General features: G+C 63.3%; 60 protein-coding genes and 2 pseudogenes (2 of these 62 only partly in view). 39 read left to right on the forward strand and 23 right to left on the reverse strand.

Translation table 11 applies throughout. The features are described 5' to 3' along the window. On the forward strand, window positions 1-232 hold the 3' portion of the coding sequence (locus ACS8Y6_RS05245; protein WP_440850510.1) for a HigA family addiction module antitoxin. 89 nt of this gene lie to the left of the window's left edge; 232 of the gene's 321 nt are visible here — the last part of the coding sequence; its start codon lies off the left edge, out of view; the stop codon is at window positions 230-232. A gap of 91 nt (window positions 233-323) precedes the next feature. On the opposite strand, the gene ACS8Y6_RS05250 is transcribed toward ACS8Y6_RS05245, so the two are convergent. Beyond that, on the reverse strand, window positions 324-479 hold the full coding sequence (locus ACS8Y6_RS05250; RefSeq protein WP_440855111.1) for a hypothetical protein: 156 nt from the start codon (window positions 477-479) through the stop codon (window positions 324-326). A gap of 380 nt (window positions 480-859) precedes the next feature. After that, window positions 860-2,062 (reverse strand): MFS transporter, encoded by a 1,203-nt coding sequence (locus ACS8Y6_RS05255; RefSeq protein ID WP_440855112.1) that lies wholly within the window; start codon window positions 2,060-2,062, stop codon window positions 860-862. Between the two features lie 75 nt (window positions 2,063-2,137). On the opposite strand from ACS8Y6_RS05255, the gene ACS8Y6_RS05260 reads away from it, so the two are divergent. The 3 genes from ACS8Y6_RS05260 to ACS8Y6_RS05270 all read left to right on the forward strand — a co-directional run bounded on the left by ACS8Y6_RS05260 (window position 2,138) and on the right by ACS8Y6_RS05270 (window position 5,213). After that, window positions 2,138-2,629, forward strand: coding sequence for a MarR family winged helix-turn-helix transcriptional regulator (locus ACS8Y6_RS05260; protein ID WP_440850513.1), 492 nt, complete (start codon window positions 2,138-2,140; stop codon window positions 2,627-2,629). A gap of 399 nt (window positions 2,630-3,028) precedes the next feature. Further along, window positions 3,029-4,219, forward strand: coding sequence for an MFS transporter (locus ACS8Y6_RS05265; RefSeq protein WP_440855113.1), 1,191 nt, complete (start codon window positions 3,029-3,031; stop codon window positions 4,217-4,219). Continuing rightward, window positions 4,194-5,213, forward strand: a complete 1,020-nt coding sequence (locus ACS8Y6_RS05270; RefSeq protein ID WP_440855114.1) for a helix-turn-helix domain-containing protein — start codon at window positions 4,194-4,196, stop codon at window positions 5,211-5,213. The genes ACS8Y6_RS05265 and ACS8Y6_RS05270 overlap by 26 nt, the downstream gene beginning before the upstream one ends. A gap of 94 nt (window positions 5,214-5,307) precedes the next feature. On the opposite strand, the gene ACS8Y6_RS05275 is transcribed toward ACS8Y6_RS05270, so the two are convergent. Next, window positions 5,308-6,216, reverse strand: a complete 909-nt coding sequence (locus ACS8Y6_RS05275) for a LysR substrate-binding domain-containing protein (RefSeq protein ID WP_440855115.1) — start codon at window positions 6,214-6,216, stop codon at window positions 5,308-5,310. Window positions 6,217-6,303: 87 nt separating this feature from the next. On the opposite strand from ACS8Y6_RS05275, the gene ACS8Y6_RS05280 reads away from it, so the two are divergent. Further along, window positions 6,304-7,221 carry a DMT family transporter gene (locus ACS8Y6_RS05280; protein WP_440855116.1) on the forward strand — a complete coding sequence of 306 codons (918 nt, stop codon included), beginning with the start codon at window positions 6,304-6,306 and terminating at the stop codon, window positions 7,219-7,221. Window positions 7,222-7,262: 41 nt separating this feature from the next. On the opposite strand, the gene solA is transcribed toward ACS8Y6_RS05280, so the two are convergent. Further along, window positions 7,263-8,390 carry an N-methyl-L-tryptophan oxidase gene (solA, locus tag ACS8Y6_RS05285; protein ID WP_440850518.1) on the reverse strand — a complete coding sequence of 376 codons (1,128 nt, stop codon included), beginning with the start codon at window positions 8,388-8,390 and terminating at the stop codon, window positions 7,263-7,265. A gap of 105 nt (window positions 8,391-8,495) precedes the next feature. Next, entirely contained in the window at window positions 8,496-9,785 is a 1,290-nt protein-coding gene (locus ACS8Y6_RS05290) for an MFS transporter (protein WP_440855117.1), read from the reverse strand. Window positions 9,786-10,024: 239 nt separating this feature from the next. Between ACS8Y6_RS05290 and ACS8Y6_RS05295 the strand changes: the two genes are divergently transcribed. Further along, window positions 10,025-11,437 (forward strand): PLP-dependent aminotransferase family protein, encoded by a 1,413-nt coding sequence (locus tag ACS8Y6_RS05295; protein WP_440850520.1) that lies wholly within the window; start codon window positions 10,025-10,027, stop codon window positions 11,435-11,437. A gap of 111 nt (window positions 11,438-11,548) precedes the next feature. On the opposite strand, the gene ACS8Y6_RS05300 is transcribed toward ACS8Y6_RS05295, so the two are convergent. Further along, on the reverse strand, window positions 11,549-12,514 hold the full coding sequence (locus ACS8Y6_RS05300; protein WP_440855179.1) for a DMT family transporter: 966 nt from the start codon (window positions 12,512-12,514) through the stop codon (window positions 11,549-11,551). Between ACS8Y6_RS05300 and ACS8Y6_RS05305 the strand changes: the two genes are divergently transcribed. Beyond that, entirely contained in the window at window positions 12,450-12,611 is a 162-nt protein-coding gene (locus ACS8Y6_RS05305) for a hypothetical protein (protein ID WP_440855186.1), read from the forward strand. The two genes, ACS8Y6_RS05300 and ACS8Y6_RS05305, sit on opposite strands and share 65 nt — an antisense overlap. 52 nt (window positions 12,612-12,663) lie before the next feature. Then, window positions 12,664-13,554, forward strand: coding sequence for a LysR family transcriptional regulator (locus ACS8Y6_RS05310; RefSeq protein WP_440850522.1), 891 nt, complete (start codon window positions 12,664-12,666; stop codon window positions 13,552-13,554). Between the two features lie 555 nt (window positions 13,555-14,109). Here ACS8Y6_RS05310 and ACS8Y6_RS05315 read toward each other — a convergent pair. After that, entirely contained in the window at window positions 14,110-14,391 is a 282-nt protein-coding gene (locus ACS8Y6_RS05315; RefSeq protein ID WP_440855118.1) for a hypothetical protein, read from the reverse strand. A gap of 275 nt (window positions 14,392-14,666) precedes the next feature. Between ACS8Y6_RS05315 and ACS8Y6_RS05320 the strand changes: the two genes are divergently transcribed. Then, window positions 14,667-15,485 carry a type IV toxin-antitoxin system AbiEi family antitoxin domain-containing protein gene (locus ACS8Y6_RS05320; protein WP_440855119.1) on the forward strand — a complete coding sequence of 273 codons (819 nt, stop codon included), beginning with the start codon at window positions 14,667-14,669 and terminating at the stop codon, window positions 15,483-15,485. Continuing rightward, window positions 15,469-16,395: a nucleotidyl transferase AbiEii/AbiGii toxin family protein gene (locus ACS8Y6_RS05325; RefSeq protein ID WP_440855120.1), complete on the forward strand. Its 927-nt coding sequence runs from the start codon at window positions 15,469-15,471 to the stop codon at window positions 16,393-16,395. The genes ACS8Y6_RS05320 and ACS8Y6_RS05325 overlap by 17 nt, the downstream gene beginning before the upstream one ends. 48 nt (window positions 16,396-16,443) lie before the next feature. On the opposite strand, the gene ACS8Y6_RS05330 is transcribed toward ACS8Y6_RS05325, so the two are convergent. Both ACS8Y6_RS05330 and ACS8Y6_RS05335 read right to left on the reverse strand, forming a co-directional pair. Next, window positions 16,444-16,647 (reverse strand): DUF2188 domain-containing protein, encoded by a 204-nt coding sequence (locus ACS8Y6_RS05330; protein WP_353215225.1) that lies wholly within the window; start codon window positions 16,645-16,647, stop codon window positions 16,444-16,446. A gap of 364 nt (window positions 16,648-17,011) precedes the next feature. Continuing rightward, a complete protein-coding gene (locus tag ACS8Y6_RS05335) occupies window positions 17,012-17,341 on the reverse strand; it encodes a helix-turn-helix transcriptional regulator (RefSeq protein ID WP_440855180.1) in 330 nt (109 codons plus the stop codon). A gap of 321 nt (window positions 17,342-17,662) precedes the next feature. Here ACS8Y6_RS05335 and radC point away from each other — a divergent pair, with 321 nt between their 5' ends. Continuing rightward, the gene (radC, locus tag ACS8Y6_RS05340; RefSeq protein ID WP_440855121.1) at window positions 17,663-18,172 is read left to right on the forward strand and encodes a RadC family protein; all 510 of its coding nucleotides are present in this window, start codon (window positions 17,663-17,665) and stop codon (window positions 18,170-18,172) included. A 56-nt stretch (window positions 18,173-18,228) separates the two neighbouring features. Here the strand turns inward: radC and ACS8Y6_RS05345 are convergent, their stop codons facing one another. From ACS8Y6_RS05345 to ACS8Y6_RS05360, 4 genes are all read right to left on the reverse strand, one after another. Then, window positions 18,229-18,678 (reverse strand): AAA family ATPase, encoded by a 450-nt coding sequence (locus ACS8Y6_RS05345; protein ID WP_440855122.1) that lies wholly within the window; start codon window positions 18,676-18,678, stop codon window positions 18,229-18,231. Next, window positions 18,668-19,812, reverse strand: a protein-coding gene (locus ACS8Y6_RS05350; protein ID WP_440855123.1) for an IS3 family transposase whose coding sequence is annotated in 2 segments (ribosomal slippage) — window positions 18,668-19,575 and window positions 19,575-19,812 — 1,146 coding nt in all. Because the reading frame shifts where the segments join, the coding sequence is not laid out codon by codon here. The genes ACS8Y6_RS05345 and ACS8Y6_RS05350 overlap by 11 nt, the downstream gene beginning before the upstream one ends. After that, a complete protein-coding gene (locus ACS8Y6_RS05355) occupies window positions 19,787-21,679 on the reverse strand; it encodes an AAA family ATPase (protein ID WP_440855124.1) in 1,893 nt (630 codons plus the stop codon). Before ACS8Y6_RS05355 ends, ACS8Y6_RS05350 begins: the two co-directional genes overlap by 26 nt. Before the next feature lie 130 nt (window positions 21,680-21,809). Next, window positions 21,810-22,097 (reverse strand): helix-turn-helix domain-containing protein, encoded by a 288-nt coding sequence (locus ACS8Y6_RS05360; protein ID WP_440855125.1) that lies wholly within the window; start codon window positions 22,095-22,097, stop codon window positions 21,810-21,812. Between the two features lie 180 nt (window positions 22,098-22,277). On the opposite strand from ACS8Y6_RS05360, the gene ACS8Y6_RS05365 reads away from it, so the two are divergent. From ACS8Y6_RS05365 to ACS8Y6_RS05405, 9 genes are all read left to right on the forward strand, one after another. Then, window positions 22,278-22,730 (forward strand): DUF2958 domain-containing protein, encoded by a 453-nt coding sequence (locus tag ACS8Y6_RS05365; RefSeq protein ID WP_440855126.1) that lies wholly within the window; start codon window positions 22,278-22,280, stop codon window positions 22,728-22,730. Window positions 22,731-23,045: 315 nt separating this feature from the next. Then, window positions 23,046-23,828 carry a DNA -binding domain-containing protein gene (locus ACS8Y6_RS05370; protein ID WP_440855127.1) on the forward strand — a complete coding sequence of 261 codons (783 nt, stop codon included), beginning with the start codon at window positions 23,046-23,048 and terminating at the stop codon, window positions 23,826-23,828. A gap of 83 nt (window positions 23,829-23,911) precedes the next feature. Beyond that, window positions 23,912-24,208, forward strand: a complete 297-nt coding sequence (locus ACS8Y6_RS05375) for a helix-turn-helix transcriptional regulator (RefSeq protein ID WP_440855128.1) — start codon at window positions 23,912-23,914, stop codon at window positions 24,206-24,208. Window positions 24,209-24,234: 26 nt separating this feature from the next. Next, window positions 24,235-25,059: a replication initiator protein A gene (locus ACS8Y6_RS05380; RefSeq protein ID WP_440855129.1), complete on the forward strand. Its 825-nt coding sequence runs from the start codon at window positions 24,235-24,237 to the stop codon at window positions 25,057-25,059. A 265-nt stretch (window positions 25,060-25,324) separates the two neighbouring features. Next, window positions 25,325-25,963, forward strand: coding sequence for a ParA family partition ATPase (gene parA, locus ACS8Y6_RS05385; protein WP_440855181.1), 639 nt, complete (start codon window positions 25,325-25,327; stop codon window positions 25,961-25,963). After that, window positions 25,960-26,211, forward strand: coding sequence for a chromosome partitioning protein ParB (locus ACS8Y6_RS05390; RefSeq protein WP_440855130.1), 252 nt, complete (start codon window positions 25,960-25,962; stop codon window positions 26,209-26,211). Before parA ends, ACS8Y6_RS05390 begins: the two co-directional genes overlap by 4 nt. Beyond that, window positions 26,208-26,741, forward strand: coding sequence for a DUF2840 domain-containing protein (locus ACS8Y6_RS05395; protein WP_440855131.1), 534 nt, complete (start codon window positions 26,208-26,210; stop codon window positions 26,739-26,741). Before ACS8Y6_RS05390 ends, ACS8Y6_RS05395 begins: the two co-directional genes overlap by 4 nt. Next, window positions 26,738-27,301 carry a S26 family signal peptidase gene (locus ACS8Y6_RS05400; protein ID WP_440855132.1) on the forward strand — a complete coding sequence of 188 codons (564 nt, stop codon included), beginning with the start codon at window positions 26,738-26,740 and terminating at the stop codon, window positions 27,299-27,301. The genes ACS8Y6_RS05395 and ACS8Y6_RS05400 overlap by 4 nt, the downstream gene beginning before the upstream one ends. 433 nt (window positions 27,302-27,734) lie before the next feature. Next, window positions 27,735-29,696: a DUF3363 domain-containing protein gene (locus ACS8Y6_RS05405; protein WP_440855133.1), complete on the forward strand. Its 1,962-nt coding sequence runs from the start codon at window positions 27,735-27,737 to the stop codon at window positions 29,694-29,696. Between the two features lie 724 nt (window positions 29,697-30,420). On the opposite strand, the gene ACS8Y6_RS05410 is transcribed toward ACS8Y6_RS05405, so the two are convergent. From ACS8Y6_RS05410 to ACS8Y6_RS05425, 4 genes and pseudogenes are all read right to left on the reverse strand, one after another. Then, on the reverse strand, window positions 30,421-30,822 hold the full coding sequence (locus ACS8Y6_RS05410; RefSeq protein ID WP_440855134.1) for a nuclear transport factor 2 family protein: 402 nt from the start codon (window positions 30,820-30,822) through the stop codon (window positions 30,421-30,423). 484 nt (window positions 30,823-31,306) lie between these two features. Continuing rightward, complete coding sequence (locus tag ACS8Y6_RS05415; protein ID WP_440855135.1) at window positions 31,307-31,468, reverse strand: hypothetical protein; 162 nt, start codon at window positions 31,466-31,468, stop codon at window positions 31,307-31,309. Further along, a pseudogene (locus tag ACS8Y6_RS05420) lies at window positions 31,465-31,937 on the reverse strand (transposase); the annotation flags it as partial. The gene ACS8Y6_RS05415 and the pseudogene ACS8Y6_RS05420, both read right to left, overlap by 4 nt. A gap of 104 nt (window positions 31,938-32,041) precedes the next feature. After that, entirely contained in the window at window positions 32,042-32,995 is a 954-nt protein-coding gene (locus ACS8Y6_RS05425) for an aldo/keto reductase (RefSeq protein ID WP_440855136.1), read from the reverse strand. Window positions 32,996-33,164: 169 nt separating this feature from the next. Between ACS8Y6_RS05425 and ACS8Y6_RS05430 the strand changes: the two genes are divergently transcribed. Continuing rightward, window positions 33,165-34,064, forward strand: a complete 900-nt coding sequence (locus ACS8Y6_RS05430; protein ID WP_440855137.1) for an AraC family transcriptional regulator — start codon at window positions 33,165-33,167, stop codon at window positions 34,062-34,064. 150 nt (window positions 34,065-34,214) lie between these two features. On the opposite strand, the gene ACS8Y6_RS05435 is transcribed toward ACS8Y6_RS05430, so the two are convergent. From ACS8Y6_RS05435 to ACS8Y6_RS05460, 6 genes and pseudogenes are all read right to left on the reverse strand, one after another. Beyond that, on the reverse strand, window positions 34,215-34,370 hold the full coding sequence (locus ACS8Y6_RS05435; RefSeq protein ID WP_440855138.1) for a hypothetical protein: 156 nt from the start codon (window positions 34,368-34,370) through the stop codon (window positions 34,215-34,217). Window positions 34,371-34,786: 416 nt separating this feature from the next. After that, window positions 34,787-35,593: an SDR family NAD(P)-dependent oxidoreductase gene (locus ACS8Y6_RS05440; protein WP_440855139.1), complete on the reverse strand. Its 807-nt coding sequence runs from the start codon at window positions 35,591-35,593 to the stop codon at window positions 34,787-34,789. 10 nt (window positions 35,594-35,603) lie between these two features. Then, window positions 35,604-36,515 (reverse strand): SDR family NAD(P)-dependent oxidoreductase, encoded by a 912-nt coding sequence (locus ACS8Y6_RS05445; protein WP_440855140.1) that lies wholly within the window; start codon window positions 36,513-36,515, stop codon window positions 35,604-35,606. 59 nt (window positions 36,516-36,574) lie between these two features. Further along, on the reverse strand, window positions 36,575-37,141 hold the full coding sequence (locus tag ACS8Y6_RS05450) for a TetR/AcrR family transcriptional regulator (protein WP_440855141.1): 567 nt from the start codon (window positions 37,139-37,141) through the stop codon (window positions 36,575-36,577). Between the two features lie 92 nt (window positions 37,142-37,233). Beyond that, window positions 37,234-37,565: pseudogene (locus ACS8Y6_RS05455) on the reverse strand (ATPase, T2SS/T4P/T4SS family); the annotation flags it as partial. 166 nt (window positions 37,566-37,731) lie between these two features. After that, window positions 37,732-38,691, reverse strand: coding sequence for a GlxA family transcriptional regulator (locus ACS8Y6_RS05460; protein ID WP_440855142.1), 960 nt, complete (start codon window positions 38,689-38,691; stop codon window positions 37,732-37,734). Window positions 38,692-38,771: 80 nt separating this feature from the next. Between ACS8Y6_RS05460 and ACS8Y6_RS05465 the strand changes: the two genes are divergently transcribed. The 18 genes from ACS8Y6_RS05465 to ACS8Y6_RS05550 form a co-directional block, all read left to right on the forward strand. Continuing rightward, window positions 38,772-39,479: a DJ-1/PfpI family protein gene (locus ACS8Y6_RS05465; RefSeq protein WP_440855143.1), complete on the forward strand. Its 708-nt coding sequence runs from the start codon at window positions 38,772-38,774 to the stop codon at window positions 39,477-39,479. A gap of 2 nt (window positions 39,480-39,481) precedes the next feature. Continuing rightward, window positions 39,482-40,225, forward strand: coding sequence for a glucose 1-dehydrogenase (locus ACS8Y6_RS05470; protein WP_440855144.1), 744 nt, complete (start codon window positions 39,482-39,484; stop codon window positions 40,223-40,225). Between the two features lie 83 nt (window positions 40,226-40,308). Beyond that, window positions 40,309-40,473 (forward strand): hypothetical protein, encoded by a 165-nt coding sequence (locus ACS8Y6_RS05475; RefSeq protein ID WP_440855145.1) that lies wholly within the window; start codon window positions 40,309-40,311, stop codon window positions 40,471-40,473. An 84-nt stretch (window positions 40,474-40,557) separates the two neighbouring features. Continuing rightward, window positions 40,558-41,457, forward strand: coding sequence for a LysR family transcriptional regulator (locus tag ACS8Y6_RS05480; protein ID WP_440855146.1), 900 nt, complete (start codon window positions 40,558-40,560; stop codon window positions 41,455-41,457). Beyond that, entirely contained in the window at window positions 41,454-41,705 is a 252-nt protein-coding gene (locus tag ACS8Y6_RS05485) for an EexN family lipoprotein (protein WP_440855147.1), read from the forward strand. The genes ACS8Y6_RS05480 and ACS8Y6_RS05485 overlap by 4 nt, the downstream gene beginning before the upstream one ends. A gap of 218 nt (window positions 41,706-41,923) precedes the next feature. Then, entirely contained in the window at window positions 41,924-43,912 is a 1,989-nt protein-coding gene (locus tag ACS8Y6_RS05490) for a conjugal transfer protein TraG (protein WP_440855182.1), read from the forward strand. Then, window positions 43,909-44,379, forward strand: a complete 471-nt coding sequence (locus tag ACS8Y6_RS05495) for a CopG family transcriptional regulator (protein ID WP_440855148.1) — start codon at window positions 43,909-43,911, stop codon at window positions 44,377-44,379. The genes ACS8Y6_RS05490 and ACS8Y6_RS05495 overlap by 4 nt, the downstream gene beginning before the upstream one ends. Continuing rightward, window positions 44,376-45,395, forward strand: a complete 1,020-nt coding sequence (trbB, locus tag ACS8Y6_RS05500; protein ID WP_440855149.1) for a P-type conjugative transfer ATPase TrbB — start codon at window positions 44,376-44,378, stop codon at window positions 45,393-45,395. Before ACS8Y6_RS05495 ends, trbB begins: the two co-directional genes overlap by 4 nt. A gap of 62 nt (window positions 45,396-45,457) precedes the next feature. After that, complete coding sequence (locus ACS8Y6_RS05505) at window positions 45,458-45,739, forward strand: TrbC/VirB2 family protein (RefSeq protein ID WP_440855183.1); 282 nt, start codon at window positions 45,458-45,460, stop codon at window positions 45,737-45,739. Then, window positions 45,736-46,008 carry a VirB3 family type IV secretion system protein gene (locus ACS8Y6_RS05510; protein ID WP_440855150.1) on the forward strand — a complete coding sequence of 91 codons (273 nt, stop codon included), beginning with the start codon at window positions 45,736-45,738 and terminating at the stop codon, window positions 46,006-46,008. The genes ACS8Y6_RS05505 and ACS8Y6_RS05510 overlap by 4 nt, the downstream gene beginning before the upstream one ends. Before the next feature lie 10 nt (window positions 46,009-46,018). Further along, window positions 46,019-48,454: a conjugal transfer protein TrbE gene (gene trbE, locus ACS8Y6_RS05515; protein ID WP_440855151.1), complete on the forward strand. Its 2,436-nt coding sequence runs from the start codon at window positions 46,019-46,021 to the stop codon at window positions 48,452-48,454. Continuing rightward, entirely contained in the window at window positions 48,451-49,191 is a 741-nt protein-coding gene (trbJ, locus tag ACS8Y6_RS05520) for a P-type conjugative transfer protein TrbJ (RefSeq protein WP_440855152.1), read from the forward strand. The genes trbE and trbJ overlap by 4 nt, the downstream gene beginning before the upstream one ends. 11 nt (window positions 49,192-49,202) lie before the next feature. Beyond that, the gene (gene trbL, locus ACS8Y6_RS05525; protein ID WP_440855153.1) at window positions 49,203-50,438 is read left to right on the forward strand and encodes a P-type conjugative transfer protein TrbL; all 1,236 of its coding nucleotides are present in this window, start codon (window positions 49,203-49,205) and stop codon (window positions 50,436-50,438) included. Window positions 50,439-50,450: 12 nt separating this feature from the next. Continuing rightward, window positions 50,451-51,155 (forward strand): conjugal transfer protein TrbF, encoded by a 705-nt coding sequence (trbF, locus tag ACS8Y6_RS05530; RefSeq protein WP_440855154.1) that lies wholly within the window; start codon window positions 50,451-50,453, stop codon window positions 51,153-51,155. Beyond that, window positions 51,152-52,147, forward strand: coding sequence for a P-type conjugative transfer protein TrbG (gene trbG, locus ACS8Y6_RS05535; RefSeq protein WP_440855155.1), 996 nt, complete (start codon window positions 51,152-51,154; stop codon window positions 52,145-52,147). The genes trbF and trbG overlap by 4 nt, the downstream gene beginning before the upstream one ends. Then, window positions 52,144-53,427, forward strand: a complete 1,284-nt coding sequence (locus tag ACS8Y6_RS05540; RefSeq protein WP_440855156.1) for a TrbI/VirB10 family protein — start codon at window positions 52,144-52,146, stop codon at window positions 53,425-53,427. The genes trbG and ACS8Y6_RS05540 overlap by 4 nt, the downstream gene beginning before the upstream one ends. Next, on the forward strand, window positions 53,424-53,660 hold the full coding sequence (locus ACS8Y6_RS05545; protein WP_440855157.1) for a DUF2274 domain-containing protein: 237 nt from the start codon (window positions 53,424-53,426) through the stop codon (window positions 53,658-53,660). The genes ACS8Y6_RS05540 and ACS8Y6_RS05545 overlap by 4 nt, the downstream gene beginning before the upstream one ends. 237 nt (window positions 53,661-53,897) lie before the next feature. Then, on the forward strand, window positions 53,898-54,308 hold the beginning of the coding sequence (locus tag ACS8Y6_RS05550) for an AAA family ATPase (RefSeq protein WP_440855158.1). The gene runs 747 nt beyond the window's last position; only the first 411 of its 1,158 coding nucleotides appear in the window; its start codon is at window positions 53,898-53,900; the stop codon falls past the right edge of the window.

Raw genomic sequence — 54,308 nt, forward strand, 5'->3', positions numbered from 1 at the left:
CGCGTTGGGCGTGAGCCGCAAGACGTTGTCCGCCATTCTCAATGGCCGGGCGGGTATCAGTTCGGAGATGGCGTTGCGGCTGGCGCAAGCGTTTGATACCACGCCGGAAATTTGGATCAATATGCAGGCCAAGCGCGATTTGTGGGAGGCCGAGCAGGCGCACCCGGATTTGAAGGTGCAGCGCCTGGTGACGCGTGGCAAGGACGGCACGTCGCCGCGCCCGATGACGTAGCGGTTTGATGGATAGAATGCGTCGTACGCGCTTGGCAACTGGGCGCTGAGTTAAGAAAAAAGCTAAGCCCGGCGCCTGAGCGCGAAAGCATTCACGTCGGTCGGGCGGAGGGGCCGAGCATGGCGCGGCGGTCCTCATCAACGGGCTGCAATGTGAGTTGGCAGTCGATCCGGCTGGCGGTGCTGTCGGGGGAGAACTCGGATTTATCCTCATTTAAGTTGGTGACGCCGAACACGCCGTGGTTCACGCGGTGCCGTCGACCAGCGGCCGGGCGAGGCCTTTGTCGGGGAGGTTGCGCGGCGCGTCGATGTAGTGCGGGCCGCTGCTAAGCTGGGGCAGTAGGGGGCCGGAGTGGATGGTCTGGTCACGCCCGTGCCGAGCGACTGGCGGGTTAGGCGCGCGCCGCCGGCAGAGCGACCGGGCCAGGTTTTGCCCCGTATATTCACGTCGAACCGAATGCGATTCCATCGAGCGCAAAGTGGTCGCTCCCGTAAATTTTGCGAGATGCTAATCGACCGGTGAGATTGCCCGCACCGGGCGGATATCGGCTCGTTGATTTATGGAATCCCCGGGAGCCGTTCCAATGGCGTTGAAATGCCCAGCCGAACCCACATAGGCCACGGTACGTCAGAGGCTGTTTTTGCAAAGGCGCCAGTCCGTCTTAGACAAGGAATACTGTGGCGACAGACGCGGCACCATCAATATCTGAATGGCGATCCCGGCGAGCATGACGAGCCAGGCCATTGTCAAGTCATGCAACTGCTCCCGCAATATTCCGCTCACGAACGGCATGATGCTGGCGACAATATAGCCGCCACCTTGCACGAACCCCATCAACGCCCCGGCCTGACCGGCTTCCTGCAGGTGGTCGGCTGTGACGATCAATGACATCGGAAACAGTCCGCCGATGCCGATGCCCAGCAACAAAAGCGCCGGGATGGCTAACGGCTTTGGCGCGATAAGCAGGCAGAGCAAGCCACAGCCGATTAGGACCAGGATCAATAGCAGTATCGGGCGACGGTCTGTGAATCGGTCGACGACCGATGACAGCCCGACGGCCGCGATCACCTGAGTCAGTGTCAAGCCGCCGAGCAACAGCCCGCTACTGGTCCCGGACCATCCGCGTTGAACGTAAAACGGGGGCAGCCAGGCCAGAACGAGCGTATAAGCAGATGTGCCGATCCCGAAAAATACGAGAAGGTACCAGGCGCGGGCCGAGCCCAAGGGTAGTGCGTGGCCGCTGCTACCCTCGATTCTTTTCCGGCCGGTTGTGGCCGCAGACCAGATGACAAATGCGATTACGGCGAAAATGGACCATATGGACAAGGTTCCAGGCCATCCTATGACACGCGATAGCGGAGCCGACGCCGACGAAGAAATCATCGCACCGGCCATGATGCCAGTGGTGTACAAGGCCATCAGCTGGCCTGCCCTGTCTGCGTGGTCGCGTTTTATCAGGCCGGGCAGCACAGCCTGTATAACGGCGATGCCGACACCGCCCAGAGCGGCAGTCACGATCAGCCCCGACTCGTCATAGAACACCACACGTGTCAGCGACGCGACCCCAACGGCGATCAGACCGTATAGGACGGTTTTTTCGACCCCGAGCATCCGTTGGAGCAGACCGCCGAACAGTGCAAATATCCCCATCGCGAGCACGGGCAGGGTGGTCAGTAGCCCGGCAACGGTATCGCTCACGCTGGTATCGGACTGTATCGGTCCGAGGATTGGGCCTATGGCTGCCATGATAGGCCGCAGATTCAATCCAACAATAAGAACGGCCGCCGCGAACAGGGTGTAATGCTGACGTCGAATCGTGGCGTTGGCCATAACGTCTCTCCGATTTAATATACGGGATAACTCTCGTAACAAAGAATCTTAATGTCAAGACAAAATGCCGACCCAATGGCACGAGCTGACCTCGCGTTTTCTCAGTGGAAGAAAGAACGCCCGGATCTGGATGCTTTCCCGATGATGCTGTTCGGGCGCCTGTTAGAGGCTGCGGAATTGCTGGATAAGACGCACCTATCGCCGCTTTACAAGAAGTACAACCTGCAACGCGGCGAATTCGATGTACTGGCCACGCTCAGGCGATCCGGCGAGCCTTATGCCCTATCGCCAACCGCGCTATATCGGATGATGATGATTTCGTCAGGTGGGGTGACCAATCGCGTGGACCGGCTTGAGAAGGCGGGTCTGGTCCGCCGCCGCCGTAGTCCGACAGATCGAAGAAGTGTCCAGGTTGAGCTGACAGCCGAAGGGTTGACCAGAGTTGACGCGATGCTGACCGAGCACGTGGAGAGACAACGGGAATTGATCGCTCATCTCTCCAGCGAGCAAAAGGTGGAGCTGGACAGTTTGCTCGCCAGCCTGATCAGGGTTCTGTCCAACGAGTGATAAATGCCAGCACTCGGTGTTCTTCGCTGAGTGGTCTCTGGTACGGGAAATTGGGTGGGTCGTTCGAGCCGCATACTGCAAAGACCCGATCCCAAGGACATGGGTGCCAAGTGCAGTACGGCCGGAAACGTGTCGGTAATCTTTTCGCGCGCGCCGCGACGTAGCGAAATCGTGTCGACTGGCGACAGTCAGGCTTTGGTCTAGCGCCGGAACGCCGCATGACGCGACAAAGCGCCGAAATCATGGGGTGACTTTGTGCTACAGGATCCGCGCACAGCTCATGGACAAGATCCAGGACAGCAAGCCGGCGCAACAGATCAGCAATTAGGGGCGTGCCGACAGGGTTCCCGGCCGGAATACTGTGATGCAACGCCACACGCATCACTCAACAGGAAATCCATGCGCGATGTCGCCCATAGCGTTTCGGCCGGCCAACTGCTCAAGAACACCACGGTGTTGCTGCTCGCCGTCACCGTCATCGGCGCCAACGCATTTCTGCTGAGCCCGATCCTCAAGACGGTCGGCGACAGTATCCACTCGAATGCACCGATGACCGCCTGGGCGGTGTCGGCCTATGGTGGGGCGACGGCTCTTTCCGGCTTGTTTCTGACTGCGGTCCTGCAGCCGCGCGGCTATCGTTTCACGCTGTTCGTGGGTGGCGCGCTGTTGGCAGCCGGGGTGGCTGTAACCGGTCTCGCGGGCTCGCTCGGCTTTCTCGTCGCCGGGCAGGCGCTGGCCGGCCTCGGCGCCGGTGTCATGCTGCCCGCCGCGTACGGCGCGACTTCGGTGATCGCGCCGGAGGGGCGCGAGTCGCGGGTCATGGGCTGGGTGATCGCCGGATGGTCGATTTCGCTGGTTCTGGCGGTCCCGACCTCGGCAATGATCGCGCACTACGTCAGCTGGCGGTACGCATACCTCGTCATCACGTTGCTCGCGCTCATCTCGGTTGCGGGCGTGGCGACACTGCCGGCGGACCCGTCGAACGATAGTCCGAGGCGATCGGGTATCACACAAGCCCTGCGTGTTGCGTGGGCGCCGTCGACGTTGCTGGTGTCGTTTTTGTACATGTGTGCGTTCTACGGGGTCTATACATTTCTGGGAGACTACACGCAGCGGGTGTTGAACCAGTCCACCATCGGGGCCGGTTTCGTCGTACTCGGCTATGGCCTCGGGTTTGGTCTCGCCAGTGTGGTGGGGGGCGTGATCGACCGATACTCACCCCGCACGCTGGCAGGCCCGCTTTTGCTTATCCTCTGCGCGGTCTATCTTGTCGGCGTGGCCGCCTCGGGCTGCCTTGCGACGCTGGTCTTGTGGGCGATCGTCTGGGGCGTTTTCAACCAGCTCGGGCTGAATTGCCTCGTGACAGTGCTGACGCATCTCAGTTCGGAACACGCACTTCGGTTGCTGGGGTTGTACAGCGTGGCCGCCTATGGCGGCGCCATGATCGCGGCCCTCGTGTTCGGCTCGCTTTACCAATGGGCGGGCTTCGGGGCGATACTCGTCCTGGCAAGTGCCCTGTGCATGACGGCTGCGCTGATCGCTGTAAAACTTCGGGGGCGTCAGCATGCAGAACGCGGCTGCGGGGTCTAGTGCTGCTTGGCCGTCGAGGCCGGGCATGGCAAATTGGCCGGATAACGACTCTGTTCGGAGGGAATGGATGTCGGAAAATATGCCGCCTGTTGTCGGCCCCCGCGAATACCAGGCATCGGTTGACGGTCAGGTCACCGTGTCGAGCGAAAAGCTCGATATCGAAGGCGCTTATGTCGCGTGGCACACCCAGCGTCACAAGACATCGGAATGCCTACGGCCGCCCACGGCGGCGCATCAGTTCGTACTTTATTGCTCGGACGAGGAAAAGGGCGAATATCGCTATAACGACCGAGCATGGCAGCCCTATGCCAAGCGACGTCACCAGTGGTTCATCGCGCCCGCGTTCGAGAACCGGATCATGTGGCGCTGGCGCCAGACCGAGTCGCCGGGGCTGGTGTGCCGCTTCCATCTGTCACCGCATCTGCTCGAGCAGGCGGCATCACTGCATTTAGATAGGGCCGTTCATCGCGTTCGGCTCGAACACCGCATGAATATTGAAGATGCGCTGCTCACCGAGGTTGCATTCGAGCTGCGGGACGAACTGCAACAGATCGGCGATCGGGCGCGCTCGAGCCGATATAGTCGTGCCCTGATCAATACCTTCGCCTACCGTGTGATCAAGGCTTACGCCGATTCCGCTGGGATCGACAGCCTGCCGGCCGGCAGTCGTCTCACGGATAGTCGAAAGGCCAGACTCGAAGCCTTCATTGATCGCCACCTGGATCAACCGCTCACGATCGACGATCTGTGCCGTGAGGTATGGCTGAGCAAATATCATTTCTGCCGATTGTTCAAGGCGACGTACGGCGAAACGCCGCGCAAGTTTGTACAACGCCGACGTATCGACGAGGCATGCCGACTGCTTCGGGAAACGGAACGCCCGGTCACGGACATCGCACTGACGACGGGATGGTCTGGCAACAGCGGGTTCAGTCGTTGTTTCAAGTCTCATACCGGGGTGACACCGAGCGAGTACCGGCGCGGCCTATTGTAATCCGGCGGTGCATGGCGAGGTGCGGGCAGAGGATGCACGTCGATTTTAGGATCTTCGGCTATCGGTCAAAATCGGGTGTTTGCCTGACGCGGGTTCACGCGATTTTATCGATTTGATGCCAAATCCCGTTGAGCCCGATGTCTTGCACTCGTTCCTTGACGATTTTCACCGCCGTATCGGCCCCTGATATCGGCGGGATTTCGACCAGGCGGGCCAGGCAATCGGGTAGCGTGGGTAGCCCTTCGGACGCACCGAGCTCCCGCATGCCCGTGGTCAGCCGGCGCTGGTCGAGCACACTGATAGCCAGTCCGCTCGCCACCGCCGATTCGATCGCAGCGACACTGCCGCTGGCGAAAACCGTTTCCCAAGAGCGCCCGGCCGCATCCAGTGCCGCCAAACCAAGCCCCCGGTAAGGGCAATCTTCCGGATGAAGGGCCAGCGGCAGGGTTTCGCCGTAGGGGGTGGATCGAGGCGCCGCGCCGGCCCAGACCGGGCGGGTCTTCCAAAGCGGTATGCCGGTGGATGCGGCATCGCCCTCGCGGCCGATAACAATCGCCAACTCCAATGCGCCCTGTGCGACCGCGCGCTCGAGTTCGCCACTGGTCGCGGTACGCACATGCAGGCGTATCGCTGGATACGACGACCGAAGCGCCGGCAGCAGGCGATTCAGCAACGCTGGCGCATATTCTTCCGGACAACCGAGACGAACGAGCCCGGAGGCCGACCGATTCAACAGACGATCGAGCAAGGCGTCATGCGCGCTGACCAGAGCGGCGGACTCCGCCTGCAGCTGTGCGCCTTCCGGGGTGAGCTGCACGCCCGTCTTCGACCGTATGAGTAGTTGCCGGCCGAGCTGTGCCTCCAGGCGCTTGATTTGCTGGCTGACCGCGCCGAGCGTGAAATGCCGCTGTTCAGCAACGGCTCGCAGCGTGCCCAGAGCGCTCGCCATATGGAATGTGCGTAGCAGCTCGATATCGAGCGATCGGTGTTTGGTGTTTAACAAAACTAAATACAGACTATTTAATATATAGATTTAATTATCTGCCGAGCTGCCCGACCCTTGCAATGAATATTCGAGAACAAGCGGGTCATGCGCTCGATCGTTTTATCTATATTCGTGAGCTTGGGACTGGTGGTGTGCTGGAGTTCCGGGTTTATTGGCACGCAGATGGCAGCCGATGCCAGCATGCCGGCGCCCACGATCTTTTTCTGGCGTTTTCTTCTGGCAGCGGGCTTGTGCTTGCTGGCATGCGTCATTCGAAACCTTATGGGTGGGCGCGGTACGACAACAACGCGTCGAGCGATCGCTCGGGAGCTGGCCGCGGGAAGTTTCAGTGTCGGCGGTTATCTTCTCGGCGTCGTTTTTGCCATAGATCTGGGGGTGGGTGCCGGCATTACGGCGTTAATCACGGCGCTCCAGCCGCTACTCGCTGCACTGGTGATGGGCGTGCTGGTCGGCGAACGGGTCGGCCTACTCGGCTGGTTGGGCGCGCTGCTCGCAGCCGCCGGGGTTTCGATTTGTGTCGTCGGCAATATCCATGGCCTCGGTCATGCGCCATTATGGGCTTACGCCTTGCCTTGTCTTTCGGCGGCGAGCCTGACGGTTGGCAGCATGCTGTCAACCTATCGGCCGGCCGACCTCGACTTGATTCAACGCTTGATGTGGCAGTTGCTCGCCGCGGCGGCTATGTTCGGCGTAGCCAGTACACTGGAAAACGGTTATCTGCCTCAGCCGTCGCAATTATTAGAGGCCGAAACATGGCGGGCGATCTTGTTTTTGGTCGTGCTGTCGAGTTTCGGCGGATACGGATTTTTTATTGCGTGTCTGCGGTTGCAGGGCGTGACGCCGACATCGGTGCTGTTTTATCTCACGCCGCCGGCCACGATGATCTGGGCGAAGCTGCAGCTCGGCGACTGCATATCGGTTTCGGAGATCGCAGGCGGTTCAATCGCCGCTGTCGGCGTGCTGCTCGCCCTGCGTGTGTTGATGCAAGTACGGCGAACGTAGGCCGGTTCTCGATGATGATGATGGTTGACGAGGCGTCGCGATCAGAATCGCCCGAGATTGAAGGGCTGAAACGATGCCGGCGGCGCGTGGCTGCACATCCAGTCGCCCAATCGATCACCGATGGCGGGTGCGAATTTAAATCCGTGCCCTGAAAAACCGGCGGCGATGAACAAGCCGTCGATCGGCTCGTCGATGATGAAATGCTCGTCCGGCGTTCGCAGGTATTCGCACACGGCGCCCCGCTGTAATTCGCCGACGCCTGGCATATGTCGATCTATCAAGCGACGAAGATCGGTGAGGTCGGATGGGTGACTGCCGAAATCGCCTGGCGTTGTCTCGTCTTCGATGTGTTGCCCCCTGTCATGTCGTCCGATCTTCACGCCGTGCCCGTCGATCGCCGGAAAACCGTAGTAATCGCCGGCAGATCCACAGTAGCTGAAGCCCGGCCAGCGGGCGGCGTCGTATTCGGGGGTATGATCAAACCAGCCAAAGACCTTGCGAACGCGCTGGATGGGAAGCTCGATGCCCAACGGTCGCAATAGGGCGCGGTTGGCGCGACCGGCCGCGACGAGAATTTGCCCTGCTTGCCACTGATCGCCCGCGAGTGACCGCAGAACAAAACGCTCGTGTCGTCTCGAAATCGACGTGATCGGTGTGTTGTCGATGGCCGCAACGTTTGCCGAGCTGGCGATCACCGAACGCCAGTACCGGAACAACGGTTCGGTTAATACGACGCCGCCCTGCGGCTCGAAACAGCCGCGAAACGAGGCGTTCAGGGACCAGCCGGGCCAGCGCTGCGTGATGTCCGCGTGATTCAACGGCTCGGTGCGGAGATCGAAGGATCGCGCGCTGGTTTCAACCTCGGCCAGAAAGGGCGAGTCGTATGCGCCGATATTGAGTATGCCGGTGGGAAGGAATACCGGGGCGTCCGCCGCTTGATTGAGTCGCTCCCAGCCACGAAGTGCTTCCTGGGCGAGTGGCACGTAGGCGCGCCCCTCGCCATAGGCGACCCGCACAAGTCTGGAATGCCCGTGATGGCTGGCTTCGGTGTGTGGTGGGCGAGCCGCGTCGAACACGCGAACCCGTCGCGTCGTGCGACTCGACAGGGCCGTGGCCGTTGCAAGCCCCATCGTCCCGCCGCCGATGATGGCAATGTCGGTATCAAGCACCTTGTTGATCCTGTCGTTCAGTGTTTTAACGTATCGGACTGGGACAAGGTGACGCGGTCCGACCTGGCAAGGCAATGGATTCACGCAGGCGCCCGCGCTTCGCAGTCAACGTTGGCTGTCCGGGCGCCCGGACAGTGCGCCCGGGATGCGGGCGGTCGCACTCTGCTTGGCGCGTGGAAACGTCTCTCTAATCCAGAATGTCGCGACGAAGCCGGCAAGGCTCACCAGGGCGGGTAGCCACAGTGCAGCGCGAAGGTCTGCTGGCGTGGCCGCGCTGCCGGCCGACCAGGACAGCGCCCAGCCATAGCCCATCTCGATGACCGCGGTGGTCAGGAAGACGCCCATGTTCACCAGGGCGAGCGAGACCCCAACGACGTGCTCGGGCACGCTTTCCTTGACTGCGGCGAAAGACACCACGACCTGCGCACTCGACAGTCCCAGCGCCAGGAAACAGGCAAGACCAAGTGCCCCGCTGGACCACGTCGCGAACAGCAATCCGGCCCAGGCCAGTGAACCGAGTAGCGATGCCGATAACACGAATGCCTTGCGTGTCTGCAGCCCGTCGGAAAAGTGCCCCACGAGTAGCGAGCCCAGACCGTAAGGCACAAGCGCCGCGGTGAGGACCCAGGAGGCGGCATCGCCGGACATGCCAAAGCCGTCGCCAAGCAGGCGCGTTCCCCAGAGCCCGGCGAACGCATAGAACGTGCCGTTGGTTCCCGAGATCGCGAGCAATATCAGCCAGAGCTGCGGCGAGCGCACGGCGTCGTGCCAGGCCGTCATGCGCGCCAGATCGTCGCCACCGGGCGGTGCCTGCGTGGCGCCGTGAATGTCTTGCGCGCCAGGCGGGGAACGCCACAGTCGGCTGATCAGTACGCCGACGGCCAGCGTGAGGGCCCCGAGACCGATGAATATCGGGCGCCAGTCTAGTGTTTTCAGCAACAGATGTGCGGGCGCTTCGGCCGTAATCGAACCGAGTGCGGCGACAAGCAACGTACAACCGGTGATCTGGCCGAATCGCCGCCGGTCGAACCAGATGGCGTTGTTTTTCATCATGGCGACGAAAACCAGCGACATGCCGAATCCGACGAGACCGGGGCCGGCAAGCGCGATCGGGTAACTTGTCGCCAGGCCCAGCGTGAGCGCCCCGGCGCCGGTCAACATCGTGCCGGCCGCGGCCGGTACGCGAATACCCATGCGGTCCACGATGAGCCCCGCCGGAATTTGCATCAGCGTATAGACCCAGAAATGGGCCGCCCCCAGGCCGCCGATCTCGGCAGGCCCGAGGCCGAAGCTCCGGCCGATCGGTAGCGCGAAACTCGCGGGTGCGAATCGGTTGAAAAAGCCGATGAAAAACGCCGCCGCCAAAAGACAATAGCTGAGGGTGCGCCATGCCACGAGGTTCATGTTGCTGCCGGACCGGCGGGCACGCCACGGCGTCGTCGGGCCGTCAGCACGGATCGCGCCCATACGCGGATGATCGGCTCGTGTGACGGGTTGATCGATAACGCCAGGTGCACCATGCGGCTCCGGTGGGTACGCCAAGGCCCGATCGTCGGCCACTCCATAGCAACGGTACAGACACAGATTGGCGGTATGTATGCGGTACAGTGATCAACCGCGAACGCGAGGCCGCCATGCATCTGTACGAAACGCTGGCCGATGACCTGTCCTGGCTGATCCGTGCCGGCGTCTACCCGCCGGGGGCGCGCTTGCCTTCGGTGCGACAGATCAGCCGGCAACGCGGCGTGAGCGTTTCCACGAGCGTTCGTGCCTACCACGAGCTCGAGCGCCGTGGGGCGATCGAAGCGGCGCCGCGGTCAGGCTATTTCGTGGTGGGCCCGCGGCGATCGGCGTTGCCTTCCGTTCCCGAACACGGTGCCTCGCCCGTGCCCGTTGCCGGCGGGCATCGAATACTGCAGCTTCTCGCCGCCGCGGACGATCCGCGGACCGTGAGTTTTGGCGCGGCCACGCCGCACCCGGATTACATGCCGAGTGCGGCGATGGCGGCGGCGAGTCGAACCGTCTGGCGCCGCGCCCGTCGCCGCTGCATGAGCCAAGCCTTTCCGCCCGGCGCTATTGAATTGAGAACGGAACTGGCCAGGCGATTGGCCATGGCGGGGTGCCGACTCGATCCGGACGATCTGTTGATCACCAATGGCTGTCAGGAAGCGATGGCGATAGCGCTGAAAATGCTGTGTCGGCAGGGAGACGTCGTCGCGGTGGAAGCGCCGACCTACTACGGCTTGCTGGAGGTTCTCGAACAGCAACAGCTGCGGGCCTTGCCGATTCCGAGTGATCCGAGCCAGGGCCTCGCGCTCGACCAACTTGAGCTGGCGTTTCGCACGCGCGAAGTCCGCGCCTGTGTGGTGACTCCGGTGGCATCGAATCCGCTGGGGGTCACGTTGTCCGATGAGCGCAAGCAGGCCCTTGTCGCATTGGCCGAGCGGCATGCGGTGCCCATCGTGGAAGACGATACATATGGCGAGTTGGTCGAGACCGGTCGACGGCCCACGCCGCTCAAGGCCTGGGATCGGGCAGGACGGCTGTTCTACTGCGGCTCGGCGACCAAGACCATCTGTGCCGGTCTGCGCATCGGGTGGCTTGCGGTGCCGGGACGATACCGGCAGCAGGCCGCCATGGCGCAGTACTTGCGCACGATCTCGGTCAACACCCCGGCCCAACTCACGCTCGCGCATTACCTGGCGAACGCTCACGTCGACCGGAATATGCGAGCCGCCGCCCGAGCGTATCGGCAATGCGTGGCCCGGCTCATCGCCCGGCTCGAGCAACATTTTCCGGCGGGGACGAAGATCAGTGCGCCGCAGGGCGGTTTTCTGGTGTGGGCCGAACTCCCGGGCATGGTGGATACCGCGGCGCTGCTGGCCGAAAGCCTCCGCTGCGGCGTCAGTTTTGCCCCGGGCGCATTGTTCGCGCCAAACGCCGGATTCGAGAACTGTATGCGGTTGAACGCGGCTGTCGCATGGGATGAGAGAGCGAAATCTGCTTTGCAGACCCTCGGTGGTCTGGTCCGCGATCGTCTCGGCTGAGCCGATCATCCTGGCAATTTCATTGGTGCCGAGGACGAAGCGTTTGCCGCAGGCCAGCTTGAAGCTGCGGTTTCGCGAGCGCGGCGCGCCGCACCCGTTGCCTGGGCCGCGTTAGCGATTTGATGGGGCCGCATCGGTTCGCGGTAGGCGAGTCGTGGTTTTGACGCGGCCGGGAGCAAGAGGTTGATCCCGCGCAATTTTCGCTTTGTCCGGCCTTGCCGGCTCCGGCGTGCCAGCGGTCAGGACGATCACGCCGGCGAGCACGATCAGCCCCATGCCGAGCAGCGTCAGCCGGTCCGGGATGTCGCCAAAAAACACGAATCCCCAGAATGTCGCGAAGATCAGAAAACTATAGTCGAACGTGGCGATAACTTGTGGCCGCGGGGATTGATAGGCCCTGGCGAGACCCAGGCTGATGCCGATCATCAGACATGCAAGTACGACGATAACGCACCCGTCGCGGCCGCTCATGGGTTGCCACGCGTCGAACAGGAACGGGTAGTGGAAGCCGGCGCCGACGCCCGTTCGACTTAGGCAAAGGCTCGCCGCCAGTCCGGTCACAAGAAGGCCGAGATTGAGCCAGACGGCCAGAGCCCGCGTCGGCATGTCGCTGCACTTGGCACGGGTGATGACCGCGGCCACTGCATATAGAAAAGCGGCGCCCACCGGCACCAGGGCGAGTGGTTTGAAGCCCGATGCCGCCGGCCGGACGATCAGCAACACGCCGGCAAAACCGATCAGGATGCCGAGCCAATGCCGCGACGTGATGCGCTCCCGCAGGACGATGGCAGACAGCCCGGCGATGAACAGGGGCGATGTATACAACGCCGCCGCCACCACCGATAGCTCAAGCCATGGAATGGCCGCGTAGATGCCGAGATACATCAATACCAGCGCCAGACTGCGCAGCGCGATCCAGCCATAACGGCCCGTGTTCATGCGTCCGCGCGCCATTGCCAGAAGAATCGGTAGCACCAGCGCGGATCGCAGCACATAGATCTGCCACAGCGTCATGGCGGTACTCGACTGTTTGATCAGCGCGTCGGCCAACGCCATGCCAAAAACGGTCGTGATGATGGTCGCGACGCCGACGCGGGTTGATGACCGCGCTGCTCCGGATTTCCACATAACTGACAGGGCAAGAAAAGGGCGTGGCCAGCTTTTCAGAGCCTAATCGTGTCGTATAGTCGTTGTTGGTAGCCTGGAGAATTTGAAAAAATCGAACAATGAATCGTGCCGATCTTGCTGCATTACAGACTTTCGTGATGATCGCGGAGCAGGGCTCGCTACGCGGCGCGGCGAAATCGTTGGGCGTCAACCCGCCAGCGGTATCGCACCAGTTGAAGGCGTTCGAAACACGTCTCGGCACGTCGTTGTTCCACAGGACGACGAGATCGCTCACATTGACCGAGGCCGGACGGGCGTTGTTCGAAGGCAGCGGCCATCTACTGCAAGCCATCGAGCGGACAGTCGATGCCGTACGCGACCCGAGGCATGCGCAATCGGGCCGGCTTTGCCTCACGTTGCCTTTTCGGGCCTGGCAGCTGATCGTCGCGCCGCGGATGCGCGCGTTTCAATCAGCCTATCCCGGTATCGAACTCGACCTGACCATCGACGAAGCCCTGACCGATCTCGCCGCCCATGGATTTCATGCCGGTATTCGCCTGGGCGATCATCTGCAGGACAATCAGGTCGCGGTGCGGCTTTCCTCGTCGGAACCCGCGGCCTATGTCTCTTCTCCGGATTATCTCGACCGGCATGGTCTGCCGGCGGCGCCGCGCGACCTGCTCCAGCATGCCTGTATCCGCTATCGCCGAGCGAGCTCGGGGCGTATTGCCGAATGGCGTTTTCTGACAGCCGATGGTGCGATCACGGTCAACCCGGGTGGGGGACTGATACTCAATGACCTGCGAACCGTGGTCGACGCCGCACGCCAGGGTCTGGGGATCGGCTGGTCGCTCAAGCGAGGCGTGCAGGCGGATCTGGACGGCGGCGACCTGGTCCAGGTTCTGCAAGCCTTCACGCCCGCGCGCCCCGGATTTTTCCTCTACTTTCCACAATCGGCACGCCATCTCGGGCTCTTGCGCGCTTTTATCGAGCACTTTCGTCTGGCGTAAGGCGCTGCCGCCTCGTTGCATCCGGGGTTTGCCCGGTATCGCGGCAGCAAGTTCGCCGCGGGACCAGCCCGCCCCCGTGTCATCGGATATCCGAATATCGGGCTGCGTCGGTCGGGTTGCCAGACCATTCGGCGCACGCTTCGACCGCTTCCCTGCTAAAATCCGCGGCCAGCCCGGGTGGCGAAATAGGTAGACGCATGGGACTTAAAATCCCTTTTGTCAAGCCCCTGACGGTTGCGATGCGTGCGCGGAGAGCCAATAGATACAATGGATTGCAGGTTTTCCAGCGTTGGCTTCGTAGCGGTTTCCAGTCGCTAGGGGCCAGCTAGGAGCCAAGCGAAACTGGTGTAATATTTGACGTTCTGTGTCATGCCCGAGTGGTGGAATTGGTAGACACAAGGGACTTGAACAATTTGAGCCTTCGGGGGGAAACGCCCGAAGTGAAGCCCGTCAAAGTCGGCGAAAGCCCTGGATGCTCTGGCATCCGAGCCAACGCCGAGCCAAGCCCAAGCCAGCTCTACGGTTGGGAAGGTGTAGAGAGCAGACGGCGGGCACCTACGGCTGCAAGGCTATGGTGAAGGCGTGCTCCAGACCACGAACAGCGCACGCGCTGGCGGCGAAAGCCGAAGTGGTAAGAAAATCCCTTGCCGAAAGGCGTGCCGGTTCGATTCCGGCCTCGGGCACCAGCTTAGGCCCCGTCCCGTTCAGGGGCGGCAGCTGTTTTTTTTGTCGAGTGTTGCTGCGTTTGATCGCTGCCGATATCACGCAGTCGGTCTCTTCACCCTCGAACATCAGCGCAGCTTCTTCGACGCACCCGAAGTGGCTTCGGGTATTCATCTCCGCGGAAGATACACCTCTATGAGATTTCCGCGCCGAAGCTGATGCCGGGCGACATGAGCGTGCCGGTGCTGAGCACTTCGGTTTGACTGGCCTATCCAAGCCCACCTGTCGGCCCTCCATCTCGCATGCCACCTCGAGGCTAGCTAGCGCTCGTTAGTGGTCGCCAGGAAGTTCGCGGAATCCATAAAATAGGCACCAAGAGTGAGCAAAAATCGCCCTTTGCAAACCGCCAGGTCCTGGACAAGGTTCGCATTTAGTGTATTTTACTCACTATGAGTGAGCAAAAATCAGGAAATATAAACCGTCTGCTGGCCGGTCTGGATGACACCGGGTTGGTGTCCAGCCGGTGGCTACGAGCGCATGGCTACTCGAGCAGCCTGGTGGCGCGTTATGTGGCCAGTGGCTGGCTGGAGTCGCCGGCCCGCGGCGTCTACATGAGGAAAGGCGGGCGGTTGCAGTGGGAGGGCGTAGTGCGGTCCCTGCAGGGCAGGGAGGGCTTGTCCCTCCATGTCGGCGGGCGTTTCGCGCTGGCCTGGCAAGGTCACGAGCACTATCTGCGCCTGGGCGAGGCCGCCACGGTGACGCTGTATGGGCCAGACCGGTTCCCGGGTTGGGTGACCAAGCTGGCGCTGCCCGAACGTCTCGAGTTCTGTGGCAAAAGCCCCTTCGATTGGCCGGCCCTCCACTTTACGACCGATGTACCGGATCGCGTGCTGCTCGACCAGGGGTTGGAGCGACGTGACGCCGCCGGTGTTGGGGCCATCGTCTGTTCGACGCCGGAGCGCGCCATGCTGGAGCTGTGTGACGGTCCATCGGGCGCGGCGCTGGCGTATGAAGCCGATGCGCTGATGCAAGGCATGACCACCTTGAGGCCACAACGCGTCGGCTTGTTGCTTCGTCATTGTCGCAGTATCAAAGCCAAGCGCCTGTTTCTCGCTCTGGCGCGCAGGCACGAGCATGCGTGGTTGTCTCGGGTGCCCATGGACGACGTGGATCTCGGCCGTGGTAAACGCGCGCTGACGCCGAGCGGGCGGCTGGATCCGACCTACCAGATCACGCTGCCGGGAGACCTGGATGAGCACCTGGGATAAGCGCTACACCGGTCGCGTGCAGTTGCTGGTCGACATTCTGCCGATGCTGGCACGCGAACCGCGCTTCGCCTTGAAGGGCGGAACGGCGATCAACCTGTTCGAACACGATTTGCCCAGGCTGTCGGTGGACATCGACCTGGCTTGGTTGCCGGTGCACGATTTCGACGAGGACTCGACCCTGATCGCCGACGCGCTGGAGACGCTGGCCGATACGTTACGTGCCCGCCCCATGCACTTGAACGTGCAGACGTCGGCAAGCCAGGGAAGTGGCGGTGTCACGCGGCTGGTCGTCAGCCGCGGACGGGCGCGCGTACAGATCGAGACCACGCCGGTGATGCGTGGCACGGTGCATCCCGTCCGTGAGATGACGGTCAGACCGAAGGTGGAGGAGGCGTTCGGATTCGCGTCCGTGCAGGTGGTGGATTTCGCGGACCTCTATGCGGGCAAGCTGGCGGCCGCACTGTCGCGGCAGCATCCTCGCGACCTGTTCGATGTCGGTTTACTGCTGGATGACGAACGGGCCGACGGAACGCTTTGGCGCACTTTTCTGGTCTATCTGACGTGCAGCCCGAAACCGGTTTGGGAAATGCTGGCGCCACGAGAACCGGAGCGTTTTGAGGCGCTCTTCGATACCCACTTCAAGGGCATGACGGCCGAACCGGTGACCGCGATGCAGCTACTGCAACATCGGACAAGCCTGTTGAAGCGTGTCTCTGGCTGGCTGGATGAGCCTTCACGCGCTTTCCTGCAATCCGTGGAGCATGAGCAGCCGGATTTCAGCTTGATCGGTTTGCCCAACGCCCAGCATCTGCCTGGGGTCAAACGCAAGTTGCAGAATCTGGCTCGACGTTCCCCAGACAAACGACGGGCGGACCGCCTGCAACTTGAGCGGATGCTGAAGCGGATATAGCGAGTCGTGGATCGGGTAAGGAGCGGCCGGACGACCGGTCAGCGCTGATCAACCCTTACGCCATTTATCGGGGCTCCCTTTGGACGTGTGACGTACGCGCTCGATATGGGGTTTGGCGTCACCATGTTCCTTGGCCCAATCGATCCCCTCCCGCTGAGTATCGGTCACCGTGCTTGCCCGTTCGGCATCGGGGCGGCTGACCGAATACCGGCCGTCGGGGCGTTTTTCGACGTAGAACTTGTCTTTGCTCATGGATGGAACTCCCATTCGTTGAGATTCCACGACAATGGCACACGCGTACCGCTCTCCCTCTGTCCTGCCATTTTTCGAGGGCTCACAACCTGCTCGATGTCGTGGGCAGTGAGATTGGGCTCGAAAACACAATATGTAGTGGTTTTCACAACCTAACCTACAAGATATCCGCCAGTGCCTTGAATTGCAAGACGCAGTGTCAGGGGCCTCTCGGGAAAGTCAGGTGGGCGTTCAGCGCTTGGGAGCTTGTTCCAAAGAGGGTGATCTTGACGCTCAGAACGCTCCCATGTGCCCGAGTTTCGGCCCTTTGCTCTCAGTTGATCAGGTTGCCGGCAGATTGGTCATGTCTGATTGGTCCGGATGATCAACCTCGGCGGCGTGCATGAGTTGGCCGCACGGGTCTGTACTGGCGGCGCCTGACGTCCGGGCCGGGAACAGTCTTTTCGTCACCGGATCGGGAGGCTGTTTTCCGAGCTCCGACCCAGGCTTCAACTTCTTCCAGATCCCAAACCACACAGCGGGCGGTGAGCCGGAAGCGCCGGGGAAACTCGCCACGTTTTTCCATTTCATAGATGGTGCTCTCGGCGAGCTGCACGATCTGATGCAGCTCACGGCGGCGAATCGTCCGGCGAAAGGGCAGGGGCGGCACTGCGGGAAATTGCGACAACTTGCTGTAGCGAAGCCCAGCGTAGATGCGGTTCGTATCCCGGCGTTCCGCCGTCGGGCTCGCGGGCTGCGCCCCGTGCCTCGTGTCGAGTCACGGCCTCCGGCTTTGATCCCTGATATCTCCGGCCCCATGGGCCTGCGCGCTCCGCTTGCCGTGCGTTGGGAGAGGTGGCGGGTGGGGGCGGACTTGCTGTTTCCCTTCACCGTATCACGGCGTTCTCGCCGTCAAGGGCTGCGCGTGCGTGATGCACGCTGGCGGCCATGGCCGTCTGCGACCCCGTGACGGCTTGCGCTGCGCCGTGCTGGCGCCGGTTCCGGGCAATTCCGCCCGAGCAACCGGAGCACGATCATGTCGCAACTTTCCCTTTCACTCGATACCTCGCCGTTACTGGTGCGTGACGACCAGGGGCACTATCGGCCCGCGACGGTCGACCAGATTCTGGCGGCGGCACGACAGGCCATTGATCAGAAGATGCAGCGTGGTGCGGCGTTCAGCTCCCCGGCGGCGGTCAAGGAATACCTCCGTACCAAGTTGGCGGGGCTCGATCACGAAGTGTTCGCCGTTCTATTCCTCGATACCCGGCACCGGCTGATCGAATACGTCGAGATGTTTCGCGGCACCATCGATGGTGCGTCGGTGCACCCGCGTGAAGTGGTCAAGGAAGCGCTGCGGTTCAATGCAGCGGCGGTCATCTTCAGCCATCCACATCCGAGCGGGAATCCCGAGCCGAGCCAGGCCGACAGAACGATCACCAGCCGGCTCAGGGAGGCGCTGGCGCTGGTCGAAATACGCACGCTGGATCACATCGTTGTCGGCGGCAACGACATCGTCTCGTTCGCCGAGCGGGGGTTGCTCTGACTTCGGGGGCTTCGGCCCCCTTTTTGCTGCGTCCTGCGTTGTAGCTCCAGCTTTAATCAGGGTTCCGTCAGCCCCATTTTCAAACGGTAGTGGTCGGGATGGCCGGCTGCCTGAAAAACAGCCTCCAGCTTGGCGAGGTAATAGGCAATGTCGAACTGGCTCCAGTCGACGTGGGCGATGTTGGTCTCGTCCCGGTGAGAGCCTCGGTTCAAGAAGCGCTCCAAGGGACGAAAGGCTCCATCCTCCGCAGATAACTGCTGCAGGATTTCTTCGAATCGCTTGGTGTTGCCCGTGAAGGCAAAGAAGTTCTCCAAGATGCACCGCATGGTATTGGGTACCACCTGGATGCGTACCAATCCCGCTTTGGCATCCTGCATTACGTGCCAGAGTGCATCGTAATCGTTGACGAAATCGCGGGCGTCCATCGGCACAACGTGACTGTGCTCGCTCTTGATCACGCGTATCAGTTTGAATCGACCAGGGTTCCGTAGACGCTCACGAGCCACTTTCTAGGAACCGCCTTTCGTACTCTACCGGCGACAGCCCCTGGTTGCTGCCGTGCTGACGCCGCGGGTTGTAGAACATCTCGATGTAGTCGAACACATCGCTCGCCGCGTCGGCCCGGGTCGTGTAGATCCGGCGCTTGATCCGCTCGCGTTTGAGCAACTGAAAGAAGCTCTCGGCCACTGCATTGTCGTGGCAGTTACCGCGCCGGCTCATGCTGCAGACGATGCCATGTGCCTTCAGGAACGCCTGCCAGTCACCTCCGGTGAACTGACTGCCTTGATCGGAATGCAGCATCAGACCTCGCGCCGGCTTTCGCCGCCATACCGCCAGCGTCAGCGCCTGAAGCACCAAGTCGGTGTGCATGGTCGATTGCATCGACCAGCCAACCACGCGTCGCGAAAACAGGTCCAGCACCACGGCCAGGAACAGCCACCCTTCGTGCGTGCGGATGTAGGTGATGTCCGTGACCCAGTGGGTATTGGGTGCATCGACGGCAAACTGGCGTTGCAGCCGGTTGGGCGCCACCGTGGCCGGCGGGCCACCACGCGGCTTGGGCCGCCTTCCGTACCCTACCTGGGCGCGCAGGCCGGCCAGTTTCATGAGTCGCGCCACGCGATGACGGCTGCAGCGCTCACCCAGGTCGCGCAGGTCGGTGGTGACCTTGCGGTAACCGTAGACCGCTCCGCTTTCCAGCCAGGACAGCTTGATCAGCCCCGTCAGGCGACGATCCTCCCTGGCTCGCGCACTCGCCGGTTGCTTCAGCCAGGCGTAGTAGCCGCTGGGGTGCACGCCCAGCACCCGGCACATGCTGCGCAGCCGAAACTGGTGGGCATGGTCTTTCATGAAGGCGTACTTCACCCGGACTGCTTGGCAAAGTACGCGGCGGCCTTTTTTAGGATGTCGCGCTCCTCGGTGACCCGACGCAACTCGGCTTTCACCCGGCGCAGCTCCGCCGCCTGATCCGACGCTCCATGCGCTGCGCCGTTGGTCTCGCCATGGCGCCTGATCCACGCATACAAGCTGTGCGTGGTGATTCCCAACCGGTCTGCCACCTCAGCCACCCGATGGCCACGCTCGGTCACCTGCTTGACCGCCGCAACCTTGAACTCATCCGTATACCGCTTGCCGCTCATGGACACCTCCGTCGTAGCCATACAGTATGGCTCTGAGGCGTCTACAAGACCCTGGTCGATTCAGTTGGCATTTGTCGCTAGCCTTTGCCAAGTTCCTCCCGGCGATTTGGTACACCAATTCGTGCAAGAAGAAGAGGTTGTGAGTCAGAACGATGACCTGCCGCACCTTCTGTCCGCCTGGCGGCTTGATGAGCTCGTGGCAGATCATCGACGCGATGTCGTAGACGAAATTGTGGGACAGGCTGGAAACCGGGTCATCGATGACCACAATCGTCCTACCGATATCGACCGCTGCCCCTTGCTCCCTGGAGCCTTTCAGGAATTCGATGAAGTAGAGAAAGGAAATCAGGGTCTTCTCTCCCTCACTCAGTGATTGAGCGCTGCTCTCGCCGTGGGCTGGACGTTCCAAGCAATACAGGCTGCCTTCACCAGGTTTGCGGGCGATTGAGAAGGAGTCAATGCCCAGTGCCTTCAGCCGCTCGTTGATGGACGCCACCGATGCATCTACGCCTTCCTGCTTCTTGCGTAGCTCGGTGAGAGCGTCGACATGGCCGGCTTCCAAGGACCCGGCCTCGCGGTCCGTAGTTTGTGCCTCCGCCAGTTGCTGGTTGAGTGGAGCAATGTGGGCGTCATAGGCCCTATAGACATCAAGGCGGTCGCGGCACATGGTCTTCCAGAATGCTTCTCGAATCGCATTGCGCTCGGCGTCCTTGTTCCGGATTCGCTGATTGAAAGCGTCAATTCGAGTATTGAGCGCCGATAACGAGTCCTGCATTGGCTGCAGGTCGGCCGGGGCAATCTCCATCGATTCCGAGGGAGAGGCCTGCTTCAGTCGCATGGTGGCGAGGTTTGCCTTCAAGAGGGCATGCACCGCATCCCATGTCGCTTTCAAGTCAGTCTCTTGGGAGAGGGGTTCGGCCAGCGCCCTGTCTACCGATGTTTTCAGGGTCTGGATAGCAGATTCGTAAGCGGCGATGTGCGCGTCGATGAGGTCGATTTTTTGTTGACGATCCCCGTCCAGCAGCTTGGCCAATTCATCCAGGAAATCGTGGGGCAATCCTTGCTGGCAGAACGGGCATTGATCGTCGTGCACGAATGCGCGGCCCTTGCTCAGCCAGTCCCCATTGCCTAGTTTCTCTACGAGGGGCGCAAGGCGGCTCTCGCCGGAAACTTCCACGCGCTCCTTCCAGACGCTGTCCTTCTCGATGGCTGAAAATGCACCCAATGCAAAGTGATGGGTGCTTTTTGACGTCTCCTCCCCGGAAATATCAGCCAAACGCTTGGCCAAGCTGCCGAGATCGTCCAGAGCCTCGTCATCCGATGTCTCATAATTGCGCAGGTCATCGAAGAATTTCTGTGCGCCTCGGCCGTACCCCGTGAGGAAGCTATCGAATGTGCCTTTATCGTGAGCCTTGTAGACAGTCCAAACTGCTTCCTTGGCATCGTTCAGCGCCGTTGCTAACTCGCCGTTGATGCGTGTGATATCCCGCTGCGCAGCCTCACGCGTGTTCCGGACATCTTGAAGCGAGTGTTCGTGCTCTTCGATCTGCCGCTGAGTCTCGGTATCCAATTCGCCGATGGTGAAGATGCCAGGCATACCTTCGGCTTCACCGATCACCGACTGCACAAAGTGGTGGTTGTAAACCAGATAGCGGAAAGGGCCGCCCTGAGTCGTCTCCACCCGGCATGCATGAAACTCGGCATCGCCAATGTCGCGCCCGTGGACTACTTCCCCAATCGCCGTCTTTCCGGCTCCGTTGAGGCCATAGAAGAACACCGGCTTCTGTGTTGCCGTTTCAAGCGTGATAGTGACGGGAGTTGTTGGGTGAAAGCTCTTGTAGTCTTGGATGATGATGTCCCTGATCATTGTTCCCCTCCCATAGGGACATTGATGGCAGCACTCATCATGCACGACTGAGTCGTATGCGAATCACGGTTACCACGTTTTCGCATTGCGACTACTACCGAGCTTCCATCTGCTCTTGGCCGACAAGCTGTCAGTCAGAATGGATTCCGAGCCCTTCTGCTTCTCGCCGTACCTGCTCCAAAAGCTTATCGAGTTGTTGCGCGCTGTCGCCAGCATAGGCCAGCGTCAGCAGCGTGAGCGGATGCACGTCCATGACCTCGCACAGCTCGGCCAGCTTGCTGAGGGTCGGGCTTTTCAGGTCGCGCTCCAGGGTGCTCATGTAGGTACGGCTCGACACGTCGGAGAACGCTTCCTGGCTCAAACCACGCGCTTTCCTGACCGTCTTCAATGCTTTCGCCAACGAGTACCCGGTTGCCACCTGTGGTTTTCCCTCAAAAACCAAGATGACAGCTCATTGCGTACTATAGAGCTACAATCTATAGTGTTCATTTGTTGTAGGCCTGTGCTTTCGTGCTTCTACGGAAATCCGCTTTTGCGGATGGCCTCAGTCCCACTGAGTCGTATCCGTGTCGTTCCTGATTTCCACTCACGCGCCTTCATGCTTCTGCATCTCTGCGGATTCGCGGGCTTACGCATGTGTACTTCCGTGCGCAAGCACGAATGCAGTTCGCCGGCTTTGTACATCCGAGGAAGGCGCACGGCCATGACGACCCTCATCACCGAGGAACAGCGCACGCAACTGCTCGCCAATGGCCGGGACCGCGCCGCAGGCCAAGGCATCGACCCACGGCCTGTCGTGCGATTGTTCACACCGGATGCTCACGTGACTTGGCTGCTGACGGAACTCGACCCGGCGGACGGCGATACGGCGTACGGGCTATGCGATCTTGGCTTGGGAATGCCGGGCCTGGGGCATGTGAAACTGTCCGAATTGGCCTCTATCGTCGGCCCGCGCCAGCAGCCGGTCATGCGGGATCGCTACTTTCGGACGACGCGTCGCTTGTCCGAGTATGTCCGTCTGGCCCAGCAAAACGGCTCGATCATCGATTGAGTGATCTCGGGCGCATCATGGCTGTTTCCGTCATGTTTCAGGCCGCTACGGCCTGAATCCGCATTCTTGTTTTTTCGTAGTGCCACTCTGACCTGATCGGTCGGGATCGCCCGTGTCTGCCGTGGCAGGGTGGGGGAGCCGCATGCCATTTGGTGGTATCGCGGCCGTCGCTACTGGACGAGGTCGGCGAGGTATCGGAGCTTGAGGCATTCGATACAGGGTCAGCTTGACCGACTGATGTGACGATTCGAGGATGGGACGGAGGTCCCATGCCATGCCCGTGGCGACGCTGCCTGTACGACAGGAGCGTATGCCATGGCCGATCAGCCTGTGGTGGCGGCCCGCTTTCCGGCCGCCGCCTATCTCTACGTGCTGCACCTGGATGGGCCCGCTCTGGCCTGGGAGTATCTGCGGCGCCATCCCGACTATCAGGCTGACTGGCGGCGGCGCCGGCGGCCCGCGGCGGCACGGTCATGGGGGCTGCGTCTGTTCGAGGATCCGACACGGGATGCGCGTGATGCCCATCCGCTGTGGTTCCCTGCTGACCCGACCATCTTGCAACTCCATCCCGATGCCGATCCCATGCCCAACGGGCCGGTCTTCGACCTCTGGCGCATGCCGGGCCGCAAAGGGCTGATCCACGACGGGCTCCGGCTGCGAATGACGGTGGCGTGGCCCGGTATCTGCCTGCGGTTGGTCCTCGCATCGGGCTTGGCGGCGGCGCAAGCCTATGTCTGCGCCGTACGGGCTGCGTCCTATCGCACCTGCCAGGCCTGGATAGAGGCGCTGGCCCAATTGGACCTCGATCCGCCCCTGGCGCAGACAAGCCCACGCCCCACGGCCGCCCAATTGCTGGAGCTGCATACCCTGCAGGCTCTTGATGTCAGTCTGGCCGGCGCTTCGTTGCGTGAGGTGGCCGGCGTGGTGCTCGGCGCCGATACGGTGGCCACGCAATGGCACGCGGACAGCGCCTTGCGCGCCCGGGTCCGGCGGTTGGTGCGTCGGGGACGGGAACTGATGGGCGGCGGCTACCGCCGGCTGGCACAGCTTCCACCCCTTGAACAGGGACGTTCCGCGGCCCCTGCACAACGTCCCTGAGCAGCGCGCCCGTTCTTCTTGAGACTGCCTCCATCCGGCCATTCAGAGATGGCCGTCGATCCCGAACGATGGAGGACTATCCGATGCGTCCCGCACCCGTCAGACCCGCTTCGGCACACACGGCCACGCCGCAGTCACCCGACACCGCGCACCCACCGCGTTACCTCACCAACGACGAGGCCGCGGCCTATCTGCGGTTGTCGCCGCGCACGCTGGAGAAGCAGCGGGTGATCGGTGGCGGGCCGCGCTTTCGCAAGTTCGGCCGGCGCGTCATGTACGCCCGAGCCGATCTCGATGCCTGGGCCGACAGCCGCAGCTTCGAGGCCACCTCCGATCCCGAATACGCCGAGCGCCACTCGGCCGACAGCCGTGCGCGCTGATCCGCGGCGCGGTGGCGTCCCGTCCGATGTCTCCCCGCAGGGAACAGTTGGAGCTGTTCCGCGCGCTGCCGGGCGACATGGCACCACGCGACGTGCAGGATCTGATGGCCTATCCGTTCTTCTCGTTGGCCAAGTCACGGCGTATCCGGCCGATCGACTACCGTGCCGGCGGCGTGACCGTACGGGTCGAAAGCACGGCCGAGCATGGCATCGCCACCATCTGGGACGCGGATATCCTGATTTGGGCGGCCAGCCAGATCGTCGAGGCCCGCGATGCCGGCATTGCGACCTCGCGACTGATGCGAGTCACGCCCTACGAAATTCTGCGCTTCATCGGGCGCGGGGTATCGCGGCGCGACTACCAGCGCCTGAAGGCCGCGCTGGATCGCCTGCAGGCGACCACCATCGCCACCTCCATCCGGGAAAGCACCGGCCGGCGCTTGCACCGCTTTTCCTGGATCAACGAATGGAAGGAGCGCACCGATGCCTGCGGCCGGCCGTTGGGCATCGAACTGATCCTGGCGGACTGGTTCTACGCCGGCGTGGTCGATGCCGCGCTGGTGCTGACCATCGACCCGGCGTACTTCCGGCTCACCGGCGGCATCGAGCGCTGGCTGTACCGCCTGGTGCGCAAGCACGGCGGCAGGCAGCCGGACGGCTGGCAATTCGACTTCCGGCACCTGTATCGCAAATCCGGCAGCATGGCAAAACCCTACGACTTTGCCTGCGACCTGCGCGCGCTGGTCGCACGGCAGTCACTGCCCGGCTATGTGCTCGGCATCGAGCGGATGCCGGACGACGGAACGGAGCTGCTGACCTTCCGGCCCGTGCCACTCACGGCACGGGGATAACGCGGGGAAAACCTGTGAATCGCCTCGTGCTATCAGGCGTGCGGGGTATCGTGCTATCGGGCGTGTCCCACTCGTGCTATCAGGCGTGCGAAATCGTCGCAAAGCCAATAACGGTGCGGGTTTCAGCCGCTTCTAACTTACTAACGATAAAAACACTAACCAGTAGTAAGCGTGCACCATTTCGGTGGACAACCGCGAAACGGCACGGCGAACAGCGTTTTGCATGGCAAGCAGCGTCCGACTTTTCGGCAAGGAGCACTGCGCCATGATTGTCGCGCTACTCAACCAGAAGGGCGGCGTGGGCAAGACCACGCGGGCCACCCATATCGCGGGCGAACTCGCCTTGCGCGGTCAGCGCGTCATGTTGCTCGATGCCGACCCGCAGGGCTCTGCGCTGGATTGGACCCAACGGCGCAGCCAGCAGAGACTACCGCGGTTGTTCGGGGCGGTGGGGCTGGCGTGCGAAACCTTGCACCAGGAAGTGCCGGATCTGGCGCGTCGCTGCGATCACCTGGTGATCGACGGTCCGCCGCGCATTGCCGCCCTGGCGCGCTCGGCCCTGTTGGCTGCCGAACGTGTCCTGATTCCGGTCCAACCCAGCCCCTACGACCTGTGGGCCAGCGCCGAGATGGTGGCCTTGGTCCGCGAGGCGCAGGTATTCCGACCCGCCTTGCAGGCGGCCGTCGTCATCAACCGTCGCGTGGTGCGCACAGTCATCGGTCGCGAAGCGCACAAAGCCCTGGCGGATCAGCCGCTGCCCGCACTGCGGCCGGAGGTCTGCCAGCGCATCGTTTTCGCCGACAGCGTGGCCGCCGGTCGGGTGGCGCGCGAGGTGGCGCCCGGCAGCGCCGCCGCGCGCGAGATCGGTGTCTTGGTCGACGAGCTGCTGCGAGGCCAGCCATGAGCGGGGGACGCGGCAAACGCATTGCGATCGGTGCCCGTCCGCCGGCCAGCCCGCGGGCCGAGGCCTGGGTGCGTCAGGGGGACGCCGGTGAACCGCAGAAATGCGATCTCTACACCGCGCGCCTGACCCTCGACATCACCCCGGCGCTGCGTGCGCGCATCAAGATCGCGGCCTTCACGCAGGACACGACGGTGGCCGAGCTGTTGCGCGCACTGCTGGCACGCGAGTTTCCGGAGGACATGCCATGATGCACTCGATACCGGCGGCGGTGACACCCATGCCGCCTGAACCACATGCCCGAGCAGGTTTGATGGACGACACGCCGTTGACGCGGGTGTCCCTCGTCCATGTGCCACAGCGCCTCGCGGTGTCCCTGCGCTTTGGTGCGCCGGCGCGCGTGGAGCATTTGGAGCGCTCGCGACGGGTGGCATGGTTCCGGTCTGGGGCCATCTTCGGCCGCCTTTATTGGCGCGCCAATGCCTACGGCACGGTGCGCCGGCAGCTCATGGTGCTGCAGGCCAGCGGCCTGTGGCATGAGGCCCAGCGCATCCCAGGCGTGCGGCCCGGGGCACGCGTGCTGCTGCGGGCCGAGGGGCTGAAGACGGTGCATACCGTGCTGATGCTGATCGACGCCATCGAGGCGCAAGGCATCGCCTTGCCGAACGTCGCGCCCACGTATTGGCGGACGCTCGGCAACCGGCTTGCGGCACATCAGCCGTTGCCGGTCTACAGCGCCGAGCGGCATGCCGTCTGGCGGACGGGGAGGAGGCTGCAATGACGTCTGGATCACACCTCTTGCCGCGTTCGCAGCGGCGGACTCGACTCATCCTGGTCGGACTGGCCATAGGTGGCTTGGCCGCACTGGCCTGGGCCACGTTCGGGGCGCCAGTGCCACGACTGGTCTACAACCCGTCCGACAGTGTTCCGGTGGGGTGGTACGCCGTGCATCCGTTTGTCCGTGGGGCCCATGCCATTTCGGTGGACAGCGTCGTGCTGGCCTGGTTGCCGCACGCGGCGGCCGTATTGGCGGCGCGGCGCGACTACCTGCCTCGGCAGGTGCCTTTGCTCAAGCCGGTGGCGGCGGTGGCGCCAGAGAAAGTGTGTGTCACAGGTGGGGTGGTGCGCATCGACGGTCGGCCCGTTGCCGCCGTGTTGTCTGTCGATGGGCGTGGCCGTCCGCTGCACGCCTGGAATCATTGCCGACGCCTTCATGCCGGCGAGTTGTTTCTGCTCAGCACGTCCAATCCGGCGTCGTACGACAGCCGCTATTTCGGTCCGGTACGTACCTCGGCCGTGCTCGGTATTGCGCACCCCATCTGGCTGGAGAAGCAGCCATGAGGCACGTCGACGCCTTGTACATCGTCGAGTCATCCCGGGTGCCATTTCGTGGTCAGGTGCCGTGTCGTCGCACATGCCCTGAAGTCGCGTGTGCGCTGTATGTCGCGCGGCATGCGGTGCGCGCTTCCCACGTGCAGACATCTTGCCTTCCGTCCCCGGCGGGCCGCGCCGACGGCGTCGGCCGGCGAGCCGGCGACACGCCAAGCCGCAGCAAAGAGCCACCGGTGTTCGGAGCGAGGGCGAGGAGCCAGGGCGGAAGGCAAGATAAAAGGTCGCGGCACGCCGTGACACGAAAGGCCGGTCTGCACGTGGGGGTGGCGCGGCACGCGCCGGGGGTATCCGCGTGCCGCGCGTGTCCGCAACGCCGCATGGGCGTTGGCGAAAGCGCGTGCTTCGTCCGCCTGACTACGCTGATGTTGGAAGGGGCGGCGCCATGAGCCGGAAGGAGGACGACGATTTCCGTCTTCGCCCCGGGGCGCCGAAACGACGTAGCGACACCTTCGTCAACCGGGTGCTGCGCCAGACCCAAAAAGCCGGCACACAGCTCGGAAGGGCGGCGGGAAAAGCCGGCCGGCGACCCGGTGCCCGACTGGGACGCGGTCATGTGGCGGCGCGCTTCGCCGGACGCTCATTGAGCGCCAATGCGCGGCGCGTGACCATCAAGGCGCGCCTGGTCAATCTGACCAAGGCCGGGCCGCGCTCGACCGCGGCGCATCTGCGCTACATCGAGCGCGAGGGTGTCGATCGCCAGGGTGGGCCGGGTCATGCCTACGGGCCGACGACCGATGCCGCTGACCTCGATGCGTTCAGGGAGCGCAGCGCCGATGACAGGCACCAGTTCCGTTTCATCGTCTCGCCGGAGGACGCCGAGCAGCTCGACGATCTGCGGACCTACACCCGGCATCTCATGAACCGGATGGAAGCCGATTTGGGCACGCGCCTGGAGTGGGTCGCGGTGGACCACTGGAACACGGACAATCCGCATACGCACGTCGTCCTGCGTGGACGGGACGACACCGGAAAGGACCTCATCATCGCGCGTGATTACGTCGCCCATGGCATGCGCCAGCGGGCAGCGGAACTGGCCACCGAATGGCTGGGGCCACGTACGGAACGGGAAATCCAACAGGCCCGGCAACGTGAGGTCGAGCAGGAGCGGTGGACCGGGCTGGACCGCACCCTGCAACGCGAGGCGGCCGATGACGGCCGGGTGCACGTCGAGCGCCTCGCCACCGCCGGGTTGCAACCTCGGCGACAGATGTTGATCGGGCGCCTGCAACGCTTGCAGCGCATGGGGCTGGCGGTCGAGCAGCGGCCCGGCATGTGGGCGATCTATGCGGAGGCCGAGCCGACCCTGCGCGCCATGGGCGAGCGCGGCGACATCATCCGCACGATGCAGCGCGCCATGCGTGGCCGTCAGCGTGAACTGGCCGTGTTCCAGCCGGGCAAGGAGGGTCGCCCCATCGTCGGCCGGGTGGCGGCCAAGGGCTTGGCTGACGAGCTGTACGACAAGGGTTACCTGATCGTCGACGGAATCGACGGCATGGCGCACTACGTCGCTTTGCCTCCGCGTGCGGAACTGGAGCGATACCCGGCCGGCGCGGTGGTGGAGGTGAAAGATTCGGCCGGCGTACGTGCGGCGGATCGCAACATTGCCGCGTTGGCAGAGGAGGGCATCTACCGCACCGACCATCATCTTGCCGTCGCCCAGGGCCAAACGGCACCCGACCGTGATCCGCGCGAATTGGTGGCCGCGCACGTGCGCCGGCTCGAAGCCCTGCGTCGAGCCGGCATCGTGGAGCGTATCGCCGAAGGTATCTGGCGTGTGCCGGAGAATCTGGCCGAACGCGGCCGCCAGTACGACATGCAAGGCCTGGGCGGTGGTGCCTCGGTAGAGATCAAATCGCACTTGCCCATCGAGCGACAAGCCCGTGTGATCGGTGCTACATGGCTGGATCAACAGTTGGTTGGTGGCGGCAGGGAATCGAGCGAGATGGGTTTCGGTGGCGAGGTCAAGGAGGCGCTACGCCAGCGTGCCGACTTCCTGATCGAACAAGGACTGGCCGAACGGCGCGGGCAGCGCGTGATCCTGGGTCGCAATCTGCTGGGCACGCTGCGCAACCGGGAGCTGGTTCAAGCCGCCAAGGACATTGCCGCCGATACCGGCCTGGAGCATCGCCCTGTGGCCGACGGCCAGCGCGTGGCTGGTATCTACAGGCGCTCGGTGATGCTCGCCAGCGGGTGCTACGCGATACTTGATGATGGCATGGGGTTCAGCCTGGTGCCATGGAAGCCGGTGATCGAACAGCGGTTGGGCCAGCAACTCGCCGCCACAGTACGCGGCGGTGGCGTGTCTTGGGAGATCGCTCGGTCGCACCATCTGGGTCTCGGTTGAAGCACTGACCGTTTTCCGGATAGCACAGTCTTCACTTCTCTGCTGCCTCCCGAATTTCGTCAATCAATGCTGTTCTTGATTAATCAATGCTGTTCTTGATTGTGTACGAAGCTCAGCTAGTCAGTATCGGCGACCAATTTGTCGCCGGCGCTATCCGGATTTTCAGCCCATACACGGTGGATCTGACTAGACACGTAGGCAATCCATGCTAGAAAAAGCTCGAAGCTGAGCTTGGTATATAATCACAAGAATTCTCTTGATTAGTCAAACAAGCGCCCCGGCGCCCGCTGTCGCGCAAGGAACATGAAGTCCGAGTATCATCGGTTCCGGCCGGTGCCCGGTAGAGTCGATGGTGTCGGACGCGAGGCCTTCCGACCAGTAGCCGTAAACTGAAGCCACCGGCTTTAGCCGGTGGGGCATTCACGGCGTAGATCAACGCCTGCTTGTGTGGGGAGTAATGGAACATGGCACCTACGGAAGACACCCGCCAGTTCAACCACCCGGGTGGTGGTTGGTTGCCGGCGACGGTCGGCAACCAAAACCTGAATGGTCACCTCGGAAATGGCATTCACGGCCCTTACTATGCCAGTGACAGGTCCGGCTTTGTATCTGCACCTCTTTGATTTTCGTGACAAAACGCCGTGCGTATCACGACGTTCATTATCCCGGGTCGATGGGTCTTCAAATCATGAGCCGGCTAAGCTTCGCTTATAGTCAGGAACGTCTATATTTCGACGAGCCCAAGCTTCGGCGCGCCGATCAGCGGAGCGAGGCGCTGCTGGATGGCGACGATCTTTTCCAATGGGCGCCACTGGATGGACATCTTCGCGATCCGGCCATCCCTGTCGATGGTCAGATCATCGGCGCCGGTGACCTCCACGCCTCCTGCGCGGATTCGCAGCATGATGGCGGCACGGTTTTCTCCGGCAATGATCTCCATAGCCTCGAATTCGTCGATGGCCGATAGCAAAACTTTGAGGACACCGAGCGCAGCCTCCTTACCGATGAACGGCTCCGTAAAGATCGGGCTCTCCAACACCACATGTTCTGCGAGATGCTCGGAAAGAGCATCGGGGTTCCGAGTACGCATACCATCTAGAAAGGGGGATACATGCTCCATCATCATCACAAGCGCTCCGTTTTTTGGGAAATGTATTTGTGAGTCGGTAACTATTCAGCGTCTGGCGACAAGACGGCCTCTGGTTTGCGAATAGCGGGGTGCGAGAGGCCGGCTTCGGGGGAGCTCAATGTCTTCAGTCGCGGATGGTGCTTTTGTTGTCACGTCGGCCACACTGGTTATCGACCAGATATTATTATCGCGACTGAAGTGCGGCTGAAAGGACGTATTTCCCTCAATTTGCGTCGCGGCACATGAGGGCGTATGTCAGCGCGCGTCTGTGCTAAGAGAGAGCAGTTCAATTCAGCGGCTGGCGGTCTTGGATTCGGTGGCGCAAATTGCCCGTGCGACGAGGTTCACCGATCCGGAGCGTACGCTCCGAGCTTTCGTCAAGCTTTGTAGTCTGCCCCAGCAGGCGGTTCGCCGCGCCGCGCGACAAACGTCGGAATTGGCTTTCGGCCCAGCCACAGCTTGCGGCGGTGTAAGGCGGTCACTAGCAGCTTGTTGAAATTCGCACGATGAAGTCGAAATCACGCACCATGCGTTGTGTCTTCGCGTCGTCGATGTGCGATGTCCGCCCCACGAAGCGCTTTTCGTGTGGCTTTGCAGCGCTTTTTGCGCAGCCCGGGCGCACCTTGCCTGTCGTCGGGCTCATCCGTTGAGCTCCGCCGCCAGCAGGCCGCGCAAGCGGATCAGGTTGCTAGCTGCCACGGCCATCTGAAACAGCGCTTGTATACGTGCATGACCGCGCTGTTTGACCTGTCGCATGCCGGCCGCCGACTTGATCCAGCCGAAGTGGGTTTCGATCCATGCGCGGATCTTGATACTCACCGCGTAACCACCGTGGCGGGTGGTGCGGCGATTGATCGCACTGCGCCGGTGGGTCGTGTTTTGCGCCACATGCGGCGTGATGCGACGCTCCCAGCAACTGGCCACGAAGTCGGCGGTGTCATAGCCCTTGTCGACCGCCAGCGTGCGCCGTCCGCACCCGTTGAGTTCGTCCATTATCGCCGATGCCGTCTCGCGTTCGCCATGCCCGGTGGCCGGGCTCAGTCGGGCATCAGGCCGCGGCGATTCTCCATCAGCAGGTGACGCTGATCGCTCAGCTGTGCGCCGGTATTGGCTGTTCTACCCCAATCCCGCAGAACCTGAGCCAGCGGCGAAGTCGCGCGCTATCGACAGTGCTACAGCGCGGCTTCGCTCCCTCCCGAAAACGACTCCTTCTAACTTACATTTCTTGTTCCCACCAGCCGCGGGTGCTTACGTTAGCGGCGTCAGCGAGAGCTTCCAGCTCCAAAATATCGTCGCTTGAGAGCACCATGGCGCTGGCTCGGATCAGGCTATCGATGTAGTCGGGCTTGGTGACGCCGATGATCGGCTTCGCGCCTTTGGCGACGGCCCAAGCTGTCGCGACATCGGGAACTGCTGCACGTTGCTCGTGGCCGATTGAAGCGAGCTTGTCGGTCAGGGCCTTTAGCCGGGACAGCATGCCATTGTAGGTCTTTGCCCGGGCGCTGCCTTCTGGCAGCGGGTTTTCTGGACTGTATTTGCCACTCAGGGCGCCTTGTTCGAGCACCATATAGGCGAAGAAGGGGATGCCTTGGTTATGGCAGTAATCCAAGACGCCAGCGTTCTCGGAACTGCGGTGAAGGAGACTGTAGTGGTTCTGGATGGCTTCGACCCGGAACCCGGCTTCTCCTAGGATCTGGTTGGCGAGTTCGATTTCGCTGAGGTTATGATTTGAGACGCCAACGTGTTTGACCTTTCCGCTCTTCAGCAGCGGAATCAGGCGCGGAGTCCACCGCGCCACATCGGCCGGATTGTGAATCCAGTAAAGGTCCATGTAGTCGGTGCCGAGGCGCGCAAGGCTCTGCTCCAGCATGTCCGCTACCGGATCATCGCTGGTTCCCGCGGCCTGCGGGGTGAACTTCGTCGAGAGTTGGTACTCGCTGCGGGCATAGCGTTTCAGCACCTCCCCGAGTACGGTTTCTGAATGACCCATGCCGTACACCACGGCGGTGTCCCATAGGGTGAAACCGGCTGCATGCGCTTTGTCGGCAAGTTCTTCCAGGCCAGTCCGAGTGAAGGTGCTGCCGAAGTAGCCATTACCGGTCTCGCCACTGTCACCCCAAGCCCAGGTCCCCAGTGCGACCGCAGGGACCCTTAGATTACCGATTGTCATGTTCACTCCTTACTTGATCAGCCGTTAGGTTTGCTGTGACCCAGGCGATGCTGACATCATGAGCCTCGGCAAAATTCAACGTTAGCCTGATGCGCCGGGATTACTGCACGATCCTCCAGAAGCCGCGTTTCGCATTGCCGCTCTTCCATGAATGCGAGATGCTGGTTTCATGGAAGTGCTGACCGAAATCTCTTCGTTAATCGCGCGACACGCCCCGAAGGATGGCTTCCACGCCACCCCGATCGAACGGATGATGCTTGCTCGATCCTCTACGGTGACGGTGCCGATGCCGAATGTTTACCGGCCGCAACTGTGCCTCGTCGCCCAAGGGCAAAAGGAGGTCACGCTCGGCGACCATGTGTTCAGATATGCACCCGGCCGCTACGGGGTAGTGACCTACGATCTACCGGTGACGGGGCATGTGGTCGAGGCGACGCCTGCAAACCCGTATCTCTGCCTGTTTATCGATTTCGATTCGGTGATGCTGGGGGACCTGGCGCTGCGCGTGCCGGCGCCGCCGGAGACGTCGTTTCAACCCATAGGCAAGACGGTGTCCGACGCCGACGCTGCTCTGCTTGATGCGGCGCTACGCCTGCTGCGCCTGCTCGATGATCCGGCGGCGCTGCCCGTGCTCGGGCCGCTCGCGGAACAGGAACTTCTCTATCGTCTGCTCGCCGGCCCTGACGGTGCCAGGATGCGCAATATCACCTCCAGTCAAGGGCGGGTTGCTCAGGTCGGCCGCGCGATCGCCTGGATTGGCAAGAACTTCCGGGAGCGGTTCAGCATTGAAAGGCTCGCCGTGGAAGTAGGGATGAGTCCGTCGAGCCTGCACGAACATTTTCGCGCTGTGACGGCTATGACGCCGCTGCAATTCCAGAAGCAGCTCCGTCTGCAGGACGCACGCAGCTTGATGTTGGTCCAGAATATCGATGTCGCGACTGCGGCCTTGCGCGTGGGCTATGAAAGCTCGTCGCAGTTCAGCCGCGAGTATCGCCGCCTTTTCGGAGAACCGCCCGCACGTGATATCGCCCGCTTGCGGGCTTCACCGGGTTTTGGCAGTGGTCGCTGAGTTCACGTTGCTGACGTCGGCGTATTGACGTCGGGTCCATCTTATTCATGGCGGAGGCAATGATCAGGGCAGTTTTCGGCCCATCACGATGTTGTCGCTACGGACAATTTGTCTTTCCCGAGGTAGCCCATCCGCAAACATTGCGTTTATCTACTGGATGAAGGCCTCGGTCCGCACCGGGGTGAAGCGGGCCGAGGGGCGGACCAGATGGTTGTCTCCGTCACTCTCGCACCGCCAATCCGGCAGAACCTGAACCCGCGAGCCGGCGGAGAAGTCACGGCCACCGACCATTTCTTTGACGGACACAATGCCGATTCCCCAGCGTGCCGCCTCGATCAGGCGTCACCTTTCGCGATATTGACGGACGCCCCCGTCTGCTTGCGCGACCGCTGAAACTTGAACCACTTCCTTTCACGCTGTGCTGGCACCGCCGCAATGACAGCCACCCATGCAGAAGTGGGTTCGAGACTGCATTGCTGATGCCGCATCGCGCGAGGACGCAACGCCCCCAAGCTAATTGTAGGGCCTGACGTCGAGGCATCACAGAACCCGGCCCCCTTGGGGCTATTCACTCGGCAGCGGCTCAAAGGTTGTTACTCCTTTCGGTTGCCGTTCAATTGGTCGGTTCGTTGCGAACATGACTGTGCCCTCACTCGGCGGCAAACGATGGTTGTCGATCCGCGAAGTGTGCTTGACACATTCCGACAGAATCGCGCGTCCCGTCACGCTGGACGATAGCGCAGAGCCAGCTGAGGCGACTGCGATCCGAAAGCGGCGAGTTCTGCCTTTGATACATCAGCGAGCAAATTAGCCTTTTCCACCCCGGGAGCGCAGACGACCTCGCCAAGCTCAAGCCCGCGTAAGCTAGCCGTTACGACGTCGTCCGGCAACATGCGTGGCACCGCGCTAAGATCAAGACCCTGCCGCTCGTGGAACTCAGTCGCGACGACGCCCGGGCAGACCACCTGCACGCGTACTCCCTGACTCTTCAGTTCTTCGTGCAGCGTCTGCGAAAGCGCGACAAGGTGAGCCAAGGTCGCGGTGTAAACTGCTCGGCGGAGCGGTAGCGTGGTGAGCGGCGCCGGCCCGCTGAAGGCCAACATGCCCGAGATGTTCACGATGGTGCCTTTGCCCCGCGCCACCATGCCCGGCACGGCTGCTCGGGCCAGCATGGTCGGGGCGACGACCTTGACGTGCAGGAGTTCGTTCGCTTTGTCGGCAGGCAGTTCGGTAAATGGCATATAGTGCGCGACGCCTGCGTTGTTGATCAACGCGGTCAAAGGTTCTTCAGCGCAAATGGCCGCGATGGTAGCCACGCCTTCCTCCGTGGCAAGATCGGCGACGACGGGGGTCACCGCAACATTCGGCAGTGAACCGGCAAGTTCCTCAAGCCGCTCTTGTCGACGACCAGTTATTACTAGGTCGTATCCCGCTTCGCCCAGCCGCTTGGCGAACGCCCGTCCAATCCCAGAGGATGCGCCCGTGACAAGCGCCAGAGATGTGTCATTAGTTCTGCTAAGTGTGGCCATGGAACTTTCCTTATGCTGGAACGGTGGCAAGCAAGATGCGCGTCTGCGCGACCAATTCGTCTTGGAATTCCGGATTCCGGGCCCGTGAGGAGGCTGCCATTGGCTGGCCATCGTCGCCGTAATAAACGCCGGTCGTAGTCGACGTGTCTGTCAGCACCGTGGTCGCCAGACGAGCCGCGCGTTTAGGGGTGCTCCAATATTTCAGGAAAGGTGCCAGGAGCGGAAGCAGACGTTGAATAACAAATCGCACGGCGGCTGGTGCTTCGCGCACTAGGCCGGTGTTTGGGGTGAAACCTGGCTCGATCGCATTGAAGAGCAGGCGCTTGTTCTCTCGAGCAAGTGCGAGCGTCGCGGCGAGCACGCACTGTTTGGAGGTTGCGTATGCGTCCCCGCCAGGTAGCTTTGATCCACCAGGTTCCCATTCGCCCTGTATGCTCGAAGCAACTGATAAGAAGCGCCCTCCTCGATAGCCGGCTTTCACGGCGGGCGTGCGCTCGGGATCTTCGACGCCGGAGGCAACGAACACGACATGGGCGCCTTCGGGAAGATGCGGCGCCAGCGCCTCTGTAAATGCAAATGGGCCAAGGTAATTGGTGGCGAACGTCATATCCCAACCGAGTGCGTTCTTAGTCGGCTTGCCTTGGACCATGCCAGCGTTGTTCAGTAATCCTGCGATAGGCAGGTCGAGAGCGATGATCTCAGCTGCCGCTCGACGTACGCTGGCTATATCTGACAGGTCACACGTGAATGCCTCAGCTTGCTGACCACGGCGTCCGATTATCGCCTGGACGTCGGCGAGCTTGTTTCGGTCGCGCCCCACCAATATGACGGTCCCGTGTTTTGCCAACTCCAGCGCAGTCAGCCGGCCGATACCTGATGTCGGACCGGTGATCACATAAGCTTTGGCAGTGCTCGTAGTCATGATACCTCCATTAAACATGTTTGTAAGACTGTCTAGTCACTCATTTTTAGGCAAAAAACTTAGGTGATCGCTCGCCAGAAAGCCTCGAAAGAGAGAGTTCCATACATTTCTGCCTGCTCGGGATCGCTGATTGCGGCATCGAGAGCGGCGTCTCCGATGGCGCTCATCATCGCAACGGCGAAGGAGAAAGGGGCATCGCACATTGGTCCCTCTTTCAACACGTCTGCCAGCAACAAAGCGATGTCGCTCATGGCTTTGGCGCCAAGCCGGCGGCTTTCAGCCGTAAGATCTTCAGAGACCGCAAGGTGCGCGAGTGCTTTTCGTTTTTCTGGGGCTATCAACCCCCATTTCAGCCAGCACCGCCATACATGTCGCATCTGATCTCGCGGTCCTTGGCCAGTTGGTACCCCCATCATCCCGGCCGTAGCCATATCCTGCTTCAATTCAATGTAAAGTCGGTTCAGGAGGTCAGCTTTTGTGGGGAAATAGGTGAACAGCGATCCGTTCGCGATGCCTGCCTCTTTGGCGACCGAAGCGGTCGACGCGCCCAGCCCCTGGGACGCTATGACGCGAGTAGCGGCAGCCAAAATCGCGTCCCTCTTTTCCACGCTAAGGGGTCGAGCCACGGTGCATCTCCTTTGACGCAATTTTAAACATGAGTGATTGATCAGTCAACTGCAGTGCATTGTCTTGGACCAGCGCTCGCGGGATGGTAATCGCTGTCCGCGTGGATCATGCCGCCACCGCCCGGGTAGCCGGTGCACCAGGCTTTGAGTTTGTCGAGGGCTTCTGGCCTTCGCACCTCGCCGACCGGAATGCGATCGTGGCGAAGGCGCAGCGCGCAAAGAACGAGATCAGAGAGCGAGGCCCCGCCGTTTTTGGTGCGCATGGCGATGAGATTGGGCGCTGCACATTGCAGTTCGCGCGTACATCAATGGTGACGACGCGATCGGCGGTCTTGGCGACCTCGGTGAGCAGCGCATTGGTCAGCCTAGCCCTGCGGGTCGAGGCGTCGCCAGCGACCAGGATATTGGCGCGCGACGCAACACCCCGCCATGGTAGCAACCGACACATCTCTGCGATTCATTGAGCTTACGGAGCAAGCGTAAGCTCGTTGGCGGAGCGTTGGGGTGAGGGCGTGTCCTGGATCTTGTGTAAGCGGCTACCCGCCAACGCGAAGAGCACAAGTAATCTCCGTGCTGCCTGCCTGCGAGCATCAGTCGGGCGGCGTATTGCTGGCTTCCCTCCGTGCGGTGCGGCGAACTGCCTGCGGAGGCATGCCGCAAAGTTTGACGAAGGCACGGCGCATACGCTCTGGGTCGGTAAAACCCACCGCTTGTGCGATCTGCTCCACCGGTTCTGATCCATCCTGTAGACGTATTCGGGCGGCCTCGACACGAAGGCGCTCCACTGCCCGGGCGGGAGTTTCGCCGGTCTCCCGGCGGAAAGCGCGGCCGAACTGTCGCGGGCTCAGGTGAACCGCTTCGGCCAGCCGTTCTATCGGCAAAGGCTCGGGCAGATGATCGCGCGCGAAGGCGAGTGCAAGGCGGATGCGGTCCGACTCGGGCTCCATCTGCGAGAGCGGCGAGAACTGCGATTGTCCTCCCGACCTGCGGTGATAGACAACCAACTCCCGCGCCACTTCGCGCGCCATCTCCATTCCATGATCTGCCTCGATCAGCGCTAGCGCCAAGTCGATGCCCGCGCTGATCCCGGCCGAGGTCCAGATGCCGTCATCGGCGATGAAAATACGGTCGGCTTCGACCCGGATGTCCGGATACGCTTGCTGCAGGCGCTGCGCGACCCGCCAATGTGTTGTCGCGCGGCGTCCCGCCAAAAGTCCCGCCTCGGCCAACAGGAAGGCTCCGGTGCAAACGCTGGCAACGCGCGGCGTTCTGCGGGCGAGCGCGGAGACGGCTGCGACCTGATTCGGCGCGAGCATAGGTGCAATCTCTCCCCCGACGACAAGCAGCGTTTCGACGGCGGCCTTTTGCGCAGACACGCTGTCGACATGGGCGCCGCCGCTTCCTTGCACGGCCCCGCCCGCACTCGAAAGGACCTCCAATGCGTAGAGCGGCCGCCCCGCGATCTTCGCTACGGATTCGAAGGCAGCGAAAGGTCCCGCGAGGTCGAGGATCTGGTGCCCCGGGTAAAGAAAAAATCCGACGTTATGCATAATGTCCTAAAGTAAGGGATATGCGTCCTTTCTGCCATATCTGTTTTTCAGCAAACTGCGGGGCAGAAGGAGTGCAAACCATGACGAATGTCGTTATACCGATCTATCAGGGCGTGACCCCACTCGATTTCACAGGCCCTTACCAGGTTCTCCGCGCGCTGTCGGAGATGGAGATCACTCTTGCCACGCTCGGTGGGCAGGACCTTACAGTCGACGGACTCACTTTTGGCGCGCTGGCCGATCTCGCGGCGATCGAGGCCTGCGACATCCTGCTGGTGCCCGGCGGGCTGGGTTGCGTTCCGGCGCTGGAAGATCCGCGTTTCCTGGATGCGATCCGGTGTCTTGCGGGGACGGCCGCACATGTGACCTCGGTCTGCACGGGATCGCTGATCCTCGCGGCAGCCGGACTGTTGACGGGGCGACGTGCCGCCAGCCACTGGGCTTTTCGAGGCCTTTTGCGGGCTTTTGGAGCGATCCCCGATGCGGGTCGCGTGGTGCGCGACGGCAACGTCATCACCGGTGGCGGCATCACCGCGGGGATAGACTTCGCCCTGACTTTGATAGCGGAATTGCGAGGGGAGGACGCCGCGCAGAGGGTGCAGCTCCTGCTGGAGTACGCGCCTGAACCGCCTTTTGATGCGGGGCTGCCCGAGACGGCGCCACCGCAAATCATCGAAGCCGTACGGGCCCGTCTGTCCCCAGCACTTGCCGACGCCGAACGGCGTATAGCCGCAGCCGCCCGCAAAGCCGCTGCTGCAATTGACGCCTCGCCGAGGGAAGGAGAATAGATATGAGACTGAAAGACAAGACTGCGCTTATTACCGGCGGCACCAGTGGTATCGGCCTTGCCACCGCGAAACGCTTCGTTCGCGAGGGTGCGCGCGTCGCCGTAACCGGACGCGATACCGGCCGCTTCGACGAAGTGCGCGCCGAACTTGGGGAGGATGCCTTGACCCTGCGCGCGGACGCGCGGTCGGTGGCCGACATGCAGGCGGTGAGTGAAAAGGTGGCTGAGACCTTCGGCGGGCTAGACATCTTCTGCGCCAATGCAGGCATAGCCTATGGCACGCCGCTCTCCGAGACCGACGAGGCCCGCTATGACGAGATCATGGACATCGATGTAAAAGGGGTCTTCTTCTCGATGCAGGCGATAGCGCCAATCTTAAGAGAAGGCGCATCGGTAATCCTCACCAGCTCGTTCATCATCCATGTCGGCCGGCCGGGCTTGTCCTTGCTGTCCGCCTCGAAAGCAGCGGTACGGTCGCTGGCCCGAACGTGGTCGCGTGAGTTCCTCGAGCGGAAAATTCGTGTCAACGCGATCAGCCCTGGTTTTATCGATACGCCGCTCATTGGCCGAAATCGTAGCCCCGAACAGCTTCAGGCGTTTCGGGAACAGGCGGCGGCGACCGTCCCGATGGGCCGGATCGGCGAGGCCGGCGATATTGCCGCCGCCGCGCTCTATTTGGCGAGCGACGAGTCCAGCTATGTGCTCGGCGCGGAACTCGTCGTGGACGGCGGCATTTCGCAGTTATGAGACCAGGCCACCTACTTCAGGTCGGGCGCGCTTGACAGGCAGTCTGCGATGGGCGCTCGACATAGATTCCGGCGGAACCCTTAATGATAGGCATTCGTCGTTTTCAGGGCGTGTTGACGAAAGCGGTTACCGAAATCGGTGGATATCGCATCACCTTCGTCAGCGCGGCAGGTCTCTTTTCTCTCGCGCTCGCCGCCGTGCTGTTTCTCGCAAATACGGAACGCGCCGCCATCGCCGATAGCCGCTGACCACCAGTTTGAATTGTCATCTTACGGTTGAAGTCGAAATATGAGAATCGTCCTTGAGGGCAAGGTTGAGGCTGGGATGGCAGTATGGAATTACGTCACCTACGGTGTTTCCTTGCGGTAGCTGAAGAACTGCACTTTGCTCGTGCAGCGGAGCGGCTTCATGTCGACCAGTCGCCGCTGTCGCGTACGATCAAGGAACTGGAAGAGGAGTTGGGCACGCTGTTGTTTGCCCGCACCACGCGCAGCACGCGCCTGACGCGGGCGGGGCGGCTGTTTCTGGAGCGTGTCCCGTACGTGTTTACCGCTCTGGATCAGGCACGGGCCAGCGTGCAGGACGCCGCGGCCGGCTATCACAGCCAACTGCGGATCGCGCTGTCGGATGGCATATCGCCGGAACGGTTGTCCCGACTGATGGCGCTGTGTCGCCAGGACGAGCCGGACGTCGCCATCCGCTTCTTCGAGGTGCCGCTGGCACAGCAACTCAAGGGGCTGCACGAGGATCTGTATGACCTTGGCTTCGCGCAATCGGCCGATGTGGACGACGGGATCCTGGCCGTGCCGGCATGGAGCGAACCTTTACGTGTCGCCGTACCGGCGCGGCATCCGTTGCTGGCGCACAAGACCATTCCGTTGGAAGAGGTGCTGCGCTACCCGCTGGTGATGGGCGATCCAGAGTATTGCGAAGGGTATTGTCGCCAGGTCGACCGCATTCTGAGAAGTGTCGATCAGGTGCCGTTGGTGACCGAACAGGTCAAGTCCCTGAACCTGATGATGGCACTGGTGGCGGCCGGCTATGCCCTGGGGCTGGCCGGTGCATCGCAGATCCAGACCTGCCGGGAATCGGGCATCGTAGCCCGCCCATTGGATCGCAAGGCGGTGCTGACGACCTGGTTGTTGCGCCCTGATGCGGAAGCTCCGGAGAGCCTGGAGCGCTTCGTCGAACGCGTTGCTTCGCTTGATGCGGAGCGGAGGTTGACGACATGAAAATACTGCTGCTGATTGTGTTGGTGATTTTGGCCGGCTGTAGCTCGGGCTCGTCGTCATCCGACACCTCCGTGGCGTTCCTGGTGGCCCATCCCAAGCGATTGCAGGAACTGCGGGAACAGTGTCACGAGAACCGCTCCCAGGTGGGTGGTGCTGTCTGTGCCCGCGTCGCGAAGGCCACGAACCGGCGTTTCTTCGGAAACGGCAAAACGCCCTACACGCCGCCCAAATCGTCGCCGAAGTTCTGACGGCCGACGAATCCCTCGTTTTTCCTGTTTTTGCCTTCAGCGCCGGAAGACGCCGAGGTACGCCGCATTTTTCCTCTTTTCGCTCTGTCTTGAATTACGGCCATTCCAGCCATTTTTACGGCCATAATGGCCTTTGACCGTCTTCACTTCGGCACCGAATCTCCCCCATACGGCACGTCCCTGTGCCGCATGGCATGGAGGAAAAATCGGTGGCGGCGATGCAGAGTCAGGGCGTGCTGTTCGGACAAGTGGGTGTCGTCTTCGGCATCGTGCTGGCCGGCGTGTGGCTCGCCACGCAGTGGACAGCAGCCGCCCTGGGTTACCAACTGCGTTTGGGATCGCCTTGGTTCGAGGCGTTCGGCACACCGATTTATCAACCCTGGCGGTTGTTCGAATGGTGGTTCGCCTTCGATGCCTACGCACCGCGCATCTTCGCCATCGGTGGAGCGGTCGCCGGCGGCAGTGGCCTGCTGGCGAGCGCGGTCGCGGTCGGGATGTCGGTCTGGCGCTCACGCCAGTCCAGACAGGTCACCACCTATGGCTCTGCGCATTGGGCCGAGGCGGTCGACATTCGTCGTGCCGGACTGGTCGCGCCCCGCGGTGTCTTCCTGGGCCGGCATGACCGGCAGTACCTGCGTCACGACGGGCCCGAGCACGTCCTGACGTTCGCGCCGACGCGTTCGGGCAAGGGCGTGGGCCTAGTGGTGCCGACGCTGCTCAGCTGGCCGGCCTCGGCCGTGATCCACGACATCAAGGGCGAGAACTGGCAGCTCACCGCCGGCTGGCGGGCCCGCTTCTCGCACTGCCTGCTGTTCAATCCCACCGATCCCCGCTCGGCGGCCTACAACCCGCTGTTGGAGGTCCGGCGCGGTGCGCACGAGGTGCGTGACGTGCAGAACATCGCCGACATCCTGGTCGACCCGGAAGGCGCGCTGGAGCGGCGCAACCACTGGGAGAAGACCAGCCACGCCCTGCTGGTCGGCGCCATCCTGCACGTGCTCTATGCCGGCGAGGACAAAACGCTGCGTGGCGTCGCCAACTTCCTCTCCGACCCGGCCTGTCCGTTCGAGCTGGCGCTGCGCCGAATGATGACCACGCGGCATCTGGGCGAACGCCCCCATCCGGTGGTGGCCTCGGCCGCACGCGAGGTGTTGAACAAGGCCGACAACGAACGCTCCGGCGTGCTGTCCACCGCGATGAGTTTCCTCGGGCTGTACCGCGATCCCACGGTGGCCGAGGTGACCTCGCGCTGCGACTGGCGCATCGCCGATCTGATTGCCGCCGAGCATCCGGTGTCGCTGTACCTGGTGGTACCGCCGTCGGACATCAGCCGCACGAAACCGCTGATCCGGCTGATCCTGAACCAGATCGGCCGGCGCCTGACCGAGTCGCTGGACGGCTCGGACGGCATCGAGCGTCGCCACCGCCTGCTGCTGATGCTGGACGAGTTCCCCGCGCTGGGGCGTCTGGATTTCTTCGAGTCGGCGCTGGCCTTCATGGCCGGCTATGGCCTGCGTGCCTTCCTGATCGCGCAGTCGCTCAATCAGATCGACAAGGCCTACGGCCAGAATCATTCGATCCTCGACAACTGCCATGTGCGGGTGACCTTCGCCACCAACGACGAGCGCACCGCCAAGCGCATCTCCGAGACCCTGGGTACGGCGACCGAGCTGCGCATCCAGCGCAACTACGCCGGTCACCGGCTGGCGCCGTGGCTGGGGCATCTGATGGTCTCGCGCCAGGAAACGGCGCGGCCGTTGCTCACGCCCGGCGAGGTGATGCAACTGCCGCCGGACGAGGCGGTGGTGATGGTGGGCAGCGTGGCGCCGATCCGGGCGTGGAAGCTGCGCTACTACGAGGACGCCAACTTCCAGTGTCGTGTGCTGCCGCCGCCCGTGCTGGCCGAGGGTGGCTATGCCGACGCGCCACCGGTGCGGCCGGACGATTGGCGTGATCGGGCGGCGCCGCCGGTGTCGGATCGGCCGGACAAGGCGGCGGCATCCGATGCGTCTGGCGACGATGGCGGTCCGCGCCGCCAACCCGAGCTGTCCGAATCCATCGCCGATCCCGGTGCGCCGCAGCCGCCGGTCAGCGATCTGACCGTGCTCGATGACGAGGCGTGGTCGGCGCCGGCGCAGCTCGATCCGGGGCTGCAACGCAACGCGCGGATGGCCGAGCTGGACCCTGACGATGGGATACCGCTATGAGCCGCTATCGCCTGAACCTGTTCATCCAGCCCGAGCACGCCCGGCGTCTCGACGAGTTGGCGGCGAAGAAGGGCGTCTCCAAGTCGTCCATCGTCGCCGCGGCGCTGGCCTCCTGGCTGTCGCCGGATGCCGGCGACCGGCGCGAGGCGGCGATGGCCAAGCGGCTGGATCGGCTGTCGCGTCAGTTCGAACGTCTGGAGCGCGATCAGTCCATCCAGATCGAGACGCTGGCGTTGTTCATCCGCTACTACCTGACCGTCAGCACCTCGGTGCCCGAGGCGCATCAGGACGCGGCCCGAGCCCAAGGCCGGGCGCGTTTCGAGCAGTTCATCGAACAGCTGGGTCGCCGGTTGCTGCGCGGGCGCAGCCTGGTGCGCGACGTCATCGAGGAAATGCAGCCGCCGGACCAGGCGATCGGCGAACGGCTGGACGAGGTCGCGGCCCAGGCCGGGGAGCGCGACGCATGAGCGCCGTACCGGCATCATCCGCCACCACTTCACTGGACCGGCGTGTCCGCATGCTGCGCACGGCGATGGGGCCGCTGATTGCCACCGCGCTGGACGATCCGGACGTGGTGGAGGTGATGCTCAACCCGGACGGCGCGCTGTGGATCGACCGGCTTTCCAGCGGTCGGGCGCCGATGGGGGCGACCCTGACGCCGCAGGACGGCGAACGCATCATCCGCCTGGTCGCCGCGCACGTGGGCGCCGAGGTGCACCGGGGTCAGCCGCTGTTGACGGCCGAACTGCCCGAGACTGGCGAGCGCTTCGAGGGCGTGCTGCCGCCGGCCGCGCCGGCACCGGCGTTCGCGCTGCGCAAGCGCGCGGTCGGTGTGATCGCCCTGGAGCGCTACGTCACCGACGGCATCATGACCGCCGTGCAGGCCGGCTTCCTGCGCGATGCGGTCATGGCGCGCCGGAACGTCCTGATCGCCGGTGGCACCAGCACCGGCAAGACCACGCTGGCCAATGCGCTGCTGGCCGAGATCGCCACCAGCGGCGACCGCGTGCTGGTGCTCGAAGACACGGTGGAACTGCAATGCGCGGCACGCGACCACGTGCCGCTGCGCACCCGCGCCGGCGTGGTGTCCATGCGCGAGTTGGTGCGGGCCACCATGCGGCTGCGGCCCGACCGTGTGGTGGTCGGCGAGGTGCGCGGCGGCGAGGCGCTGGATCTGATCAAGGTCTGGGGTACCGGCCATCCGGGCGGCATCGCCACCATCCATGCCGGCTCCGCGCTGGGTGCCTTGCTGCGCCTGGAGCAGCTGATCCTCGAAGTGGCGGTGAATCCGCCGCGTGCGCTGATCGCCGAGGCCGTCGACGTGGTCGTGTTCATCGCCGGCCGCGGTCGCGCGCGCCGTATCGACGGCATCGCCCGTGTGATCGGGTTCGACGAGACGGGCTACCGGCTCAGTGACCCATTGGGCCTGCCGCTGCCGTCACCTTCCGTTGCGTCCTCCAACCCTTCCGGAGAACCGTCATGACACCTGTCCCCGTGTTTCGGCCGCTGCCTGCCTGGCGCTCGGCCTTGCCCGTGATCCTGCTGATGGTCTGTCTGCTGCTGTGGTCGGTGGTCGCCCACGCCGCGGGATCGAACATGCCCTGGGAGTCACCGCTGCAGTCGATCCTCCAATCCATCCAAGGGCCGGTGGCGCGCATCCTGGCCGTGATCATCATCATCTCCACCGGCCTGGCACTGGCCTTCGGCGACACCTCGGGTGGATTCCGCAAGCTGATCCAGATCGTCTTCGGTCTGTCGATCGCGTTCGCGGCCTCGAGTTTCTTCCTGTCGTTCTTCAGCTTCTCCGGCGGGGCGGTGGTGGCATGAACACGGAATCCGACGTCGTCACCGGCTTCGAGGTGCCGCTGCATCGTGCCCTGACCGAGCCGATCCTGCTCGGTGGGGCGCCGCGCACCGTGGCCATCGCCAACGGCACGCTGGCCGCGGCCGTGGGGCTGGGCCTGCAATTGTGGATTCCGGGGCTGGTGTTGGGCGTTGTCGGCCATGCGCTGGCGGTCTGGGGCGCACGCCTGGACCCCCAGTTCATGGCCGTGTTCGCCCGCCACCTCAAGCACAAGTCGCTGCTGGACGTGTGAGGGCGATGCCATGTTGAATCTCGCCGAATACCGTCCGTATCCGGACCGCTTGGCCGACTGGCTGCCCTGGGTGGGGCTGGTAGCCCCCGGCGTGGTGCTCAACAAGGACGGCTCCTTCCAGCGCAGCGTGCGCTTCCGAGGGCCCGACCTGGACAGCGCGACCCGCGGCGAACTGGTCGCCACGACCGCCCGGCTGAACAATGCGCTGCGCCGCTTCGGCTCGGGCTGGGCGCTGTTCGTCGAGGCCGAGCGCCGGGCGACCTCCGATTACCCGCGTTCGACCTTCCCGGAGCCGCTGTCGTGGCTGGTCGACGAGGAACGCCGGGCGGCGTTCGAGGACGCCGGCAGCCACTTCGAGAGCGTCTATCACCTGACACTGGTGTATCTGCCGGCCGAGGAATCGCGGGCGCGGGCGGGGCGGCTGCTCTACGAGAACGCGCCCGCCGGCGCCGTCGACTGGCGTGAACGACTGAACGCGTTCACGGCGGAGACCGATCGGGTGTTCGATTTGCTCGACGGCGTGATGCCGGAGCTCGCCTGGCTCGATGACACCGAGACGTTGAGTTACCTGCACGACACCATCTCGACGCGACGCTATCGCATCGAGGTGCCGCAAGTGCCGTGCTATCTGGATGCCTTGCTGGTCGATACGCCGCTGGTCGGCGGTCTGGCGCCGCTGCTCGGCGATCAGCATCTGCGGGTGGTGACGGTGCGGGGTTTCCCGACCGCGACCTGGCCGGGGATCCTCGATGACCTCAACCGGCTGGGCTTCGCCTACCGCTGGTCCACGCGCTTTCTGTGCATGGACAAGGCGGAGGCCGAGCGGGCGCTGGGACGGCTGCGCCGGCAGTGGTTCGCCAAGCGCAAGAACATCGTGGCGCTGTTGCGCGAGACGATCTTCCAACAGGAAGCGCCGCTGCTCGACACCGATGCCGGCAACAAGGCGGCCGACGCCGACGCGGCGATGCAGGAACTGGGCAGCGACCAGGTGGCCTACGGTTACGTCACGGCCACGGTGACCGTGCTGGACGCGGATGCCGCGCTGGCCGACGAGAAGCAGCGACTGGTGGAGCGGGCCATCCAGGGCCGCGGTTTCGTGACCATGCCCGAGCGGCTCAACGCCGTGGAGGCGTGGTTGTCCTCGATCCCGGGCAACGCCTACGCCAACGTGCGTCAGCCGATCGTCTCCACGTTGAATCTCGCGCACCTGATGCCGGTGTCGGCGGTGTGGGCGGGGCAGGCGCGCAATGCGCATCTGGAGGGTCCGCCGTTGATCGTCACCCGGACCGACGGCGCCACGCCGTTCCGGCTGGTGACGCACATCGGCGATGTCGGCCACACCCTGGTGGTGGGCCCTACCGGCATGGGCAAGTCGGTGCTGCTGGCCACGCTGGCCATGCAGTTTCGTCGCTACCCGGGTGCGCGCATCGTCGCCTTCGACATGGGGCGTTCGATGCGCGCCACCATCCTGGGGCTCGGCGGCGAGCACTATGACCTGGGCGCCGACGAGACGATCGCGTTTCAGCCGCTTGCGCACATCGACCGGGAGCGCTATCGCGCCTGGGCGAGCGAATGGGTCGAAGGGCGGCTGGCACAGGAAGGCGTCAGCGTCGGACCGGACGAAAAGTCGTCGATCTGGTCGGCGCTGGGCAGTCTGGCCGGCGCACCGGTGGAGCAGCGCACCTTGACCGGGTTGTCGGTATTACTGCAGTCCAACACGTTGCGTCAGGCGCTCGCGCCCTATGTATTGGGCGGGGCGCACGGCGCACTGCTGGATGCCGATCACGACCGCTTGGGCACGGCCGACGTGCAGGGCTTCGAGATGGAAACCCTGATGGCCAGCCGGGCCGCCACGATGGCGGTGCTGCACTACCTGTTCGCCCGCTTCGAGGAGCGCTTCGACGGTTCGCCCACGCTGCTGATCCTCGACGAGTCCTGGCTGTTCCTGGACGATCCGGTCTTCGCCGCACGTATCCGTCAGTGGCTCAAGACGCTGCGCAAGAAGAACGTCAGCGTGATCTTCGCCACCCAGTCGCTGGCCGACGTGAAGGATTCGAGCATCGCGCCGGCGATCGTCGAGAGCTGCGCCAGTCGCATCTTTCTGCCCAACCCGCAGGCGACCGAGCCACAGATCCGCACGATCTACGAAGGCTTCGGACTCAACGACCGGCAGATCGAGATCGTCGCCACCGCCGAGCCCAAGCGCGACTACTACTACCAGTCGCGGCTGGGCAACCGACTGTTCGACCTGGACCTGGGGCCGGTGGCGCTGGCCTTCGCCGGCGCGTCGACGCCGCAGGACCAGCGCGACATCGACCGGGTGTTGGCACAGGCCGGCGCCTCGGGCTTTGCCGATGCCTGGCTGCGCGAGCGTGGTCTCGACTGGGCGGCCGAACTGCTGGCTTCGGCCGATGCCGGGCAGGTCCCACAGGAGGTCGTGTCATGAGTTTCCGTCTGTCGTCCCTCGCGCTGGTCGCCGTTCTGGCTGTCGGACTGCTCGGCAGCCCGAGCGCCTGGGCCATCTTCCCTGTCTTCGACGCCTCCAACTTCGTGCAGAACACGCTGACGGCGGCGCGGGCGCTGCAGCAGATCGACAATCAGATCACCCAACTGCAGAACCAGGCGCGGATGCTGATCAATCAGTCGCGCAATCTTGCGCGTCTGCCGTCCGATGTCGTCGATCGCTTGCGCGCCAACCTGGCGACCACCGCCCAGTTGATCGGCCAGGCGCAGGGTCTGGCCTACAACGTCCAGCGCATGAACAGCGAGTTCGCGCGCCTGTATCCGGACCAGTACGCCGCCACGGTCAGCGGCGACCGGATGGCCGAGGACGCGCAGCAACGCTGGCAGAACACGCTCGATGGCCTGCACACCGCGATGCAGGTGCAGGCCCAGGTCTCGCAGAACCTCGCCAGCGACGAAGGCGTGCTGAGCGATCTGGTGGGCAAGAGCCAGTCCGCGACCGGGGCGCTGCAGGCGATGCAGGCCACCAATCAGCTGCTCGCTCTGCGGGCCAAGCAGGCGATCCAGGCGCAGCAGTTGCAGTTGACCCAGGGACGGGCCGTCTCGCTGGAACTGGCCCGGCAGGCGGCCGCCGCCGAACGGGGTCGCACGATCACGCAGCGTTTCATGGGCAGCGGCACGCCGTACACGCCGCAGACCGTCGATTTCTACGGGCAGTGAGGGAACGGGTCATGAATGACGTCTCGGTCATCGACCGCTTCCTCAACGTGTTCTCGACCTACATCGACTCCGGCTTCGGTCTGCTGCACGGCGAGGTGGCGTTTTTGACCGCCACGCTGGTCGCCATCGACATGACCCTGGCCGGTCTCACCTGGGCGATGGCCCATGCCACCGGGCAGGGCGAGGACGTGCTGGCCAAGCTGATCCGCAAGGTGCTCTACGTCGGCGCCTTCGCCTACATCCTCAACCACTTCAATTGGCTGGCCGGCATCGTGTTCCGCTCGTTCGCCGGCTTGGGGTTGGAGGCCAGCGGCTCGACCTTGAGCCTGCACACCTTCCTGCAGCCGGGCCACCTGGCCAAGACCGGGATCGATGCGGCCACGCCGCTGTTGCAGCAGATCAACCAGATGTCCGGCTTCCCGGAGGTGTTCTCCAACCTGACGCCGATCGTGGTGCTGTTCCTGGCCTGGCTGGTGGTCATCGTCAGTTTCTTCGTGCTGGCGGTGCAGCTGTTCATCACCCTGATCGAGTTCAAGCTGACCACGCTGGCCGGCTTCGTGCTGGTGCCGTTCGCGCTGTGGAACAAGACCAGCTTCCTGGCCGAGAAGGTGCTCGGCAACGTGGTGTCCTCGGGGGTGAAAGTGCTGGTGCTGGCGGTGATCGTCGGGATCGGCACCGGCCTGTTCGGCCAGTTCCAGACCACCCCGGCCGAGCCGTCGCTCAACCATGCCCTGGTGATCATGCTGGCCTCGCTGGCGTTGTTGGCGCTGGGCATCTTCGGACCGGGCATCGCCACCGGATTGGTGTCCGGGGCGCCGCAACTGGGCGCCGGGGCCATGGCCGGCGCCACCCTGGGTGCCGCCGGCACCGCTGTCGCCGTGGGAGCCGCCGCCACGGGCGTCGGCAGTGCCGTGGCGGCCGGAACGCGCATGGCGCCGGCGGCCGTGCGAACCGGGGTGGGTGGTATGCGGTCGGCCGCCTCCATGGTATCGGGCCGGCGCTCCCCGGGAGCTGCCGCCGGTGCCGGGCCCGCTCGAAACACCGGCACGGCCGGCCGTGGGCCGGGCGCGGCAGCAACCGGCGGTGATAGCGCTCGAGGCCACGCCGCGTCGCAGCCGGACTGGGCCAAACGTCTGCATCGTCGCCAGCAGATCAGTCATGCCGCTTCCACGGCCGCGCATACCTTGCGTAGTGGCGATGGTGGTGGCGCGGGCTCCGGTCCGAGCCTGCGCGATGACGAATCCTGAGGAGGAAAGGTCATGCGATTCCGACGCGCCCGTGTGCGCTACGCCGATACCCCGCAGCCGGTCACGCCGTATCAGGCCGCGGCGCAGGTCTGGGACGAGCGCATCGGCTCGGCACGGGTCCAGGCCAGGAACTGGCGGCTGATGGCCTTCGGCTGTCTGGCACTGGCCGTGGCGATGGCCGGCGGGCTGATCTGGCGCTCGGCACAGTCCAGCGTCACGCCCTATGTGGTGGAGGTGGACAGGCTGGGGCAGGTCCGCGCCGTCGGCAAGGCGGTGACGCCCTACCGACCCACCGATGCCGAGATCGCCTATTACCTAGGGCGCTTCATCAACGAGGTGCGCTCGCTGCCCATCGATCCGGTGGTGGTCCGCCAGAACTGGCTGACGGCCTACCACTACACCACCGATCAGGGCGCGGCGGTGCTCGATGCCTACGCCCGCACCCACGATCCGTTCGCACAGGTCGGCAAGACCTCGGTGACGGTCCAGATCACCAGCATCGTGCGCGCCAGTCCGTCCTCGTTCGATGTGCGCTGGATCGAACACCACTTCGCCCACGGCGCGGCCACCGGTACCGAGCGGTGGACGGCGGTGGTGTCGATCGTGCTGCAGCCGCCGCATACCGAACGGCGGCTGCGCGAGAACCCGCTCGGGATCTACGTCAACGGCCTGTCCTGGAGCCGTGATCTCGACCTGTCCAAGGGAGCCAAGCCATGAACCGCATTCTGCGTCGTTCTCTCGGTATCTGGATATGCGCCGTACTTGCCGGCTGCGCCACGACGGGCAAGCCGCCGCCGGCGATTTCGCTCGACGCGCCCGTCGAGGCCACGCCGCTGCCCACGCCGCCCAAGCCGATCAAGGTCGTGCAGGTGCCGAAGGTGTTACCGATGCCGGGGCAGTTGAAACCCTTGCCCAAGGCGCAGTCTTCGAAACCGCCGTCCGCGAAAGATGTGAAGGCCGAGGTGGCGCGGGCCAACCGGCAGGCGAAGGTGGTGCCGTCTCGCGAGGGCTACATCAACGCCATCCAGGTCTGGCCGTTCAGCGACGGCGCGCTGTATCAGGTCTATACCGCGCCGGGCCGGGTCACCGTCATTTCGCTGCAGCCCGGCGAGACGCTGGTCAAGGTCGCCGCCGGCGACACCGCACGATGGATCGTGGGGAATACCTCCAGCGGCAGCGGGGCGGATAAGCGCGTCGAGGTGATGGTCAAGCCCGTGCGTACCGGGCTCAGCAACAACCTGGTCATCACCACTGATCGCCGTACCTATCTGCTGGAACTGACCTCGACCCCGAAGACCTGGATGGCGTCGGTGTCCTGGAGCTATCCGAAAGACCAGTTGTTCGCGCTGCAGCATCAGGCCCAGGCGGCGCGGACGGCCGCGCCGGTGGCGACCGGGTTGTCGCTGGCGAACCTTCACTTCCGCTATGCGATCAGTGGTGACCATCCGCCATGGCGGCCGCTGCGGGCCTTCGACGACGGCAAGAAGGTCTATATCCAGTTCCCGGCGGGCATCGCCCAGGGGGATCTGCCGCCGCTGTTCGTCATCGGCCCCAAGGGTGACGGCCAACTGGTGAATTACCGCTTCCATGCGCCGTACGACATCGTGGACCGGCTGTTCGGGGCCGCGGAGCTGCGGCTGGGCGGGGCCAAGGGGCAGGTGGTGCGCATCGAGCGCACGGACGGCGCGGCGAAGAGGCCCGGGTCATGAGCCACGACACCACGCCCGACTCGCCGGCACCGGAGCCGGCCCCCAAGGTCGCGCCGGAGCGGGTGGCGCTGCGTGCCAAGCCGCAACCGGTCACGCGCCTGAACCGGCGGACCCTGATGATCCTGGCCGCCGGTCTGGCCGTGGCCCTTCTGGGTGCGACGATGTGGTCACTGCGTACGCCCCACTACCTCAAGGCGGGGAAGGGCAAGGAGCTCTACCACGTCGATCACGTGCACACGACCGAGGACCTCGACCAGCTGCCCGCCTCCTATGCGGACTTGCCCGCTCACTCGACCCAGCCCGTGCCCAAGCTCGGTCCGCCGCTGCCCGGTGATCTGGGACCGGCGATCGTCAAGTCGAAGCCGCCGGTGGTGGCCCGATATGGGGCGACTGGCGGGGTAGAGTCGAATAACGGGCGCACGCCAGCCGAGACGGCGGCGTCTTCGCCGTTGTTCTTTCGCTCCAGTAACCCGCATGGCGCGGAGGGCGCATCGGCGATGCCTGCTGCCGCGGCGGCGCCAACGGTGCCCGCCGGCTACGACCCGTTCGCGGCCGGTGCGGCGCCGACGCCGCCCAGACCGACGGATCCGACGGTGGTGCAAAACCAGCAAGCCCAGAAAGCGGCTTTCCAGAAAGGCGGGTCGGCACAAACCCGTAATTCCGGCACGCTGCAACCTCCGGCTTCACCGTACGAGGTGATGGCCGGGACCGTGATCTCCGCGGCCTTGGTCACGGGCATCAAGTCCGACCTGCCGGGCGATGTGATCGCCACCGTCACCGAGCCGGTCTATGACACCGCCACCGGCACGTACCTGCTGATCCCGCAGGGCTCGCGCATCCTCGGCAAGTACAACAGCCAGGTCAGCTACGGGCAGAGCCGGGTGCAGGTGGTCTGGAACCGCATCATCCTGCCCGATACTTCCTCATTGACGCTCGACAACCTGGCCGGGACCGACCCGGCCGGCTATGCGGGCCTCGAGGATGGCGTCGACTGGCACTGGAAGCGCCTGGTCGCCGGTGCGGCGATGACCACGCTGCTGGGCGTGGGGGCCGAGCTGGCTGCGCCCCAGAACCAGGACGGCAACCACGTCATCATCGCCGGGCGCAATAGCCTGCAGGACAGTGTGAATCAGGCTGGACAGGAGATGACCCGCCGCAACCTCAACATCCAGCCCACGCTGACCGAGCGCCCGGGCCTGCCGGTGCGCATCATCGTCGACCGGGACCTGGTGCTGCGCCCCTACCAGCCGTTGTTCGTCAACGCAGGAAGCCCACCATGACTACCACCCGCAAGCTGCGGCTGGGGCCGCTGCCCCGGACCGAAACGGTCAAACTGACCTTCACCTGCCCGGCCAACCTGAAGGCCGACCTCGAGCGCTACGCCGCCCTGCATGCCGAGACCTACGGCGAGCCGATGGATGCGGTGACGCTGATCCCGCACATGCTGGAGGCGTTCATGGCGCGGGATCGGGGGTTTCGGCGGGTGAGCAACTCGTCGATCACGAAGACCTGAATCCGACACCGCTGACGTGATCCACCGCACTTCCTCGATTCTCTACGCGGGGGCGCCGCAGCAGCGGAGAGCTATCAGCCTTCTCGCATACTCCTGCGCCGGCGCTCGACGGGTGCGGACCGAAGTGGCGCCCCTCTTAAAGTTCACCTTCTCACCACCTCAACAAGTGTGAGACAATATGCTTAGTCCAATTTCTGTTTGTAAAAATACCTTATAAATCATTGTGTTGGAGTTTATATGGGCGAATTGACTGGTTTGAAGGCTGATTTAGCCCAGATTGTCAGGCTGGCGTTGGCCGAGCAGACGGAGGATGTGCGCCTGTTCGCTGCGCGCTTAGTCAGGAAGTACAGGGGAATAGAACCGGAGTTGGCTGAACAGGTGGATTTGTTCTTGCGGGCGAAGCCGCGTCGGGCGGGGGCGCCGTTGCGCAAGTCGACCTCGCCGTCGCCGTCGGAGCAGGTGCTTCCGGTGGATGATGAGTCGCGTCTGTCGTTGCTGAAGGCCTTCAAGGATTCGCCGGATCGAGAAGCGCCGCTGCTATCGGCCGAATTGGAGGACTCTCTCGGACAATTGATCCAGGAGCGTAAGCAGGCAGCGCGTCTCAGCGCGCTGGGCTTGACTCCGACGCGCTCTGCCATCTTCGTCGGT

Source organism: Salinisphaera sp. RV14, from assembly GCF_052044135.1.
Classification (GTDB): Bacteria; Pseudomonadota; Gammaproteobacteria; order Nevskiales; family Salinisphaeraceae; genus Salinisphaera.

Bases quoted from the DNA above. Each gene is read 5' to 3' on its own strand.
- ACS8Y6_RS05255 (WP_440855112.1), bottom strand. From the start codon at position 2,062: ATGGCCAACGCCACGATTCGACGTCAGCATTACACCCTGTTCGCGGCG.
- ACS8Y6_RS05260 (WP_440850513.1), top strand. From the start codon at position 2,138: ATGGCACGAGCTGACCTCGCGTTTTCTCAGTGGAAGAAAGAACGCCCG.
- ACS8Y6_RS05265 (WP_440855113.1), top strand. From the start codon at position 3,029: ATGCGCGATGTCGCCCATAGCGTTTCGGCCGGCCAACTGCTCAAGAAC.
- ACS8Y6_RS05270 (WP_440855114.1), top strand. From the start codon at position 4,194: ATGCAGAACGCGGCTGCGGGGTCTAGTGCTGCTTGGCCGTCGAGGCCG.
- ACS8Y6_RS05280 (WP_440855116.1), top strand. From the start codon at position 6,304: ATGCGCTCGATCGTTTTATCTATATTCGTGAGCTTGGGACTGGTGGTG.
- ACS8Y6_RS05295 (WP_440850520.1), top strand. From the start codon at position 10,025: ATGCATCTGTACGAAACGCTGGCCGATGACCTGTCCTGGCTGATCCGT.
- ACS8Y6_RS05305 (WP_440855186.1), top strand. From the start codon at position 12,450: ATGGCGGTACTCGACTGTTTGATCAGCGCGTCGGCCAACGCCATGCCA.
- ACS8Y6_RS05310 (WP_440850522.1), top strand. From the start codon at position 12,664: ATGAATCGTGCCGATCTTGCTGCATTACAGACTTTCGTGATGATCGCG.
- ACS8Y6_RS05315 (WP_440855118.1), bottom strand. From the start codon at position 14,391: ATGAATACCCGAAGCCACTTCGGGTGCGTCGAAGAAGCTGCGCTGATG.
- ACS8Y6_RS05320 (WP_440855119.1), top strand. From the start codon at position 14,667: ATGAGTGAGCAAAAATCAGGAAATATAAACCGTCTGCTGGCCGGTCTG.
- ACS8Y6_RS05325 (WP_440855120.1), top strand. From the start codon at position 15,469: ATGAGCACCTGGGATAAGCGCTACACCGGTCGCGTGCAGTTGCTGGTC.
- ACS8Y6_RS05330 (WP_353215225.1), bottom strand. From the start codon at position 16,647: ATGAGCAAAGACAAGTTCTACGTCGAAAAACGCCCCGACGGCCGGTAT.
- radC (WP_440855121.1), top strand. From the start codon at position 17,663: ATGTCGCAACTTTCCCTTTCACTCGATACCTCGCCGTTACTGGTGCGT.
- ACS8Y6_RS05355 (WP_440855124.1), bottom strand. From the start codon at position 21,679: ATGATCAGGGACATCATCATCCAAGACTACAAGAGCTTTCACCCAACA.
- ACS8Y6_RS05365 (WP_440855126.1), top strand. From the start codon at position 22,278: ATGCTTCTGCATCTCTGCGGATTCGCGGGCTTACGCATGTGTACTTCC.
- ACS8Y6_RS05370 (WP_440855127.1), top strand. From the start codon at position 23,046: ATGGCCGATCAGCCTGTGGTGGCGGCCCGCTTTCCGGCCGCCGCCTAT.
- ACS8Y6_RS05375 (WP_440855128.1), top strand. From the start codon at position 23,912: ATGCGTCCCGCACCCGTCAGACCCGCTTCGGCACACACGGCCACGCCG.
- ACS8Y6_RS05380 (WP_440855129.1), top strand. From the start codon at position 24,235: ATGTCTCCCCGCAGGGAACAGTTGGAGCTGTTCCGCGCGCTGCCGGGC.
- parA (WP_440855181.1), top strand. From the start codon at position 25,325: ATGATTGTCGCGCTACTCAACCAGAAGGGCGGCGTGGGCAAGACCACG.
- ACS8Y6_RS05390 (WP_440855130.1), top strand. From the start codon at position 25,960: ATGAGCGGGGGACGCGGCAAACGCATTGCGATCGGTGCCCGTCCGCCG.
- ACS8Y6_RS05395 (WP_440855131.1), top strand. From the start codon at position 26,208: ATGATGCACTCGATACCGGCGGCGGTGACACCCATGCCGCCTGAACCA.
- ACS8Y6_RS05400 (WP_440855132.1), top strand. From the start codon at position 26,738: ATGACGTCTGGATCACACCTCTTGCCGCGTTCGCAGCGGCGGACTCGA.
- ACS8Y6_RS05405 (WP_440855133.1), top strand. From the start codon at position 27,735: ATGAGCCGGAAGGAGGACGACGATTTCCGTCTTCGCCCCGGGGCGCCG.
- ACS8Y6_RS05410 (WP_440855134.1), bottom strand. From the start codon at position 30,822: ATGATGATGGAGCATGTATCCCCCTTTCTAGATGGTATGCGTACTCGG.
- ACS8Y6_RS05415 (WP_440855135.1), bottom strand. From the start codon at position 31,468: ATGAGCCCGACGACAGGCAAGGTGCGCCCGGGCTGCGCAAAAAGCGCT.
- ACS8Y6_RS05425 (WP_440855136.1), bottom strand. From the start codon at position 32,995: ATGACAATCGGTAATCTAAGGGTCCCTGCGGTCGCACTGGGGACCTGG.
- ACS8Y6_RS05430 (WP_440855137.1), top strand. From the start codon at position 33,165: ATGGAAGTGCTGACCGAAATCTCTTCGTTAATCGCGCGACACGCCCCG.
- ACS8Y6_RS05440 (WP_440855139.1), bottom strand. From the start codon at position 35,593: ATGGCCACACTTAGCAGAACTAATGACACATCTCTGGCGCTTGTCACG.
- ACS8Y6_RS05445 (WP_440855140.1), bottom strand. From the start codon at position 36,515: ATGACTACGAGCACTGCCAAAGCTTATGTGATCACCGGTCCGACATCA.
- ACS8Y6_RS05460 (WP_440855142.1), bottom strand. From the start codon at position 38,691: ATGCATAACGTCGGATTTTTTCTTTACCCGGGGCACCAGATCCTCGAC.
- ACS8Y6_RS05465 (WP_440855143.1), top strand. From the start codon at position 38,772: ATGACGAATGTCGTTATACCGATCTATCAGGGCGTGACCCCACTCGAT.
- ACS8Y6_RS05470 (WP_440855144.1), top strand. From the start codon at position 39,482: ATGAGACTGAAAGACAAGACTGCGCTTATTACCGGCGGCACCAGTGGT.
- ACS8Y6_RS05475 (WP_440855145.1), top strand. From the start codon at position 40,309: ATGATAGGCATTCGTCGTTTTCAGGGCGTGTTGACGAAAGCGGTTACC.
- ACS8Y6_RS05480 (WP_440855146.1), top strand. From the start codon at position 40,558: ATGGAATTACGTCACCTACGGTGTTTCCTTGCGGTAGCTGAAGAACTG.
- ACS8Y6_RS05485 (WP_440855147.1), top strand. From the start codon at position 41,454: ATGAAAATACTGCTGCTGATTGTGTTGGTGATTTTGGCCGGCTGTAGC.
- ACS8Y6_RS05490 (WP_440855182.1), top strand. From the start codon at position 41,924: ATGCAGAGTCAGGGCGTGCTGTTCGGACAAGTGGGTGTCGTCTTCGGC.
- ACS8Y6_RS05495 (WP_440855148.1), top strand. From the start codon at position 43,909: ATGAGCCGCTATCGCCTGAACCTGTTCATCCAGCCCGAGCACGCCCGG.
- trbB (WP_440855149.1), top strand. From the start codon at position 44,376: ATGAGCGCCGTACCGGCATCATCCGCCACCACTTCACTGGACCGGCGT.
- ACS8Y6_RS05505 (WP_440855183.1), top strand. From the start codon at position 45,458: ATGGTCTGTCTGCTGCTGTGGTCGGTGGTCGCCCACGCCGCGGGATCG.
- ACS8Y6_RS05510 (WP_440855150.1), top strand. From the start codon at position 45,736: ATGAACACGGAATCCGACGTCGTCACCGGCTTCGAGGTGCCGCTGCAT.
- trbE (WP_440855151.1), top strand. From the start codon at position 46,019: ATGTTGAATCTCGCCGAATACCGTCCGTATCCGGACCGCTTGGCCGAC.
- trbJ (WP_440855152.1), top strand. From the start codon at position 48,451: ATGAGTTTCCGTCTGTCGTCCCTCGCGCTGGTCGCCGTTCTGGCTGTC.
- trbL (WP_440855153.1), top strand. From the start codon at position 49,203: ATGAATGACGTCTCGGTCATCGACCGCTTCCTCAACGTGTTCTCGACC.
- trbF (WP_440855154.1), top strand. From the start codon at position 50,451: ATGCGATTCCGACGCGCCCGTGTGCGCTACGCCGATACCCCGCAGCCG.
- trbG (WP_440855155.1), top strand. From the start codon at position 51,152: ATGAACCGCATTCTGCGTCGTTCTCTCGGTATCTGGATATGCGCCGTA.
- ACS8Y6_RS05540 (WP_440855156.1), top strand. From the start codon at position 52,144: ATGAGCCACGACACCACGCCCGACTCGCCGGCACCGGAGCCGGCCCCC.
- ACS8Y6_RS05545 (WP_440855157.1), top strand. From the start codon at position 53,424: ATGACTACCACCCGCAAGCTGCGGCTGGGGCCGCTGCCCCGGACCGAA.